Source organism: Paraburkholderia madseniana (assembly GCF_009690905.1).
Classification (GTDB): Bacteria; Pseudomonadota; Gammaproteobacteria; order Burkholderiales; family Burkholderiaceae; genus Paraburkholderia; species Paraburkholderia madseniana.
Genome location: NZ_VOSW01000064.1, coordinates 1 through 54,239, shown reverse-complemented (window position 1 = coordinate 54,239; position 54,239 = coordinate 1). Strand labels below are relative to the sequence as shown.

The following is a 54,239-nucleotide window of genomic DNA, read 5'->3' as shown; positions in this document are numbered from 1 at the left end:
CTTGTTATATTGTGTCCACTGTTGTGTCTTCTTTCGTTTCGCTATCGTGCTTTTTTTTTTTTTTAGATGTGTATAAGAGACAGCGGTTGCAGCGCACGATTCAGTTGACCGCTTGGAATGCCGCCGCCGTGATCGCGTACCTCGAGCGTGTATTGGCCGTCGCGGCGGGCCGTCGAAATTTCCACCGTCGGCTCGCCGTAAGTGAGTGCGTTCTCGATCAGATTGGTCAGAATCCGGTCGAGGTCGACAAGCGGCAGACCAAAACCATCGCCGGCTTGTAGATCGAGGCGCACGAGCGAATCGTCCGCGAGGCTGTCGCCGTAATGCCGGCGACAGTGGGCATCGACGCTGGTGCTTGGCGAGGTATCCGCCGTCTCACGTGCGAAGTCGAGAAACTGCGTGACGATGCGTGACAACGACTCCGCGTCCCGCAAAAAGCCGCGGCGATTCGCTTCATCAGGCAGCAGATCCGCGCGCACCTGCATGCGCGTGATCGGCGCACGCAGATCGTGCGCCACGCCGGCCAGCATCACCGCGCGCTCCTGCTCGGCCTGCGCAAGTTCGTGCACCATCTGATTGAAGTCGCCGATCAGCTCTTTCAATTCGCGCGGGCCGCTCGCCTCCACGACCGGCGCCCGATGGCCGATGCGGAACTCGCGCGCTGCGAGTGCGAGCCGGTGCAATGGCCGTTGCAATTGCCACGCGCCGAGCAGCGCGATGATCACCGCCAGCACCAGCATCGTCGCGGACGCGCCCAGGAAGAGACGCGCCGGCAGCGTCGCGTTTTGCATTTTGAGCCAGCCTGGATTGCCCGCGTAATGGACCCAGACCGTGCCGTTCTCGCCGTCGGCTACGACCTGGCTGCCTGCCGGCAACTTCCGGCGCAAGTCGCGTTCGAACGGACCCGAGGTGTTCTCACACGGCGCGGGACAGCCATACCGGATCGCGTCTTGCGCGCTCACATAGGACACACCGAGCGTTGCCGCGACGTGGGAAGCGGCGAGCGGGCCGTCGCGTCCCGCCTCAACCGCGAGCAGCAAAGCGCGTTGCGCGTGACCCGCGTCGATCTGGCCACGGTCACGGTCCACGAGAACGATTGCGGTGATATGCACCAGCACGATCAGGCTCACCGTCATCAATGCGAGCCGGCCAAACAGTGTGTTAAAGGGATTCTTCATCGTCATTGCTGCCGGGCACGAACATATAGCCGATGCCGCGTATGGTCTGGATCCGGCGCGGATTGGCCGGGTCATCTTCAAGCAGACGGCGCAGGCGCCACACCGGCACGTCGATGCCGCGTTCGGTCACTTCCGAGTGCGGCCCATGCAGCAGATCGACGAGCTTCGAGCGCGACAGCGTTTCCATTGGATGCGCGGCGAGCACTTCCAACAGCGCATATTCGCCGCCGGTCAGCTTGAGCGCTTCGTCATCGCGAAACAGGGTGCGCCTCGCGAAGTCGAGCCGGAAGCGGCCGAAGCGCAGCGCTTCACGCTTTTCGAGCGCCGTAGCCGTGGACCCCGATGGCTGCGCGTGGCGGCGCAACACCGCATGAATACGCGCGAGCAGTTCCTGCGGCATGAACGGCTTGCCGAGATAGTCGTCGGCGCCGAGTTCCAGACCGATTATGCGATCCACGCCGTCCGCGCGCGCCGTCAACATGATCACGGGAATCGTGTCGCCATTCGCACGCAATTGCCTGAGCGCGCTGAGTCCGTCGACACCCGGCATCATCAGATCGAGCACGATGATCGAGGGCCGTTCGCGTTCCAGCCGGCGTGCCAGATGGTTCGCGTCGTGCAACACGGACATCTCGATGCCGCGTTGTTGAAAGAAGGTTCTGAGCAGGTCACGAAGGTCGGCGTCGTCGTCGACCAGTAAAACCTGGATGGGCGTGTCTGACATGGCTGGGCCCTGATCGATGAGGACAATTGACGGACGGCGCGGCCGCGCGCCTATCGCACGTCGCAATATAGCGAATCGCGCGGAGACAGCGGTTTCGGGTTCTTATCTGCGCTTACAGTTTATTACGGTGGCTGCTTTCGGTTCTATCTGGCTGCGTGAAGCAACCAAGACCAGTCAACGTCACACCGCCCGACTCTTCGCAACACCACGCGCTTCGTTACAACTCGTAATCCTCGCCTAAGCCACCGTAAGACGCCGCTCACTATGCTGGGCCACCTCTCGCCGCTGGTGGCGTTACGCGGTTTCCTTCGGGCTCAGTGTGTTGGTTTGCGTGCAGTGTCAAGCGCGTGGTCGACCGATACGTTTTCACTCGCCCCGCTTTAGCGAACAACGCATGCCAGACGGCCCTTTGTCGAATTGAGTCGAAGGATGCCCACAGCATGCCGAATAACCCTATCGCGTCCGGACCCTCCTCGCGCGTACCGAGATTCACACATCTTGCTGCTGCAGTCGTCGCCGCTTTTTTGTTGGCGGCTTGCGGCCAGCAGGCGCCCCATGGACCACCACAGTCCGTTCCTGAAGTAGGCGTCCAAACGATCGCGCCGCACCCTGTGGTGTCGAGTACCGAATTGTCCGGGCGACTGTCGGCAATCCGCGTCGCCGAAGTCAGGCCGCAGGTCGAAGGCATCGTCAGAAAGCGCCTCTTCACGGAAGGCTCACAGGTCGCGGCCGGCGCCGTGCTCTACCAGATTGACCCGTCCAGCTACCAGGCAACCTACGACCAGGCCGTCGGCACGCTCGCCAAAGCCGAGGCGACAGCGAGCGCCGCGCAGACGAAGGCCACCCGCTACGCCGAACTGTCGAAGATCGAAGGCGTGAGCAAGCAGGACTACGACGACGCCGTCGCCTCCCTGGAGGAAGCGAAGGCCGACGTGGTCTCCGACCGTGCCGCATTGAAGACTGCCGCGATCAATCTCGGCTACACGAAAGTCGTTGCGCCCATCGCGGGACGGATCGGCAAATCGAGCGTGACTGAAGGCGCGCTCGTCACTGCGGAGCAGACCACCGCGCTCGCGACGGTCCAGGCGACGACCGAGATGTATCTCGACGTCACGCGCTCTTCCGCCGACTGGTTGCGGCTGCAGAAAGAATTCGCCAGTGGCCAGTTGCAACAGGCGGGCTCGGACGGCGCGGTCGTTCATCTCGTGATGGAAGACGGCAGCACGTACACGCAGCCAGGCAAGCTGCTGTTCTCCGATATCACCGTCGACGCCACCACCGGTTCGGTCACCTTGCGTTGCGTGTTCCCGAATCCGGACGGCGTGCTGCTGCCCGGCATGTTCGTGCGCGCACGGCTTGAAGAGGGCGTGAACCAGCAGGCGATCACGGTGCCGCAACTCGCGGTCTCGCGTGCATCCGACGGTTCGGCGAGCGTGCTGACGGTCGGCGCCGACAACAAGGTCACGCAGACACCCGTCACGGCCGACACCGCGTCAGGCGCCGACTGGCTCGTTACGCGCGGCCTCAAGGCGGGCGATCGCGTGATCGTCGCCGGATCGCAGAAAGCGCGCGCGGGCGGTGTTGTGAAACCGGTCGAATCGCCCGCTATATCGGGTGCGGCCGCCACCGCGGACACCACGTCGGCCGCACACAGCTAAAGCGAGACACTCATGGCAGGTTTCTTTATCAACCGACCGATCCTCGCGTGGGTCATCGCCATCGTCATCATGATGATCGGCGGCGCCTCCATCGGGACGCTTCCGGTCGAACAGTATCCAAGCGTCGCGCCGGTCTCCGTGCAGATCACGGCGACTTATCCGGGCGCCTCGGCTGAAACCGTGGCGACCACCGTCACACAGGTGATCGAGCAGAAACTGAGCGGCATCGATCATCTGCTCTACATGTCGTCTACCAGCAGTTCGGCCGGACAGGCCACCATCACGCTCACGTTCCAGCAAGGCACCAATGCCGACATCGCCCAGGTGCAGGTGCAAAACAAGGTCGAACAGGCCAGTTCGTCGCTGCCGCAGACAGTGCAGGACCAGGGTGTGCAAGTGGCGAAGGCAGCCAATGCGTTTCTGATGATCGTGTCGCTGTCGTCCTCTGACGGCAGCATGAATTCCATCGATCTCGGCAACATCATCGCAACGCAGATCGAAGATCCGCTCACGCAGATCGACGGCGTCGGCGACGTGACGCTGTTCGGCGCGCAGCACGCCATGCGCATCTGGCTCGATCCGGTGAAGCTGCAGGCAGTCGGTCTGACTGCCGGCGACGTCACCACCGCGATCACGAATCAGAACGTGCAACTCTCGGTCGGCCAGATCGGCGGCTCGCCGTCCACGAAGACGCAGGCGCTCAACGCGACCATTTCGGCATCGAGCCTGCTCACCACGCCCGCGCAGTTCGGCTCGATCCTGCTGCGCGTGAACAGCGACGGCTCAAAGGTCATGCTGAAGGACGTCGCGCGGGTCGAGGTCGGCGGCGACGACTACAGCACGGAATCGCGTCTGAACGGCAAGCCGGCGGCCTCGCTCGCGGTCAAACTGGCGAGCGGCGCGAACGCGATGAGCGTAGCCAAAGCGGTGCGTGCCAAGCTCAACGAACTGAGCGGGCAATTGCCGCATAACGTGGTGGTCGACTATCCGTACGACACTACGCCGTTCGTGCGCATCTCGATCGAAGAAGTGGTGAAGACGCTGATCGAAGCGGTGATGCTGGTCTTCGTCGTGATGTACGTGTTCCTGCAAAACCTGCGCGCGACGTTGATTCCGACCATTGTCGTGCCCGTTGCGTTGCTCGGCACGTTTGCGGTGATGTCGGCGGTGGGATTTTCGATCAACGTGTTGTCGATGTTCGGGCTCGTGCTCGCTATCGGCCTGCTGGTGGACGACGCGATCGTGGTCGTGGAAAACGTCGAGCGGCTGATCGCGGAAGAGGGTCTATCGCCGATCGAAGCCACGCGCAAGGCGATGAAGCAGATCACCAGCGCACTGGTCGGCATTACGACCGTGCTGATCGCCGTGTTCATTCCAATGGCGTTTTTCTCGGGGTCCACGGGCGCGATCTACCGGCAGTTCTCGATCACGATCGTCGCGGCGATGCTGCTCTCCGTGTTCCTCGCATTGACGCTGACACCGGCGCTGTGCGCGACCATGCTGCGGCGCGCGGACGTCGAGTACCACACGAAGCGCGGCGTGCTCGGCTGGTTCAACCGTGTGCTGACTCGTGGAACCGATCGTTACGACTCGACGGTTGCGCGTGTGATCGGCAAGCCGATGCGCTATATGGTGATCTACCTGCTGATTGGAGGCGTGGTTGCGCTGCTCTTCATGAAGCTGCCGTCGTCCTATCTGCCGGACGAGGATCAGGGGTTCATCATCACGTCGATTTCCGCGCCCGCCGGCACACCTGCCGCGCAGACGCTGGAAGTCGTGAAACAGGTCGAGGCGTATTACCTCGGTCTTCCGCAGGTGGACAAGATCATCGCGCTGACCGGCTTCAGCTTCAACGGCTCGGGGCAGAACAACGGCCTGGCGTTTGTCAGGCTCAAGGACTGGAGCACGCGGCGCGCCAGCGACGGTTCGGCGGCGGCGATCATCCAGCGCGCCAACATGCACTTCGCCGCCTCGCACGACGCGCAGATTGTCGCGCTCAATCCGCCGGCCATTCAGGAACTCGGCACGCAGAGCGGTCTCGACTTCGAACTGGAAGATCGCGCCGGGCAGGGTCATGACAAGCTGATGGCCGCGCGCCAGCAATTGATCGCGCTCGCCGCGCAGGACAGCGCGCTAGCCAGCATGCGTCCCGGTGGCCTCGACGATACGCCGCAGTTCCATGTCGATATCGATCGCGAGAAGGCGAGTGCGCTCGGACTTTCAATCGCTGACGTGAACGACACGTTGCAGACGGCGTTCGGCTCGACTTACGTGAACAACTACGTCGATACGGGACGCATCCAGAAGGTCTATGTGCAGGCCGACGCGCCTTACCGGATGATGCCGTCCGATATTGGACGATGGTATGTGAAGTCCAGCACGACCAGCAGTTCGAGTACTTCAAGCAGCACCTCGACTACAAGCACGAGCAGCACTAGCAGTACGACCACCGCAGGCTACGACGGCCAGATGGTCCCGTTCTCCGCGTTCTCTACCGGCAAATGGACCTTCGGGCCGCCGCAGATCGAACGCTTCAACCGCACGCTGGCGATGGAAATCACCGCGCAAACCGGTGCGAACACCAGCACGGGCCAGGCAATGGCCGCCGTCGACGCGCTCGTGAAGAAGCTGCCCGCCGGCTTCGGCATCGACTGGACCGGGCAGTCGTACCAGGAGCGCCTTGCCGGATCGCAGGCGATCTACCTGTACGCGATTTCGCTGGTCGTGGTGTTCCTCTGTCTGGCCGGTCTGTACGAGAGCTGGTCCATTCCGATCGCGGTGATTCTGGTCGTACCGCTCGGCGTGCTCGGCGCGGTACTGGGTGCGCATATTCGCGGGCTGTCCGACGATATCTACTTCAAGGTCGGCTTGCTCGCGACCATCGGGCTCTCCACCAAGAACGCGATCCTGATCGTCGAATTCGCCAAGGACCTGCAAGCGCAGGGCCATAGCCTGATCGACGCCACGCTGGAAGCCGCGCGACTGCGTCTGCGGCCGATTCTGATGACATCGCTCGCTTTCGTGTTCGGCGTACTGCCGCTGGTCATCAGCACAGGCGCCGGTTCGGCGAGCCGGCATGCGATTGGCACCGGCGTGATGGGCGGCATGATCGCCGCGACGTTGCTCGCCATCTTTTTCGTGCCGGTGTTCTTTGTCGTCGTGCGCCGCCTGTTCGGCGAACACGGCGATGCCAAGCAACAGGAAGGTGTTGAATGATGAGACTCAAATTGAGCGCATGCGTGGTGGCGTTTGCCGTTGCCATGCTGACGGGGTGTACGCTAGACCCGCACTATGAACGACCTGCGGCACCCGTCGCGGTGGCTTATCCAAAAGGCGAGGCGTACGAGAGCACGAGCGCCGCGGCAGCGTCCACCGCGACGCCGAGCACGACCACTACCCCACCGCCGCTCGGCGCCGACATGGCCTGGCGCAGCTTCTTTCGCGACGAACGTCTGCAACGGCTGATCCAGATCGCGCTCGACAACAACCGCGACCTGCGCGTGGCCGCGTTGAACGTGGCCGAATACGAGGCGCAATACCGCATCACGCGTGCCGTGCTCGCACCGTCGATCAGCGCGAGCGGCAGCCTGACCCGCGAGCGCGCCTCAGGCGTGACGACCAGTTCCAGCGACGCGAGCGTCGGCACCACGTCATGGGAGATCGACTTCTTCGGACGCTTGCGCAGCCTCAAGCGTCAGGCCATGGAAAACTATCTCGCGACGGATGCGTCGCGGCAGAGCACACAGATCAGCCTGATCGCGACAGTAGCGACCGACTACCTGACCCTGCTGTCCGACGAACGTCTCCTGCAAATCACCGAAGACACGGTCAAAGCGGACCAGTCGACATACGACGTGACCAAGCGCATTCAGGAGTTGGGCAATTCGTCGATGCTCGACGTGCAGCAGGCGCAAAACTCATTGGCGAGCTCGAAGGCGAGCCTTGCGTCTTACCGGCGTGCCGTCGCGCAGGACCGCAACAACCTGATCGCCGTGCTCGGCGCGCCGATTCCCGACGACCTTCCGCCCGCTCGCGAATTCGACGACGAGTCGATGTTCGCCGACATCGGTGCGGGCGTGCCGTCACTGCTGCTCACCCGTCGTCCCGACATCGTGCAGGCGGAGCATGCGCTGAAGGCGGCGAATGCGAACATCGGCGCCGCGCGCGCTGCGTTCTTTCCGAAGATCGAGCTGACGGCTTCGGCCGGTACGTCGAGTTCGACGCTTTCAAGTTTGTTCAAAGCGGGTACAGGTGCCTGGGCATTCGCGCCGAGCGTGTCGGTGCCGATCTTCGATTACGGCAGTAACAAGGCATCGCTCGACGTCGCCACGATCGAGAAGCAAATCGAGGTCGCCGATTACGAGAGCACGATTCAGACAGCATTCAAAGAAGTCGCGAACGCGCTGACAGCGCGTGCAACTTACGTCGATCAGGTGGAGGCGGATCGCGACTATGTGGCGTCGTCGCACCGGTACTACACGCTTGCTCAGGCGCGCTACAAGGCGGGCACGGACAGCTTCCTCACGTTCCTCGACGCGCAACGCACGCTCTACACCGCGCAGCAGCAACTCGCGTCGGATAGTCTGTCGCGACAGGCCAATCTAGTGACCTTGTACAAGGTATTAGGCGGCGGTTGGGAGGGAAGCTAAAAGCCGACAGGTGAGAACATTCGGGAGCGTGTGCGGTGATAATGTTGCTACCTGTCGACGCACTTTCGATTCGAAGGTGAGAAGATTCGGGAGGCCGCCCGAACGCAGCCACCTGCGCGTTACTTTCCATTCACACGGAGCATTTCCCCAATGACGCCCGACGCTTTCGGTGAAGAAATCAAGGCGGCACTCGTGCCGCACGCCGACGCTCAACGCGCGCTTGCGATGGGCGCTTACATGCGTGACCACTTCGAGTTCATCGGTGTGCCGACACCGCTACGGAGGCAAGCGGTATTGCCGGTGTTCAAGCGGCTGACGGTAGAGAATACCGATCATCTGCTGGCGTGTGCGAATGTCCTATGGTGGATGCCGGAACGCGAATTCCAGTACGTCGCGACCGATCTGTTGGCGCGCAAATGGAAGACGCTTGCGGCAGCAGACATCGCACACTTATTAAAGCTCGCACAGCGGAGCGCCTGGTGGGATTCGATCGATCCGCTGGCGGGTGTCGTCGGCGACATTCTGAAAGCGGCGCGAGCACACACACCGGATGTGCAGGCCGCAATGGACGCGGCACTCCAGCACGAATCGCTGTGGGTTCGGCGCATTGCCATGATTCATCAACTCGGCTGGCGCGAGCATACCGACGAAGAGCGCCTGTTCGGGTACGCGCGTTCGCTGGCCGCGGAAAGCGACTTCTTCATCCGTAAGGCCATCGGTTGGGCGTTGCGGGACTACGCGTGGCATGCTCCCGACGCGGTGAGCACCTTTCTTTCCGCTTCGCGGGACATCATGTCGCCGCTTACCGTGCGCGAGGCGTCGAAGCATCTGCCGCCGATTCGCTGACGGACCTGGCGCAGAACATTTGCCGCTCGATTTGCTGTTCAGTTACCCGTTCACCTGACGGCGTATGTCAACGCAATGTACGCTTTTGCAAAAGCACTGCGCACTACAACGCGCAAATCAAAAAGGCCTGTGTTAACGGCCTTAAAACCAAGAACTTTAGAAGAATATTTAACCCTCCGGACGTGGCCAAAAACCCCGTAGTCATCGCTTAGTAACATGCGGCCAGAATAATGGCCTGTGCTGTACACACGACCAGATTTCGCAAATAACGCGCTGCCCCGATCGAGGGCTGACGCGAAGGCCATACCCCCGGGGGTTTCACATGACTATCCGTCATCGCATCACGCTATTGGTTGTCTTGATGTTCGTCGCCTTGTCGGCAATCGGTGGCTACGCCGTGTATCAAACGCGTGGCAGCGCAGGCGAAGTGCGCAAGGTGACCGAGGGCGTCGTCCCCAGTGCGCTGGCTTCCGCTGACCTCGTCTCGCAAGTCAAAGACGTACAGCTCGCGACCATGACCTTGGTCTACGCGCCGGACGCCAACATGGTCGCCCAGGCACAAGACGAACTGAAGAAGAAAAAAGCCTCGTTGCAACAGGCTCTCGCGCTGCAAGGCAAAGATGCCGCGAGCCATGCCCAGCAAGGCCTCGTTTCCCAGGCTAATGACAGCCTCGAGAACTACTTCACCGCGATCACCGAGACGGCGAAAATGAAGGCCGACGGCAAGAACGAACTCGCGCAAGCGTATCTGTTCGCCAACGTCGCCCAGTATCGCGACGAACTCGAAGGCATCGTCGAGACCCTGCGTGTCGAGAAGAACCGTCAGAAAGACGATGCAATCACCGCACTGAACGCCACGCTTTCTACAACCACGACGGCCATCGCCATCGTGACCGGTATTGCGATCATTCTGCTGACCTTCATCGGCACGCTGCTCTACCGTCAGATCACTCGCCCGCTCAGCCGCATGCAAGCCATGATGAGCGAGATCGCGTCGAGCCAGGATTTCACGCGCCGCGTGCCGGTGGGCCGGCTGGATGAGATCGGCCATTCGATCGTTGCCTTCAACGGCATGATCGAAAAGATCCAGGAAAGCTCGGCGCAACTCAAGCAGAAGACCGCCGACATCCAGGCCATGTTGCAGAACATGCAGCAAGGTATCTTGACGGTGATCGACGGCGCCGTGATCCACTCGGAGTACTCGGCGTATCTGGAAGACATCTTCGAAACGAAAGACATCGCCGGGCGCGGCCTGATGGATCTGGTGTTCTCGGATACCGATCTCGGCTCGGACGTGCTCTCGCAAGTCGATGCTGCCGCGCATGCGTGCCTTGGCGAAGACTGCATCAACTTCGCGTTCAATCAGCATCTGCTGGTCGGCGAAATTTCGAAGCGCATGCCCGATGGCCGCGTGAAGATTCTCGACCTAAGCTGGTCGGCGATCACCGACGAAAACGACGTTATCGGGCGCTTGATGCTGTGCGTGCGCGACGTCACCGAACTGCGCAAGCTCGCTGCGGAAGCCAGCGAACAGCGCCGCCGTCTCGACATGATCGGCGAGATTCTCGCGGTGAGCGAAGAGAAGTTCCATCATTTCATTGAAAGCTCCGCGGGTTTTGTCAGCGAGAACGAGCGCATCATTCGCAAGCACTCGGAAGCGGACCATGCGGCGATCGCCGAGCTGTTCCGCAACATGCACACCATCAAGGGCAATGCGCGGACCTACAACCTGGCGCACCTGACTGACGTCGTTCATGAAACCGAGCAGAGCTATCACGAACTGCGCCAACCGGACGCGGACCGTTCGTGGGATCAGGAACACCTGATGCAGGAGCTGACGCGCGTGCGCGAGGCGATCGAGAGCTACGCGAAGATCAACGAACATAGCCTCGGCCGCAAGAGCAAGGCCGGAGCGAATAGCGCCGGCAACGCTGGCCGCTACGTGATGGTCGAGAAGGATCAGATTCAGCAGACCCTGAGCATGCTGGACAAGACGAACGCCGGCGAACTCCACGAATTGCAGTCGATGCGCGATGCGCTGCGCCGGACCTTGCGCGCCTTGGGCAGCGAAAGCGTGCGCGATGCGCTCTCCGGCGTGCTGGACTCGCTGCCTTCGTTGGCGCAGGAACTGGGGAAGCCGGCGCCGGCCGTACGCATCGACGACAACGGCTACCGTCTGCGCGGCCAGGCGGGTGGCACCTTGAACAACGTGTTCATGCATCTGCTGCGCAATTCGATGGACCACGGTATCGAGACTGCCGAAGCGCGCAGCGCACACGGCAAGAAGCCGGCCGGCACCATCGATATCGAAGTGGGCGTGGACAGCGGCGCGCTGCAGATCACGCTCAGCGACGACGGCCGCGGCCTCGCACTCGAACGGATTCGCGGCATTGCCGTCGAGCGCGGCTGGATCGGCAGCGACGAACACCTGAGCGACGAAGCCATCGCCGAGTTCATTTTCCGGCCGGGCTTCTCGACCGCCGCAACGGTGACGGAAGTATCGGGCCGTGGCGTCGGCATGGACGCGGTGCGCGACTTCCTCAAGCGCGAGAACGGCCGCATCGAACTGCGCTTCACCGACGACCACAAGGGCGCTTCGTTCCGTCAGTTCCAGACGATCGTCTGCCTGCCGGATAGCTTCGCCGTCGACACGCTGGGTGTGGCGGCGCGCGGCGATGCCGGTGAACTGCAACTCGACGCGATGGCGGATTGAACGTTGGTCGAACGCTGATTGACGCGCTTCGCGACGGACTTCGGAAGGATAGGTTGTGATTCAACAGTACGTATTGGCGGCGGTGGCAGGCAGCGCGGTAACCGCGCTGCTGGCCTTTGTCGCGCACAAGTTGCAAAGCACGAAGCTGACGGCACGGCTCTCCGCCGAAGCCGATGCCCGGATCAAAGCGCTGACGGCGGAACAGGCGGACCACGGTGAAGCGATCCGCGAACGCGAGCAGGCCGCGCAGGAGATGGAAGCATTGGCCGCACAGTTGCGTGAGGAACTGAGGCAGCAATCGGCCAGCGTCGACGAGCTGCGCGCAACGTTGAAAGCAGCGACTGACGACAAAGACCAGTGGGCGCATCAGGCGCAACAGATCGCCGGCGAAGCCGCGCGTCTGAAGAGCCTCGGCGCGACATTCGAGCGTTGGCACGAGCAGATGATCTCGCTGATGACGCAGAACCACGACATGCACGCGAAGAATCAGGAGCTGTCGTCGATCGTCCGGCACGTGGTGATCGTGTCGCTGAATGCGTCGATCGAGGCCGCGCGCGCGGGTCCGGCCGGACGCGGCTTCGCGGTGGTGGCGAGCGAAGTTCGGGCGCTCGCCGCGCGTTCTGAGGAATTGTCGAAGAGCTATCGCGACAGCCTGCACCGCAACGATCTGACCACCACCTCCACGTTTCAGGACATCCAGGCGGGCGGCAAGATGATCGCGGCGTCGCTTTCCAGCGTCGAATCGCTCGCCAATCAGTTCCACTCGAAGCTGCACCAGGTGCCGGCGTGATCACGAGCCAGGCGAAGGACAGCTTCGAACGCATTTTCCGCAAGGCGGCACAGGCGCGCCTGCCGCGGGATTCCGGCGATACGTGTGAGATCGTGCCGCTTGCCGAGGCCGGTGTGGGCGCAACGAAGGACACCCAGGTGGTCGTGCTGACCATCTCGTCGATCGTGTTCAGACTGCTGCTGATCCTGCACTTCGACGAAAACGACAGCACCCGCGACTACTACCTGAAAGAGGCCGACGAGCGGCCGTTTCAGGAAGCTTTTCTGGAAATCTGCAATCTGTGCTGCGGCGCGATGAATCAGGAACTGCTGCGCTATTTCCCGGACCTCGGCATGTCGACACCGTATGTATTGAGCGCACGTTGTTTGGGGCATCTGCCGGCATTGAAGCCAGGTTTGCTGTCGTCGTATTCGGTCACGCTGAACGGTTCCGTGCAGCTTGCCGCGACGGTATGCGTGTGCGCCCATGCGCCGATCGACTTCGTGGCCGACACGAGCGCAATCGAAGAATCCAGCGGTGAGCTGGAGTTGTTTTGAGTGTTGGGTGTTGACCATGACGTCAATATCCGCAGCGAGCAGGAACGCGCAATGAATATGAACAAGCCAGTCAGCAAGGTGCTGGTACTCGACGATTGCCCCGTGCACAAAGAGGCGCTGAAGCGCTTTTGCGACGAGCACAACCTGGTCGGCGTGAAGGTCGGCAAGAACCGCTTGCAGTCGGTGCTGCGCTCGAACATCGATCTGGGTGCGGTTCTGTTTGCTGAAGGCTACGGCGGCTCAGCCGAAGCGAGCGCCGAGATCGCAATCAGGATCAATGCTGTGCGCCCCGAGTTGCCGATCATCATGCGGCGCGATGACGATCCGAGCGTCGACAGTCTGCCGGAGAGCTTGCGCCGCGTGGTATGCGCGGCCTACGTCGCGCACGACATGGCGCCTTTGCGCAAGGTGATCGACGAATACATTTTCAGTCTGGATTATCCGAACGCGCTCGTGCGTGGCATCGCCGACATGACGCAGGCGATTCTCGGCGACGTATTCAAGGACCTGACCATCACGTGCGACACGCCTTATATCGTGCGCGACCGGATCATCTTCGGCGAGGTGTTCAGCCTGATTCCGCTGGAAAGCGCGTGGTGCCGCGGTTACATGATGATGCAGGCGGAAGAGGCGCCGATTCTCGAACTGCTCGATCGCTATCGGATGAGCGAGAACGCGGAAGACGGCGAAGCAAACTTCCGCGATCTGAATGGCGTGCTCGGCGAAGTGACCAATCTGATCTGGGGTTCGTTCAAGAACCGCTATGTCGGCGATGCGGACGCCTGGCTGCGCAGCCAGGTGCAGGTGCCGCTGCTGGTGAATCACAAGCACAAGTACATCTCGTTCGGCAGCGGCAATCCGCAGCTGTGTTTCATGTACTCGCTGACGGACCCGCAGACGAGCCGCTCGGTCAAGTTGCATCAACGTTTTGTGTTCAGCCTGAGCTGGTCGCCGGAGGACTTCAAGGAAGTCACGGACGATGTCGGCGCGATGGTCGAAGCGGGCGAACTGGATCTGTTCTGAATGTTGTCATAGGAAACAAACATGTCGAAAATTCTGGTGGTAGATGATTCGAGCACGGTGCGCGACGAAGTGGCCGGCTTTCTGAAGAAGAACGGCCTGGACGTCGACACGGCGGTGGACGGTAAGGACGGCCTTGCGAAATTGAAGGCCAGCCCCGGCATAAAGCTGGTGATCAGCGACGTCAACATGCCGAATATGGACGGCCTGACGATGGTCGAAAAGATTCGCGGCGAACTCGCGAACACCACCGTCAACGTCATCATGCTGACAACCGAGAGCAGCCCGGCGATGAAAGAGCGCGGCAAGGCGGCGGGCGTGAAAGGCTGGATCGTCAAACCGTTCAAGGGCGACGCGGTGCTGGAAACGTTCCGCAAGCTGGCGAGCTAGACGCCTCAAGCGCGGTGGCCCGGTCAAAGGTGAGGGTTTTCGGGAGCCCGTGCGCCGGTGATTTGCAAAGCATGATTCGCTATAACGGCGGCGGTTGAAACACGCTAGTCTCCGAGCATGTGCCAACTGCTCGCCCTCAGCTGCGCCGAACCCACCGACGTCAGTTTCTCGCTGACGGGCTTTGCCGCACGCGGCGGCCTCACCGACCATCATGTGGACGGCTGGGGCGTGGCGTTCTACGAAGATCGCGCGTGCCGCGTGTTCGTCGATGAAAAGCCCGCGTATCAGTCGCCGGTGGCCGAATTTCTGAAGAACCATCCGATCAAGTCGCGCAATGTCGTCGCGCATATTCGCAAGGCGACCCAAGGCGGCGCGCGCGTGGAGAACTGCCACCCGTTCATGCGCGAGTTGCACGGCCAGCAATGGGTGTTCGCGCATAACGGCGACCTGCAACGGCTCGGTGAGCCGGAGCAAGGTCCGTATGCACCGGTCGGCACGACCGACAGCGAAGCGGCGTTCTGCTTCATCATGAATCGCCTTTACGCGCATTTCGCCAATCATGCGGACACGGATGATATCGACGCCGTGTTCGACGTCATCGAGCAGGCGACTCACGCACTGAACACGTATGGCATTTTCAACTTTGTGCTTTCGAACGGCACGGCACAATTCGCGTATTGCTCGACACGTCTGTCGTACGTGATACGTCACTGGCCGTTTTCGAGCGCGCGTCTCGTCGACGGCGACCTCTCAGTTGATTTCGCCGAGCGTGGCACGCCGGCCGATCGCACGGCGGTGATCGCCACCACGCCGCTCACCGATGAAGTCTGGAGCACCTGCCAGCCGGGCGATCTGCTGATGTTCTGCAGCGGCGCACTGTTGCGGCGCGCACATGTACCCGTTCCCGCCGAAGTTCTCGCGACCGCGAAATACGCACCTTCCGAACTGTCCGCCATCCCGGCGTGACATCGCGCCAACGCGTGGCCTTAGAAGCGCCCACGCTACCGGCACTTTCATATTCATCGAAGAATTTGCTAACGGCAAGGTGGTGAGCGCCCCGGCGTCGATCGGCGATTATGGCGTGAATTCAGGGACCAACAGCCAGGAAGTGGCGGTGGTGGGGATTCGTCAAAAGTACTGATTGCCTGATTGAATGAGCCGGTTGCCTTGATGGCGGCCGGCGTTCCGAATGTCTTCACAAAGCTCAAAGGTGAGCATATTCGGGAGCGTGATGCCTCAGCGCACACGTGAGCCGCACCGTATCACTCCTCCTCACCTTCCGACAATTCTGCCGAGACACGCGCAAGCATTTGCTGAGCAGATCCGCCACCGGTGCGGAACGCGAGCGCCTGACACACACTGCCTCTTACCTGGGTATGCAGATTACTCGACCCCTTCCAAAGGTGAGGGTTTGCGGGAGTAGCCGGTTAGGAACCATCGGTGGCCCGCCCAGCATGCCTTTGCGGCCTGCCCCCAAGCTCGAAAGGTGAGCGTTTTCGGGAGCGCTCCGATGTGCACTTCGCGCCCCGCCCCGCTCGCTACGCACCAAAGGTGAGATTTTTCGGGAGTTGATGCGCGCATCGCAGGGTGACTTTGCGAGCCTTCCCGTATCACGTTCAGCGTTGAAAGAGTTGGGAAGAAATTGCCAACCTTGGGGGCTGTTCCGCGTTTTGAGAACAGCGGCATACAGGGAAGATGGCGACGCGGACGACAAGCGGTCAGCGGATTTGCTATTCCTGCAAGCCATCGCCTGTCTCTGAAAACCGATCGTCTCCTGGAATCAGTTGGATGAGTCAGCACATTCTCTTTGTTGGCGCCGATGCCGGCTTAACGGCCGTAGTGGGCGAATCTTTACGCGGGCAGGGCTGCGGTGTGTCCGCACGTCCGCATTGCGCCGGGTTGAAGCACGTGGTCGAGACGGAACGGCCGGCGTTGCTGGTGCTCGACGTTTCAGCGCCGCACGGCGACGGCCTTGCCGTATTGCGCGACTTGCGCATGAGCGGCAACGACGTGCCGGTGATTTTGCTGTCGGCGAGCAGCAAGGCGATCGATCGCGTGATCGGTCTCGAACTCGGCGCCGACGATTTCATGAGCAAGCCCGCCGACCCTGCCGAATTGCTCGCCCGTATCCGCGTGCTGCTGCGCCGGCGTGGCGCGCTCGCGCCAGGCGCGCCGGAAACGCGACCGCCGTACCGCTTCGGGCGTTGCGAGCTGAACTTCTCCGCACGCGAATTGCGTCGCGACAACGAGCATTTCGCGCTACGCAGCTCCGAGTTCGCGTTGCTGAAAATCTTCGTCAATCACGCGATGACTGTGCTCACGCGCGTGCAACTCAACGAGAAATTGCGCGGCAATAGCGTGCTGCATCAAGGGCGGAGTCTCGATGTATCGATCTGGCGGCTGCGGCGTCTGATCGAGATCGATCCTTCCGAGCCGCGCTATGTGCAGACGGTGTGGGGACGCGGCTATGTGTTCGTGCCGCACGGCGAGATTGGAGCGGCCGAGCGCGGCGCGATGGTTGCGCCCGGCGTGTGAGGTTCGGCCTCTTGGCCGAAAGATCAGCCGAAAGGTGAGGTTTTACGGGAGCACGAAGCTCGTGTATCAGGCCTGCTTCGCGACCTCGCGAATGTCGGCCACCGGCGTTTGCCCGAATGCATCGCTGAAGGCGTAGTCGAGCAACTGGGTGGCGCATTGTTCGGGCGTCGAAAGCTGACCGTTGCGCTTGAGGTCTTCGAATTTTTCGCGCATCGGGAACTGTTCCTCGCCGCTGCTGCGAATCTCCGCCTGCATATTCGTATCGATAACGCCCGGCGCCAGGCTGCAGATACGCAGCGCACGATTCGCGTCGAGTGCAACGGCGCGTGCGTGATGATCGAGCGCGGCCTTGGTCGCGCAGTAGATGCTCCAGCCGGGATACGCATTGCGCGCCGCGCCGCTGGAAATATGCATGATGCGCCGGTCGGTCGCGTCGACGCTGGCCGCGGCGAGCGCGCTCGCCAGCATCAGTGGCGTGGCCACGTTCAGGCTCACGGCGGTCGCGATGTCGGCGGCGTTCTGGCCTTCGATCGGACCGATCGGCTGGACCATGCCTGCGTTGTTGATCAACAGTACGCTCTGGGCGCCGCTGACGAAGCTGCGTAGTGCATCGGTCGCGACCCACTGCGCGACGCGCGTGGGATCCGCAAGTTCAAGCTCGATTTCGTCGAGCAGTGCAGGGAAACGCTCTTTGAGCGTGGCGTGACGCGAGCGGGACAAACCCAGTACCGCGACGCCGCGCGTCAGCAGTTGTTCAGCCAGGGATGCGCCGAGGCCGCGATTGTGACCGGTAACGATCGCACGGATCGGAGAAGAGGGAGACATGTCGTTCCTTGTGATCGTTCGCTTGGGAAGGCCGTCATTTTCTCACGCTATGTCTGATGCTTGCAGCGGCGCCGGTGTTCACGCTGCGTTCTGGCGTTGCGCTAGCTGCTCTCCTGGCTCATGCTCGTGTCACCATCCTGTTTCCCTCAGGCAGAGCGAAAGCGCTCGCGATATTGCATCGGCGTGACGCCGATTCGCTTCGTGAAGACGATGCGCATCCGGTCTGCGGTGCCGAAGCCGCAGTCATAGGCAATCGCCTTGAGCGCGGCATCGCTGCTTTCGAGCAACTGGCGCGCCGCATCCACGCGAGCACGTTCGACGAATTCATGCGGCGTCACCCTGGTTTCCTGCACGAACACACGGGCGAAATTCCGCGCGCTCATTCCGGCGACGTCCGCGAGTTGTTTGACCGTAAAGCTCTCGCGAATCCGTTCCATGACGTGCGCCTGCACTTTGGCGACCGGCGAGGTGTCGTCCGCGGGTGCGGTCAGGTACGGGCTGAACTGCGATTGACCGCCTTGCCGCTGTGCAAACACCACCAGCCGTTTGGCGACGGCGAGCGCCGTATGCGGCCCATGATGTTCGGCGACCAGCGCAAGCGATAGATCGATGCCCGCTGTGACGCCCGCTGACGTGACCAGCTTGCCGTCGCGCAGATAGATCCGGTCGAAATCGACATGGGCTCGCGGAAACTGCTCGGCGAGTTGCGCCGCGTGCTGCCAGTGCGTCGTGACGTTGCGTGCGTCGAGCAACCCCGCGTGGCCGAGTGCGAACGCGCCAGTGCAGATCGAGCCGAAACGCTCGCACTGCGTGGCGGCTTGCGACAACCATTCCAGCAAACGCGTGTCGGGCGCGGTATCGCCGGGCAGCGCAGGACCGCCGGCAACCAACGCAAGGTCAAATGGTCCGCGTGACTGGTCGAACGTGGCATCGGCGACGAGCGTCATGCCGTTGGACGCACGAAGTGGACCCGGCTCCGCGCTGAGCAGCGTGATCTCATAGCGATCCTGCGGCGCGATGAAGCGATTGGCTTCGGAGAACACATCGACCGGACCGGCGACGTCGAGCGCCTGCACGCCGGGAAAGATCGCGATCGCGACGGTAGGCATCGAATGACCTCCTTTGACGATGGACGGGAATCCGCTGCCCGCGGCAGTCAACGCGGTGCGTTTGGCAGTGTTCAACGGTCCGCGACGATTGCCCGCGACAGCGCGCTGACCAATACTGAGCTTCATCGGACGCGCTGCTCGACGGGTCAAATAAGCAGCCAGAAAAAGCGTCGCGGACCAGCATACCAAACGCGCTGTCGACTCACAAAGATCGCGCGTCGGGTTCACTCAAGTCTTTCATGGAGTACTTCACATGACCACGATCGCAGGCATCCAGATTCCCGACAGCATGATGGCGCGCGAAGCCACGCAGCTCGTGCGCGATACCGAAACCGAATTGCTCTTCCACCATTCGCGGCGCGTGTTCCTGTTCGGCTCGCTGGCCGGCGCGCGCAAGCAACTCAAGTACGACCCCGAGCTGCTGTACATCGGCGCGATGTTTCATGACATGGGGCTCGTCGCGCCGTATAGCAGCGAGCATGATCGCTTCGAGGTGGACGGCGCGAACGCGGCGCGTGATTTTCTGAAGCGTCACGGCATCGGCGAAGACGATATCGAGCAGGTGTGGAACTCGATTGCGCTGCACACCACGCCTGGGATTCCGCAATACATGAAGCCGGTCGTCGCGCTGGTTACCGCAGGTGTGGAGATGGACGTGCTGGGCCTCGCCTATGACGAATTCACCGAACACCAACGCCATGAAGTGATCCACGCCCACCCGCGCGGCGCGCATTTCAAGGAAGGCATCATCGACGCATTCGCGCACGGCACGATCCACAAGCCGGAGACGACCTTCGGTAACGTGAAGGCGGATGTGCTGGCGCTGAAGGACCCGCATTATCATCGCGAGAATTTCTGCACGATGATTCTGGGGTCGTCCTGGAAGGATTAATTAGTCGGCGTGCCGCGGCGAAAATGACAGCCGCGCAGAAGAAATATCATCGGCACAATTTTCATCCAGCATGTCATTTCCAGTCAGCGTTCGCGACTAAACCCATGAAACACCCGGTCGATCGTGTGCAGCGGTCAGCCCCGGGTGTTGCATCCTCAGACCAGGCATGTGCAACTGCTCCACCGCGGCAAGCCAGTCTGAGCACCTGAACGTCGCTTATGCAGCCCTTGTTGAAGCCGGGCTGCTCACGTAAGACTGGAGATGAAATGAAATCGATCCAAGCCATCCTGATGTGCGGAGTGCTGCCGCTCGCGCTTGTAGCGGGTTCTGTGCAAGCACAGGGAATAGGACGCGCCGGCACCTATCTGATGCCGCCTGAGTACAGCATGATGATGGACAAGCTGACCCCTGAACAGCGCGCTCAGGCCATCGGCATCCAGCAAAAAATGATGCAGATGGACATGGAGTATCACGACACGATGGCGCAAATGGAGATGAAGCACGCGCACGAGATGATGCAGATGCAAAATCAACTGCTGGATATTTTCAAAGGCCATTGACGCTCACAGCGGTTCGACCGGTTCGCGTGTGGGCTCACGTCTGACGCGGCCCGGTCACCCCCTCCCATGCAACGCGGCGATCTCCTGCAAATCGAGATCCCGCTCCAGTTCGGTTAGCAGTTCATCGTGAATCAAGCCCGACCGATGCATCCGCAACAACTCGCTGCGACCGGCCGCCACGGCGGCGAGCACAACGTCGTAATGCGCGGCGCGAACATCGGTGGGATATTCGGTCACGTCCTGGTAGGTGTCCGTCATCTGCGCTCGATAGCTATATTGCTCCAGCAGGCGCGGATGAATCACTTGTCCCTCGGCGTCGTGCACGAGCGGTTGGATCGCGGCGAATTGTGCCGCTTCGAGCCTCGCCCACGCCTGAGGCTCGGTCAAATGCTGCTCGTTGCGTTCCTTCACGCTATCCAGATTGACCCAGCGAATCAACGCGCCGATCGTGGTCCCCTGTCCAAGCACGGTCACGAGAATCACCGCGAACGACGCGACCAGAATCAGATCGCGCCCCGGCATCGCCTCGGGTAACGAGAGCGCGATCGCCAGCGTCACCACGCCACGCATACCGGCCCAACTCGTCACCGTCGACGAACGCCAGTCGAGTGCAATGTTTGCGCGCCGCGTCAACTTGCACACGAGTCCCTTCAACCATTCGACGGCAAACACCCACACGAAGCGCGACAGCACGACGGCCGCGATCACTGCGCCGACTGCGGGTGCAAACGCGGTCAACGCGTCGCCGACGCCACCCAGCCGCACGATCACGCCGCGCAGCGACAGCCCGATCAGAAGGAACACGAGCGCTTCCATCAGGAAGATCAGGACTTGCCAGAAGGCTGTGCCGCGCATGCGCACCGAGGCAGAGAAAACTTCATGCTGATGCCATCCGAGCACCATCCCGCAACTGACGGTCGCGATGACGCCCGAGACGTCCAGCATGTCGCCGGCGATGTAGCTGAGCCACGGGGAGAGTGCGGATGCGGTGATGATGAGGTAGACGTCGTCGAGGTAGCGCAGAAGCCTGACGACCACGAAGCCGATTGCGATGCCGACCGCCACGCCACCCAGGCCGAGCACCGCAAACCGCTCGACCGCGTGTTGAGCGTTGAACGTGCCGGTCAGCGCGGCCGCGACGGCGAAGCGGAACAGCACGATGCCGGCGGCGTCGTTAAGCAGGCTTTCGCCTTCGAGGAGCACCATCAACCGGCGCGGCAGCGCGACGCGTTCCAGTACGGCCTTCGCGGCGATGGCGTCAGGCGGCGAGACGATCGCGCCCAGCGCGAAGCACGCGCTCCACGGTAGGGACGGCACGACCCAATGCACGACCATACCGACCGCGAGGGTCGTGAAGGCGACGGCGCCGATCGCGAGCAGCAGGATGCCGCCAAAATTGCGCTTGAATTCGTCCCATACGGAGAAGTAGGCGCCGTCCATGAGGAGCGGCGGCAGGAACACGACCAGAACCAGTTCGGGATCGAGGTTGATGCGAGGGAGTCCAGGCACGAAGGCCATCGCGGCGCCGCCGACCAGGAGCGCCGCGGCCGGTGGGAGTCGTAGCCGCTTGGCGAGCAGTTGGAGACCGATCATCGCGCCGAGCGACAGCAGGACGAGTTTGAAGCCCATGACGGAGGACATGCGGGAGCCTCGGCGGGTGGCTGGGGATTACTTTTTATCACAGAGCAAGGTCATTGCCTGCGGCTGAGCCGACGGGAGATACGGGTGCGGCATCAAGCACTTGGCTGGCCTGTGCGCAAGTTGTCCACAGCCTTGTGAACAAATTATGTGGACAACTAGGAGTTGGGCTGCCGTGCTTAAGGCTTCGCACCGGCCGCTCTAGTTTTTGGGTCATGCTGACGGTCGAGCACCGAGTGATGCTTACGCATGAACCGCAAGGCGATATGTCTGCCGCTTCAACGACTTGGCTGGAATGTCAGAAGCTTGTCCACAGGCTTGCCAACATTTTACGTGGACAAGTTTTTCGCCTTTGGCGCCTGCGATCAACGCACGCCTTCGCCAAAGGCAAACGAGAAAACGCGAAAGAAACGCCTTAAGCCTTCAACATCGAAGCCGCCACGTCTTCCCGCGATTGCACCTGCAAAACCGCATCCCGCTTATCGAGCAAGTGCTGGCGAAGAATCGCGCTCAACTTCTTCCCATCCCGTGCCTCGAGCGCCTTCAACATCTCATCGTGATCATGAATCGCGCTATCCCACTTGGGGATCTGAAAATTCGACCGGAACCGCAACGCTTGCAAGCGTCGATTAACGGCGACATAAGTCTGCCGCAGTGCTGAATTCCTCGCCGCTTCATTGATCTTGTCGTGGATCGCCTGGTTGCGGCTGTAGTACCCGGCCAGATCGTTCTGCGTCCGGCAAGCCAGCATCGCGTAATGCAACGCCTTGATCTCGGCAAGCTCCGCAGCCGTCATCCGCTCCGCCGCCAGTTCGCCGGAAAAAGCTTCAAGACCGCTCATCAACTCGAAGGTCTCGCGCAACTCCGCCTCCGACATCTTCGACACCGACGCACCGCGATTCGGCGAAATCTCGATCAGCCCTTCCGCAGCCAGAACCTTCAGCGCCTCCCGCAACGGCGTGCGTGAAATCCCAAGCGTCTCGCACAACTCGCGCTCGTTCAGTTTCTTGCCCGGCTCGAGCACCCCTTCGACGATAAAGCGGCGAATGTGCTCCACCACCGTGTCGTGCAAACGCTGACGCTCAACCTTCGGCATCAGCGGAGAAGCGGTCACACCCGCATCGAAATCCGAATTTTGCATACAAAAGCTCTCAACATCGTGTCACATGGGATTTTATCGGAAGCCAAAAGATTAGTTAATAGCGCGGGTAAACACTGGTGTCAGCAAGCAATTTTCGGCTTGGGATCGTCACAGATCGTCTGATATAGTTTTTTGCATGCAAAATTCAATCGGAGGAGCCCAATGCTCAAGCTAGACTTTCATCCCGCCGGCCGTCACTTCCTGCAGATCCCGGGTCCGAGCCCGGTGCCCGATCGCATTCTCCGTGCGATGAGCTACCCGACCATCGATCACCGCGGCCCCGAGTTCGGCGAACTCGGTCTGAAGGTGCTCGAAGGCATCAAGAAAATCTTCAAGACGCAGCAACCGGTGGTGATCTATCCGGCCTCCGGTACCGGTGCGTGGGAAGCGGCGCTGTCGAACACGCTGAGCCCCGGTGACAACGTGTTGATGTTCGAAACCGGTCACTTCGCGACGCTGTGGAAAAAGATGGCGGAAAGCCTCGGGCTGAAGCCGGAGTTCCTCGGCCTGCCTGGCATCGAAGGTTGGCGGCGCGGGGTTCAGCCGGACATGATCGAAGAGCGTCTGCGTGCCGACACGCAACACGCGATCAAGGCGGTGTGCGTCGTGCATAACGAAACCTCGACGGGCGTTACCTCGGACATCGCGGCGGTGCGCCGTGCGATCGACGCCGCCGGCCACCCGGCGCTGCTGCTGGTCGACACGATCTCGGGCCTCGCCTGCGCCGATTATCGCCATGACGAATGGGGCGTCGACGTCACCGTGTCGGGTTCGCAAAAGGGTTTGATGCTGCCGCCGGGCATCAGCTTCAACGCGATCTCGCCGAAGGCATTGGCCGCCAGCAAGCAGGCCAAATTGCCGCGCAGCTTCTGGGACTGGACCGACATCGTCGAGATGAACAAGACCGGTTACTGGCCGTACACGCCGAACACGAACCTGCTGTATGGGCTTCATGAGGCGCTGGAGATGATTCTCGGCGAAGGGCTCGACAACGTGTTCGCCCGTCACGAGCGTCTCGCCGAAGCCACCCGCCGTGCGGTCCGCGCGTGGGGTCTGGAGATTCAGTGCGCGGATCCCGCTGTGTATAGCCCGGTGCTTACCGGCGTGATGATGCCCGAAGGCATCGATGCCGACGCCGTGCGCAAGCTCATCTACGAACGCTTCGACATGTCGCTCGGCACGGGTCTCGGCAAGATGAAAGGCCGCATGTTCCGCATCGGCCACCTCGGCGACTGCAACGACCTGATGCTGCTGGCGACGCTGGCCGGTTGCGAAATGGGCCTGCGGCTCGCGGGTGTGCCGCTCAAGGAAAGTGGCTTGCCTGCCGCTATGGAGTGGTTAAGCCAGCCGACCAAAGCCTCGGGGCTGAAAGCGGCGGCTTAAGCGACGGGGCGCCACGCGCATCGGTGCTCGCCGCATCGGTGCGTCAGCGCATCTGCCTACCAGGCAGCAAGTAGCAGGCAGCAAGTAACAGGCATCTCGCAGCAAGGGAAGGCGGAGAGCACTTCCCACACGAAGCCGCGCATAGAACGCGGCCCCTGAACAACATGCGATGTTCCCGCAGCGCAGGTCGCTGACGGGCGACGACGCAGCGCGCCATTCCAGGCGCGCCGTCGATAGACTGCAATGGAGAGAGACGATGAGGCGGTTTCGTGTGAGCAGTGCGACCAGTATCGTTCTAGTGATGCTAAGCGTCATGTACTTCATCACTTACCTGGACCGCGTCAACGTCAGCACCGCGGCCGCAGGTTTCGGCAAGGAGTTCGGCCTCTCCCATACGGAAGTGGGCCTGGTGTTCTCCGCCTTCGCTTACCCGTATCTGATTTTTCAAATCATCGGTGGCTGGGTCAGTGACCGCTTCGGTGCAAAACGCACGCTGATTTTCTGCGGCGCTATCTGGGGCGTGGCGACTTTGCTGACCGGTTTCGCCGGTGGTCTCGTCTCGTTGCTGGCCGCGCGCGTGTTGCTCGGTTTCGGCGAAGGTGCCACGTTTCCTGCTGCGACGTCCGCGATGGCGCGTTGGGTCGCGAAAGAAAAACGCGGCTTCGCGCAGGGCATCACCCACGCGGCATCGCGTATCGGTAACGCGGTGGCACCCGGATTGATCGTGCTGGTGATGGCGACCTGGGGCTGGCGCGAATCGTTCTACATTTGCGGCGTGTTCAGCCTGCTGTGGGTGGCGGTGTGGGCGTTCACGTTCACGGAACATCCGAAAGATCATCCGCGTATCACGACTGAGGAACTCGAAGTCCTGCCCGCGCCGAAGCCGAAAGCGGCCGGTGTGCCGTGGGGAAAACTGTTTCGCCGCATGTGGCCGGTCACGATCGTGTACTTCTGCTACGGCTGGACCTTGTGGCTGTTCCTTAGCTGGATTCCGCAGTACTTCCTGCACAGCTATCACCTGCAACTGCAAAAGTCGGCGATCTTCGCATCGGTCGTGTTCTTTGCCGGTGTACTCGGCGACACGCTCGGCGGCATTGTGACCGACTGGATCTTCACGCGGACCCGCAGCCTGAAGCGTGCGCGAAGCTGGATGGTATCGGTGTGCATGCTGTTCTGTCTGCTCTCGCTCATTCCGCTGATGTTCACGCACAGCCTGTATCTGTCGATGGCGTGCCTCGCGTCAGGCTTCTTCTTCGCCGAAATGACGATCGGCCCGATGTGGGCGATTCCGATGGACATCGCGCCGGAATACTCGGGGACTGCGAGCGGCATGATGAACACCGGCTCGGCATTGGCCGCGATTATCTCGCCGGTGGTCGGCGGATTTCTGATCGACTACTTCGGCAGTTGGGAGTTGCCGTTTGTCGGCAGCATGCTGTTGATGGCGATCGGCGTGGTACTCGCGTTCCGCATGCAGCCGGAAAGCAAGTTCGAACTCAACGCGGCCGACAAAGCGCACGCTACGACCGGCGTGGGCGCGTAAACGGAATTCAACGTTCGGAATGCGCTGTTTCGGAACACACCGTTTCGAAACGCACCGTTCCCTCTCTTCGCCTTTAAAGCAATGACAACATCACTGAGTCAACGTCTCGCCGACGCGCGCCGCAATCATTTGACGCTCGATGCGTTGCCGCCTGAGCAAACGCCCGCCGACAGCGCCGCCGCCTACGCGATCCAGCACGAGATCCTGCGCGTACTGGACGCGCCGATCGGCGGCTGGAAGATCGGCGCGAAGTCCGACAGCGGCCCGATCCAGGGCGCACCGCTGCCGGCGAACGATCTGCACGCCGACGGCGCACGGTTGCCGCGTGAAGCCTTCGCTCCGCTGGGACTCGAACTGGAGATCGCATTCCGCTTCGACCGCCGCTTCGAGCCATCGACAACACCCTATAGCGAAGCCGACGTGCACGCAGGTATCGGCTCGATCGGCGCGACCATCGAAATCGTGGCGAGCCGTTACGCTGACTGGCCTAAGGTAGACAAGCTCGCCCAACTCGCGGATTTGCAGAATCACGGCGCGTTGGTCGTCGGCGAATTTACGCCGTATCGCGAGGACTTTCCGTTTGTGACGCCTTCGTTGCAGTTCAGCTTTGAAGGGCGTGACGTGGTCGAAACGACGCCCGCCAATCCGGCCGGCGATCCGCGACGCCTGCTGACATGGCTCGTCAATCACGCCACCTCGCGCGGTATCGCGGTCACACCGGAGATGGTCGTCACCACCGGTTCGTACACCGGTATGTTTTTTCCGCAGAGCGCGGGCACAGCAAGCGGGCGTATTGAAGGGCTCGCGCCGATCAGCCTGACGCTGTACTAGCCCGCTTTCCTATAGGCCGACGATATGACGAACCCCACTTCCGCTTTACTCGTCAAGCCGATCCATCTGGTGCCGTCCGCTGCACGGCTGACGTCGCCGCTCGCGCAACATCTGCGCAAGGCTTTGCGTGGCGACGTGTTGTTCGATGCGGCCAGCCGCGGCCGTTATTCCACCGATGCGTCGATCTATCAGATCACGCCGATCGGCGTGGTGGTGCCGCGCGATCAGGACGATCTGCGCATTGCGCTGGAAATTGCACGCAGCGAGAAAGTACCGTTGCTCGCGCGTGGCGCAGGCACAAGCCAATGCGGCCAGACTGTCGGCGAGGCGCTGGTGATCGACACCAGCAAGTGGCTGAACAACATCGTCGACTTCGATGCCGACGCGCGTACGGTGACAGTCGAGCCGGGCGTCGTGCTGGACCATCTGAATGCATGGTTGAAGCCGCATGGCCTGTGGTTTCCGGTCGATGTCTCGACGGCGGCGCAATGCACGATTGGGGGAATGGCCGGCAACAACTCGTGCGGTTCGCGCTCGATCGAATACGGCAACATGGTGCACAACGTCGAAGCGATCGACGCCATTCTCGCCGACGGCAGCGAAGCACGTTTCGCCTCATTGCGCGAGGCGCCGCAAGGCGTGCGCTTGCAGCAGATCGTCGAAGGCGTGAAGCGGATTGCTGAGCGAGAGCATGCTGAAATCGTCGAACGCGTGCCGAAGGTTTTGCGTCGCGTCGCGGGCTACAACATCGACGTGTTCGATTGCCAGAACCCGCGCGCTTATACCGACGACGGCAGCGCGAATCTCGCGCATCTGCTGGTCGGTTCGGAAGGCACGCTTGCGTTCAGCCGGCAACTGACGCTGAAGCTCGCGCCGCTGCCGACGCATAAGACGCTTGGCGTGGTCAATTTCCCGACCTTCTGGCAGTCGATGGATCTCACGCAGCACATCGTCAAGCTGAAGCCGGTGGCCGTGGAACTGGTCGATCGCACCATGATCGATCTGGCGATGAGCAATCCTGCCTTCCGTCCGGTGATCGAGAAGGCTTTGGTCGGCGAGCCGCAAGCCATCCTGCTAGTGGAATTCGCAGGCGAGGACCGCGACCAGCAACTCGCGTCGCTCAAACAACTCACCGAACTGATGGCCGATCTCGGTTTGCCCGATTCGGTCGTCGAGATGCCTGCCGCGAACGAACAGAAAGCGCTGTGGGAAGTCCGCAAAGCTGGGCTGAACATCATGATGAGCATGAAGGGCGACGGCAAGCCGGTCTCCTTCATCGAAGATTGCGCGGTGCCGCTCGAACATCTGGCGGAATACACGAGCCGTCTGACCGAAGTCTTTCACCGCAATGGCACCGAAGGCACCTGGTATGCGCATGCGAGTGTCGGCACGCTGCACGTGCGGCCGATTCTCGATATGCGGCGCGACGGCGCAGTGAAGATGCGCGCGATCGCCGAAGAGGCGGCGGCGTTGGTGCGCGAATACAAGGGCGCGTATTCCGGCGAGCACGGTGACGGCTTGTGCCGCGGCGAATGGGTCGCGTGGCAATACGGGCCGCGGCTGAACCAGGCGTTTACCGAAATCAAGGCGTTGTTCGATCCGGATAACCGCTTCAATCCCGACAAGATCGTGCGTCCGCCGAAGATGGACGACGCGCGCAATTTCCGCTTCGCGCCGGGCTATGAGGCGCAGCGGATCGAGACCGCGCTCGACTGGTCCGTATGGAACGTTGAACGCGATCCGCTGACGGGGCGGGAGACGCTGCCGGGCAGCGGTAACGATCTGTCAGGCGGTCTCGCGAAGGCCGTCGAGATGTGCAACAACAACGGCCATTGCCGCAAGTTCGACGCGGGCACCATGTGCCCGAGTTATCGCGTGACGAAGGATGAGCAACATGTGACGCGGGGACGGGCGAACACGCTGCGTCTCGCGATCTCCGGGCAACTGGGCGAAGCAGGACTCGCCAGCGACGACGTCAAGGACACACTCGACCTGTGCGTCTCGTGCAAGGGCTGCAAGCGCGATTGCCCGACGGGCGTCGACATGGCGAAGTTCAAGATCGAAGCGCGGGCGGCGCGTGTCAAACGGCATGGACTGCGTCTGCGTGACAGGTTGGTGGCCTTCATGCCGCGCTATGCGGCAACGGCGAGTCGCGTGCCGGGCTTGATGGCATTGGCCGACAACGTGCCGGTGTTGTCGGCGTGGTTCAAACGTTCGGTGGGTTTTGCGCCTGAACGTACGTTGCCGCGTTTCAAGAAATCGTTCTTGGCGAGTGCGTCGGCGACCAAACCACCTCAAGGCGGCGCGCTGAAAGAAGTGCTGTTGTTCGTCGATACGTTCAACAACAACATGGAGCCGGAAAACGCGCGCGCCGCGCAGCAGGTGTTGGAAGCTGCCGGTTACACGGTGCACTTCAATACGCGCCAGGGCGAGCGGCCGGTGTGTTGCGGCCGCACTTTCCTCGCGGCCGGTTTGGTCGATGAAGCGAAGCAGGAAGCGCGGCGCATGCTCGATCTGTTCAAACCGTTTGTGGAACGCGGCGTGCCGATCGTCGGGTTGGAGCCGTCGTGTTTGCTGTCGTTGCGCGACGAGTTTCTGCACTACGGTTTCGGTGACGAAGCGCGACGCCTTTCGAAACAGGCGTTTCTATTCGAAGAGTTTCTGGTGCGCGAAGAAAAGGCCGGGCGCTTGCAGCTTGCGTTGAAGCCGTTGGCGAAGGAGCAGGCGCTTGTACATGGCCACTGCCATCAAAAGGCCTTCGACGCGTTCACGCCCGTGCAAACCGTACTGAACTGGATTCCTGAATTGAAGGTGTCGACTGTCGAGTCGTCATGCTGCGGGATGGCGGGCAGCTTCGGCTACGAAGCCGAGCACTACGCGACATCGCAGGCAATGGCGGAACTCTCACTGCTGCCCGCGGTGCGCAAGATCGACGGCAATACGGTGATGGTGGCGGACGGCACGAGCTGTCGGCATCAGATTCATGATGGCGCAGGCGTCGACGCAATCCATGTAGCGCGAGTATTGGCGATGGCTTTGCGGTGAAGGTGGTTGGCCGCGGTTGGCCTTTATGCCGCGCCCACCACCTGCCGATACGCCGCCGGCGCCACGCCGACACTTTCACGGAAACGATGGCTGAAATGGCTGGCGTTCGCATAGCCGCATTGTTCGGCAACTTGTGCGAGCGGCAGTCTCGTAGTGCGCAGCAACGTGCGTGCACGTTCGAGCCGTTGTTGCGCGATCCAGGCAGCAGGCGGTAGTCCGAACGACGTGCGGAACATGCGCGCCAGATGAAATTCCGAGAGCGCCGCTACACCGGCAAGTTCACCGAGCGTGAGCGTCTGCGCGAGATGGTTCTCGATGTAGTCGCGCAAGCGCCGCCGAGTAGCGACCGACAGCCCGCCTTTGAGCGACGTATCCGTGCGACTCACGCCTTGTGCGCGCAGCAGCAGACTCAACACCTCGTGCGCGGTTTCATTGGTCCGCAGCAGGCCATCAGGATCCTGCCAGTCTTCATTCGCGAGCGATTGACACAAGTGCGCGATGCGGGCGTCTTCGAAATAGGTGCGATCGGCCAGTGTCAGTTCGCGTGGCTCGCGATCGCGTTCCTTGGCACCCTGTGCTTTTCGGCGGGCAATCTGTTGTCGAGCCGGATGCAATCGATGGGTTTGCACCCGTTCGCCACCAATAGCTGGGCAATGCTGATCGGCGCGAGCGTCTTGACGGTGGGAAGCGCGCTGGCCGGCTTTTCTTTCTCCATCGAATCCGACGCGCGTTATCTCGGCGCGCTCGCCTATCTGGCGATCTTTGGCTCGGTGATTGGCTTTACCGCGTACCTGATGCTGGTCGGGCGCATCGGGGCGGAGCGGGCCGCCTACTGCACCGTGCTGTTTCCGATTGTGGCGCTGGCGGTGTCGACGGTATTCGAAGGGTACCGGTGGTCCGCGTTGGCAGTGCTCGGGCTCCTGCTGGTGGTGGCGGGGAATCTGGTGGCGTTCGATCTCACGCGGCGACTCTTTGTGCGGCGGGTGAGGGCATCCTGAGGGCCGGCGGGCTGACGGCATGGCGTCTCAAGGAGCGGTGATGCCCTGAGCGATCGCACGTTCACTGGCAGCGTTAAACGTGAGTCTTTCCGGGGGCCAAAAGTGGACTGAAGATGTGACCGGTGAGCTTTTCCGGGAGCGAGCCAGTTGAGCAAAAAACTTACGCCGCACTCGCTGCCAACCCCGCCGCCGCCGCATAAGTCACCAGCCCCATACCAGCAACCCACCACAACGCCTCCGCCACATGCGGCGCCAAAATCGTCGCCGCCCCAGCCATCGCGACCCCAACAAGCCCCCCCGCCTGCCGCAACGCGTTCAACAACCCCGATGCCACACCAGCCAACTCACCAGGCACCTGTTCCAGCACAGTAGAAATCATCGGCGGCACCGACAACGCCGTCCCACCACCAAACATCACCATCGCCGCATAAGTGAAGACCCAAGGCGCATGCCATTCCAGACTAAGAGCCATGGCCGGCACCGCAACGGCGGCTAGCACGAGCCCCGTAGTCATGAACTGCGTCGCAGTAAACCGCCCATGCAACCTGCCCACAACCACATTCCCGATCGAAAGACTCCCCGCAAGCGGCAACAACGTAAGCCCAATCTGCCTCGCATTAAACCCAAACTCGCCATGCAGATAAAGACTCAACTCAAACAACAATCCAAAGTAGCCAACATAAACGAGCGTCCCCATAGCATTCATCGTCACGAACATCCGATTGCTGAACCACTCAACCGGCACCATCGGATGCTGCACACGCCGCTCGACAACAACAAGCGTCAGCGCGGCCAGCACGGCGAGCACCGCCGCCCCCCACACCTCTCGCGCAGCGATCCCACGCGACGGCAACTCAATCGCCGCGTAGCAAAGCGCGCCCAATGCGACGATGCTCGCCAACTGCCCACCCCAATCGAAATGACGCCCAACGCTGCGCGTCGAATGACGCACCACCACCCATGCGCCCGCGAAGGCAACGAGACCAGTCGGCACATTGATCAGAAACGCACTGCGCCAGCCGAACCCTTGCACGAGGAGCCCCCCCAGCACCGGTCCAATCGCCGCCGCGACCGAGGCAATCCCAGCCCACGCCGCAATGGCGCGCCCGCGTTCAACGGGGTCCTCAAAGGTGCTGCGCACGATGGCGAGCGACGCCGGCAGGAATAACGCCGCGCCGCTGCCCTGTACGAAGCGCGCGACCACCAGCGCGCCGACGTTCGGCGCCAGCCCGCAAGCCGCCGAGGCCGCGACGAACAACGCGAGGCCCCACAGATACACCGCCTTCGCGCCGAAACGGTCGGACGCGACGCCGCCTGCGAGGATCAGCGCGGCAAAGCTCAGCGTGTAGGCATCGACAATCCACGCGAGCCCGCCCACGGACGCACCCAGGCTAACGTGCATCGCGGGCAGGGCGACGTTGACGATGGTGGTGTCGAGCACGGCCATGAACATGCCGCTCGCCACCAGCGCCAGCGTCAGGCGCGGACGCCTGGCGTCCCGCTCCGTGTCGGCTAGCTTGGTGGGCAGCGGTTGTTCAGCGGCGCATTCGGTCATTACACATCCTCGGGCTAAAACTGCAATTGAATCGATCGACGAAGTCTAGTCACATACGCGAATGCAATAAAGCAGTGATTGCGCATGTGTATGATGCAAATATGCATGACGGACAGCGCAGCCAATGATCAACTGGGACAACGCACGATTTTTTCTCGCCGTGGCGCGTACGGGCACGCTGCGCGGCGCGGCGGCGCAACTCGATGTCGATCAGGCGACAGTCGGCCGACGGATCGCCGCGCTCGAAGAAACGCTTTCGACAACGCTGTTTCTGCGCACCCCCGCCTTGTTCGTGCTGACGCCTGCCGGCGAAGCGTTGCTCGGGGCAGCCGAGACGATGGAGCAGGCCGCCTTGTCGATCGAACGGCGAATTGCCGGACTCGACGATCAACTGGCCGGCACGATCCGCGTCGCCACGACGGATTCGCTCGGCAAACAATTCGTGGTGCCGGCCATCGCCAGGCTACGACGGGCGCATCCGGGCATCGAGATCGTCTGCGTGACATCCGCGCAGATCGCCAACCTGACGCGGCGCGAAGCCGACGTGGCGATCCGCACGCTGCGGCCCGATGCACCCGACCTGATCGCGCGCAAGCTCGCGCAACTGGAGGTTGGTATTTACGCGTCACGCGAATACATTGCCGCGCGTGGCGAGCCGCGCGAAGGCGAGGCGTTCGATGGGCACGATCTGGTGATGTATCAACAACCGGCCTCGCCGTCGATGTGGGCGGCGTTGTGCGGTGAGCCGACTGCGCGGGGGCGTCTCGTGTTCCAGACGCAATCCACTGCGATGCTGTTCGAGGCAGCCCTTGCCGGCTTCGGTATTGCCGAGCTGCCGTGTTTTCGCGCCGACTATGAACCGGAACTGGTGCGCGTAATGCCGCATCGCGCGGAGCCATTCGATGTCTGGGTGGTTGCGCACGCTGATCTCTACAAGACCGCACGAATGCAGGTGCTGATTGCCGCGGTGGCAGAAGAATTCGCGCAGGCGCGTTGAGTCGCACGAGTGCACTTCATTTCGTATTCGCACGTCGATGCGTTTAGTGCGACGCCGTATTGAGTTCGTTTAGACGCTGCGTATCCAGCACCGGCCACAACGGCGGATCGGCCAGCGGCGGCGCTGCCTTGACCATTCCCGGCGCGTTGTCGAACACCTCGGCGAGCCAGTCGACAAAGGCTCGCACGCGCGGCGAAATCTGCCGGCTTTTCACATACGTCACTGAGACCGCGACCGGCGTCGGCTTGCATTTCGGCAGGACCTCGATCAACTGTCCGGATGCAAGGTACGGCGCAGCGGTGGCGCGTCCAGGCTGAATCAGTCCCAGGCCTTCGAGCCCGCACGCGAGATACGTGTGTTCGTCGTTCACCTGAATGAAGCCGTCCACTTTGACCTTGCTTGTCCGCGCCGCCACGCTGAAGTCGAAGTCCACGCGCCGGCCGGTCTGCGTCGACAGCCAGTTCACTGAGACGTGGTCCGAGAGATCGTCTAGATGACGCGGCTCGCCGTGCCGCGCGAGATATGCCGGGCTTGCGCAGGTGACGCGTTCGAGCAGCCCGAGGCGGCGCGCGAGCAGCCGGGAATCGGGCAACTCGCCTAGCTCGATACTGCAATCGACGCTCTCGCCAACCAGATCGAGCGTGCGCTGACCCACGCCGAGCGCCAACTCGACATGCGGATGCAGCGCACGAAACGAGGCCAGAGCAGGCACCACGATCGATGCGGCGATCATGCCCGGCATTGCGACGCGTAAGCGGCCGCGCAGATTCTCCGGGCGGTTGAACAGGCCCGATTCGACTTCTTCGATGGCGGCGAGAATCTGCGCGCAGCGTTCGTAATACGCGGCGCCTTCCGCGGTCAGCGTGACCTTGCGCGTCGTGCGCACCAGCAACTGCACGCCGAGCAGGGATTCAAGCGCCTGCACGGTGGTCGTCGCGGTGGCGCGCGGAATCTCGAGCGACTCGGCGGCGCGCGTGAAGCTGCTGGCATCGACGATTCGCACGAAGATCCGCATGGCTTGGACTCGATCTATCACGATGCTTCTCCGGTAAGGCGCGGGTTGTGGCGGGTCAGCCCGGCTGCGAGCAGGGGCGCGAACGCGAACGTCGCGAACAGCCAGAGCGCGGTCTGTTGCGCCCCGGGTAGCGGGGCGAGGGTCGTGAGACCGGCGCCGTTCGCGACGAGACCCGCGAGCGCCGAGCCGAACGCCATCGCGAACAGTTGAATGGTGGTGATCGAAAGGGACGCGAGATTCTCTTCGCCCGGTTGCGCGGCGGTGAACACACGAGTAAGCAGATGCGGCCAGCCGATCCCGACACCCAGCCCCACGCTCGCGAGCGCCGCGCACAATGCGGCCGTGCCGGGCAAACCGTCGAACAAACCTGCTATCGGCATCAGCCATGCGAGCGCGGCGAGTCCGAGTGCCGCGACCACCGGACCCGCGCGGCTCAAGCGTTGCGCGGCAGTGGCGGAGCGGCCGGCGCTAAACATCGAGCCGACCGACCAGCCGGCTGCCATCAACGCGGTCAGATAACCGGCGGCGAACGGCGAACGTCCGTGGATCGTCTGCAAGAAATACGGCACGAAGATCTCACTGGTCACGCCGATACCGAGCAGACTCATGCAGGCGTAGATGCGGCCGAGCCGCGTGCGAATCGAAAACGAACCGCTCGGCAACAAGCGCGTGTGGGCGTCGCTGCGTTCGAGTCTCGCAAGCAGCCATACGAAGCCAAGGCCGGCGATAACGCCGAGCGCGTTCCAGCGCATATCGTCGGTTAATGCGGCGAGCGAAATCACGAGGACGGAGGCGCCAAGCAAGCTGACCTTGAGCAACGGGATCGGTTGAGCCGCTTCACCGTGGGCGCGTTTGTCATCGACCTCGCGATGCACGATCATGGCGAGCAGCAGCACGACCGGCAGCAATACCCAGAACGCCAGCCGCCAATCGCCGAGCTGCGCGAAGATGCCACCGACCGCCGGGCCGCATAACGTCGCAACGCCCCACATGCCCGACACCAGCCCCATCGCGCGTGGCCACAGGCGCTCTTCGAACACCACGCGAATCAGCGCGTAACTGAGCGCGAGCAGAATGCCGCCGCCGAAACCTTGCAGCGTGCGGCCGCCGAGCATCCATAGCATCGACGGCGCAGTCGCGCACACGACGGTGCCGAGCGCGAACACCGCCAGCGCGCTGAAGTACGCGGAGCGCGCGCCGAGCACTGCGAGCAGGCGCACCGACAACACCGAGCCGAGAATCGACGCGACCACGAACAGCGTCGTATTCCACGCATACAGTTCGAGTCCGCCGATGTCGTGCACGACCGACGGCAGGATCGTCGTCGCCACATACACATTGGTGGCGTGCAGCGCGACACCGCCCGCGAGACCCAACGCCCGCCAGCCGTTACTGCCGCTGAGCAGATCACTCCATGCCGGCACATCCGATTGCAGATTTTTCATGTCATGGACAGCCGTGCGAGGCTGGCTTATTATGCAAGTATTGGCTTGGATAATAATGCGCTCCGATGAGATATGCAAATGAAAGCTTGGAAAATTCACCGGCCGTTACGCAAGCCGCGTCAGCGGCTGCGCCGGTGGATCGCATCCTGAATCTGTTGAAGACGCAGGGGTCTTTGTCGACGGCATCGATCGCGGGCGAACTCGGCATCACGGTCGAGGCCGCGCGGCAACAGATCCAGAAACTGCTGACAAGTGGCTTGATCGAAGGGCGCCAGGTGTCGCAAGTGGGGCCTGGGCGGCCGAGTCAAAGCTGGGGTTTGACGGAAGCGGGCAACGCGCGCTTTCCGGATACGCATCCGCAATTGACCGTGCAGTTGCTCGGCTCGATCCGTCAGCTATTCGGCGAAGAGGGACTCGACAAATTGATCGACCAGCGTGCAGTCGAAACGCGCGCGAACTATCTCGCGGCACTCAAACCGATCAAGGGCCTCAAGGCGCGCCTCACCAGGCTCGCGGAGATTCGCAGCGCCGAAGGCTATATGGCCGAGTTGCAGAAAGACGGGCGCGACTGGCTGCTGCTGGAGAACCACTGTCCGATCTGCGCGGCGGCGCGCACCTGCCAGGGGTTTTGCCGTGCGGAGTTGCAGTTGTTTGCGGAGATCGTTGGCGAGGAAGGATCGATCGAGCGCGAGGAGCACGTACTTGCCGGCGCGCGACGGTGTGCCTATCGCGTGAAGCCCAAGAGCAAATAGCGCTGCATTACAGCGCATGTTTATGCGCTTCGAATTGTTTAGACGATCAATTGCTTACCGCGAATTTTTTGCGAATAAATTTCCGCTTTTTCCATGCGAGGATAAAACGCCAACAATGTTCACGTATGCGCGATAGCTAGCCGATCCGCATACTCGCGATAGCGCGCCGGACACGCCGGCCGTGTGCGCTTCGCATCTCGCAAGGAAAACCCGTCGTGAAATTCTCGTCTCGCCTTGGCGTGGCAGTTCTTGTCGTCCACAGTCTGCTTCCTCTCAACGCATCCGCGCAATCGCAACTCACCTACACCACGTCGTGGATCGGCAATAGCTTTGGTTTCGGCGATGGCAAGTGGATGCAGCAGGACATTCAGGCGATCAGCGTCGGCGCTGACGGCACCGTTTATACCAATGCCCCCTGGGATGAAAGCGGTAGCGAAATCGCCGCGTACCGTGCGGGCGACAAGATCGCCGTGGCCGGTTCGACGCATGGCTGGGGCGCCGCTGGCGGCGACGCGGTCGCGACGAACCATACCTACCTGTACGCGGCAATGTCGATCGGCAACGAGAACAATGGACTGGTCGGCGCGGACTATCCGCCGGCCAATCAGACATGGTTCGGCGTGACGCGTCGCACGCTTGCCAATCTGGCGGCCGGTGCGCCTTTCGCGGGCGGCATCGGCAATAGTGCCAACGCGACGAAGAACAGTTTCCTGCTGCTCGACACAGTGACGACCGGTACCGATGCTGGCATTCGCGGCATGGCTGCCACCGATACCGAACTGTATGTCGCGGATACCATCAACAGCCGGATCCTCGTGTTCGACGCGGCCTCGATGCAGCGTTTACGCTCGTGGAGCGTGCCTTCGCCGGGGCGCATTGCAATCGACACGGATTCAACGCTGTGGGTGATGAGCGGTGTTTCATCCGGAAACCTAAGCATTCTTCACTACGCCGCCAACGGCACCGCGCTCTCCGGCACCTTGACGTTGCCCGCCGGCGCAGTGCCAACCGACATCGCGATTACACCTTCCGGACAAATCCTTGTCGCCGACAACGGACCGTCGCAGCAGATCCGCGTCTACAACAAGGACGCCAGCGGCCAGCCGCAAGCTGCCGCGCCGATCGGCACGCGTAACGGCATCTTCCATCCGGTCAAGGGCGTACCGGGCAACTGGCGCTTCAACGGCATCACGGGTATCGGTCTTGATCCGGCGGGCAATTTGTATGTCGCGCAGAACGGCGAAGGGCCGCGGCCGCTCGGCTCGGCATCGGTCGGTCAAGGTGCGGTGCTCGAGAGCTACGTGTACAGCACGCATGCACTCAACTGGCGCCTGTACGGGCTGACTTTCGTCGATAGCGCCGCGTTCGATCCGGCAACGCCGAATTCCGTCTACACGGGCTCGAAGCGTTTCACGCTCGATTACAGTCAACCGGTCGGCCACGAATGGTCGTATGCGGGCTTCACGCTCGACCGCTTCGACTATCCCGACGACCCCGCCTTTCACGAGCCTCGCGGTGTACGCGGTGAGCCGATGGTGCGGCGAATCAACGGCCAGCCGTTTCTCTATACGCTCGATCCGGGCGCGCATTATCTGAACGTCTATCGCTTCGACGCGGCGCACGCAGAAATGGCGATTCCGTCCGGCTTGCTGGCGCAAAATCCATTGCCGGGCACGTGGCCCGCAGCGCAGCCCACCTACGGCGAATGGTTATGGCGCGACAGCAATGGCAACGGCGCCGTCGACGCCAGCGAGATCAGCAGCAATCCGTCGACGGGCAGCACGGTCGGCAACGGCTTCTGGTGGGTCGATACGCCCGGCAACGTGTGGCTCGCCACGCCGACGAGCGGCATTCGCGAGATGCCGCTGCAAGGTCTCGACTCGGCCGGCAATCCGATCTACACGTACGCGAGCTCGAAGATGTTCGCGATGCCGCAACCGTTCACGCGCATCGCGCGGATCGTCTACATCGCCGAGACCGACACGATGTACATATCGGGCTTTACCAGTGCGATCCCATGGGATTCGACCCACTGGAAAGAGGCTGGCCCGGTGCTCGCGCGCTATGACAACTGGAGTTCCGGCACACCGGCGCAGCAATACACGGTCTCCTTGCCATGGAACACGCAAACCAATCCGCAGACGACAACGGTCGGCGTCGCGGTGGCGGGCAATTACGTCTTCATCGCCGAGTTGTACACCGCGAAGGTGGACGTGTATGACGCACGCACGGGCCAAGCGGTCGGTTATATGACGCCGGGCGCGAGCGTCGGCAACACCAGCGGCTGGGTGGATGTCTATCTCGGCATCAGCGCGGTGCAGCGCGGCAATGGCGAATACGTCGTTCTGCTGGAAGACGACGCGCGCGCGAAAATCCTGATGTATCGGTGGACGCCTTGACGTGAATCGCGTGGATCGCGCTGAGTCCGAGCACGAATAGACGCCAGCGCACGATCGGTATATAACAACGTGAAAGGATGGCTTTGTTCACTGACGCATGGGACCGGAGTAAGCGCTAAAGCGCTAACTCCGGATCGACACAGGAGAGAAGTTTCATCATGACGCAAGACGTAACGCCTCAGCCGCCCACGGGCGAGCGGCCCGACCTGGAACACCTCGATGCAGCGCTGAGTCACGTGGACCAGCAGGTGTCGTCCGGCAGCATTGCTTCCGGTGCCGCAAAGGGCATTCTGTATAGCCTGATCGAAACGCTTGGCGCGTTCGTCGGCGATCCGGATCTGCCGGAGCATGCGCGTTCGGGTTACAACGGACTGCTGGAAGCCGCTCGCGAATTGCGGGCGAAACTGGACCGCTGAAGGCAAAGACGCGCCGTCTGCGGGCGGCGTGGTTCAACTCGGCTCGAGGGTCCCATGTGGCGCGGGCATTTGTTGGTTTGTTGTCGCGATTGACGACAGCATGCCGCCCGTTGCGATTTGTCTTTGCTTTGCCCTTGTGAGTCGCCGTTGTATTTCGGCGGCCCGGTTCTCTGTGATAAAAAGGCGCATTGTTTCCAACATTGCGCCTTTTTTATGCTTTCTCCGTCCGCTATCGCGTTGCTGGCCATCGGCATTATCGTCGTGTTGATTACGCCGGGTCCGACCAATACGCTGCTTGCGGCTGCCGGTTTGCGTCAGGGCGTGCGCCGTTCTTTGCCGCTGATCGCCGCCGAACTCGCCGGCTATCTTCTGTCGATTTCAGTGTGGGGGCATTTTCTCGCGCAGGCAGCGCACGCGCTGCCGTGGTTGCCGTCGCTGCTACGCGTGGCGGCCGGCGTGTACATCGCATATCTCGCCGTCGATATGTGGCGCGCGGCGGTGGCTTTGCCCGATTCGACGCAGCGGGCGAGCGGCATGCGCACGCTATTCGTGGCGACGCTGCTCAACCCGAAAGGCTTGTTGTTCGCCGGTACGATCTTTCCCGCCGTCGCGTTCGTGCATGTGCCCGCGTATGCCGCGGCGATGCTGATGTTCGCCTGCCTGCTGGTGCCGATCGCGCTTGCGTGGATCGCGTTCGGCGCGGCGCTCGGCAGCGGCAAACTCACCTGGCTGAATCCGGTGAAGATGCAGCGCGGCGCGTCGATCGTGCTGGGCGTGTTTTCCTTGTCGCTTGCATGGGCGGCGCTGCATTAATTCCGCCTCTTGTGCCGCGCGCTTAAGCTTCCATCCTGCTGTCCGCGCTTAACGCCTCAAGCCATTCCGGCGGCGCCGATGCGATTTCCAGTTGCGGCGTGCCATGCCAGTCCGCACAGCGTTGCAGAGCGCGGCGCAAATCGCCCGCAAGCCTCGCACTCAGGCGCACGCCGGGTTCTATGTGCAGCGATTTCAGTTCGAACACGCCGTTGGTCCGATGCGCCTTCGCATCCACGCGACCGACCAGACGTCCCCGGCTCAACAGCGGCAACACAAAATAGCCGTATTTGCGCTTCGCGGCCGGCGTATAGCATTCGATCGCATAGTCGAAGTCGAAGAGCGCGGCGGCGCGCTTGCGGTCCCACACCACCGGATCGAACGGCGACAACACCGTGGTGACGGTTGAAGCGAGCTTGCCGTTCGCTGCGTCGTCGATCATCGGCGCGAATTCATGATGGACGAAGGTGTCCTGCTTCCAGCCTTCCACTTGAACCGGGATCAGCTCACCGCGATCGGCGAGCGCTTGCAGTTCGTCGCGATAGGGGCGGCGCGGCAGCCGGTAGTAGTCGGCGACCCAATCGGCGCGCACGACGCCGAGCGCGCGGCAGGTTCGCCGCAACGCTTCCTCGGTGACGGTTTCCCGCGGCGGCAGGTCGCGCGCGTCGTCCCAATCCGGTAACACGCGTTCGGTCAGGTCGTAGACGCGATGAAAATTGCGCCGCTCGGCCACCATCAATTGCCCGATCGCGAACAGCACTTCGAGATGACGCTTCTCCGGCTTCCAGTCCCACCAGCCGTTGCCCGTGCCCGCCTCGCGGGCGAAGTCCGCTGAACGCACGGGACCTGTTGCACGGATATGCGCGAGCAGCTTGTCGATGTCCTTGCGGTGCTTCTTGTGCCACTCCGCCGCGTATTTCCAGCCCATGCCGCTCGGGTCGAGCATGCGATGGCGCAGCAGGCCGTAGTCTTCGGTCGGGACGAAACAAGCTTCATGCGACCAGTATTCGAACAGCTTGCCTTCGGCGAGATGCTCGTCGAGCCATTGCTGCGGATACGCGCCGAGCCGGCTGAACAGCACGAGATAGGGACTGCGCGCGACGACGTGAATCGTGTCGATCTGCAGTTGCGCCATGCGGCGAATCGCGTCGAGCACGTCGGCTTTGACGGCCTTGCGGCGCGGCGGCGTCAACAAACCTTGCGCGGCCAGATGCAGGGTGCGCGCGGCGGATAGCGGAAGAGTCTTCACGCGGGTGTCGGTCACGGGATTAGGAGCGGGCACGAGGTCCGGCCAGGATCAGCAGCCGCTACTTTAGCGCGAATACCGCAGACGAATCGGCGTGGAATGCAACCGGAGCATGGCAGCGCGGGAGGCCCGGTGGGCACAATGGCAACGGCGCTGCAACTCCGCAATTGCGCAACGCTCCCGAACGGACCTTACCAGTCGCGCCTGTTGTGCTTGTCCCAGCCACGGTGGCGGCCATGGTCATGGCGCTCGCGGTACTCGCGGTAGTAATCGCCGCGATACCCATAGCCATACGCGGGTTGCACAGGCACATAAACGACCGGTGGGGGTGCATAAACCACAGGCGGCGGGGCGTACATGAGGCCGGGTGTGTTGACGAACACGCCGACGTCCACCCGGGCCGAGGCAGAGGTCGCTGCGCAGGCGGCGGCAAAGCCGAATGCGGCGAAAACGATCGCGCGTTGGATCATGCTTGTCTCCTGTGTCCCATGCAAGATTGCAGTCGAAAGAGTCAGCCATTCGCTGTCGAATGGCTGACAACAATCTTACGATACAGAAAGAAAAGCAGGTGCAACCAGTTGAAGACGTGTGTAACAGCAGGTTACCCGGGGGGGCGCTCAAGCCCCCAAAGCGACCGCTTCTCCCGCCGAAACGGCCAGCAGTTGATGGATCTGCGCGACTACCGCCGCACCTTCTCCGACCGCCGCCGCGACGCGTTTCGTCGACCCGGCGCGCGCGTCGCCGATCGCATACACGCCTTCGACAGTTGTAGCGAGGTCGCAGACGGAGGCGCCGTCCACGCCGGCGCCGGTCAGCACGAAGCCCTTGTCGTCCAGTTGCACGCCGCAGGTGCGCAGCCAGTCGGTATTCGGATCGGCACCGGTGAAAAGGAACAGATGGCGCGTATCGAGGCTTGCGGTGCCGTCCGGTAGCGGCTTCTTCAACACGACCGACGCCAACCCGATGTCGTCCGCCTCGAGGCGGCCGACCTCCGAATGCGGATGCACGAACACATTCGGCAGCGAGCGGATGCGGTCGATCAGATAGCGCGACATGGTGGCTTCAAAGCCGCCCCGGCGGATCAGCACGTGGACCTTGGCCGCGTGTGTCGCCAGATAGACGATCGCCTGGCCCGCCGAATTGCCGCCGCCCACCAGTACGATCTCCTGGCGTTTGCACAGTTTGGCCTCGACCGGCGACGCCCAGTAATATACGCCGCGCCCATCGAAACGATCGAGCCCTTCGAGCGCGGGGCGCCGATAGACCGCGCCGCTCGCGATCACGATGGTGCGGGCCGTGATCTTGCCGCCGCACTTGAGTTCCAGCCGGTACGGCGACTCCGCGCAATGCAGCGCCTTGACGTGGACCGGAATCGCCACGTGCGCGCCGAATTTCTGCGCCTGCACGAACGCGCGGCCCGCCAGCGCCTGGCCGGAGATACCGGTCGGAAAGCCGAGATAGTTTTCGATCCGCGCACTGGCGCCTGCCTGGCCGCCTGGCGCACGACTGTCGAGCACGATGACCGAGAGGCCTTCGGACGCCGCGTACACTGCGGTAGCGAGGCCGGCCGGGCCGGCGCCGACGATCGCGACGTCGTACACATGCGAATCGTCGAGATCGGGCAGCAAGCCGAGGCAGGTGGCGAGTTCCGGCATGCTCGGATGACGCAGCACCGAGCCGTCCGGGCAAATCACCAGCGGCATGTCTTCTTTCTGCGCGGCGAATTGCTCGATCAGACGCAACGCGTCTTCGTCGCGCTCGTCGATCACCGAGTGAGGATGGCCGTTACGCGACAGGAAGCCTTGCAGCATGACGAGCCGTGCGTCGCTGCTGTTGCCGATCAGAATTGGGCCACCCGCGCCCTTTTCGATCAGCGACACGCGCCGCAGGATCAGCGCCCGCATGATGCGCTCGCCCAGTTCGGCCTCGGCGACGATCAACGCGCGCAGCTTGTCCGGCGGAATCAGCAAAGCGTCGACCGGGGTGACGGCCATGCCGTTGACCAGCGCGGGCCGCCCGGACAGTTGACCGACTTCCGCGAGAAAATGCTTGGCGCCATGTTCCGCGATCACAACCTCGCGTCCGATGCCATCGCGCTGATAAACCTTCACGCGCCCGTCCAGCAGCACGAACATGCCTGGGCCGGTGTAGCCGGTCTCGAACAGCAGCTCACCGGCTTCCCAGTGGCCCACTTCGCCGAACCGGCGCAGACGATCGATTTCTGCGCACGTGAGTTCGGGGAACATCTGATGCATGCGCGTCGCAAGCGACGAAAACGGCGCGTCGGCGACGACGGCTTGTTGCCCTTCAACTTCTTGAGTCGACAGCATTGAACCGCTCCTTCTGTGTTCTTCCTGATTGATCGACACGGGGGGCGAAGCGGCGCGGGCGCGCGAGGGCGCCGATATGAATGCGCTGCTGCGCTACACGGCCTTCGGCGCGATATCGTCGACCGCCACGTCGGGCGGTGGCATGCCGGGCAGCGCGTCCACCGCCTTGCCCGAGTCGCGCCAGGCTTCCATGCCGCCGCGTAACGGCAACACGTCGGCGAAGCCGGCTTCGTTCATCTGTTTGGCCATCCATGCTGCGGATATTTCATTCGGGCACGAACAGTAGATCACCACCTTCTGATCGTGCGGGTACGTTGCGACGATCTCCTCGAGCTGGCGCTCGTCGGCGAATTGCGAGCCCGGAATCACGAACGGATCGAGCGCGCGCTTTTCCTGCGAGCGGATATCGAACACGACCGGTGTTTTGCCGGCCGCGACCAGCGCCGCCAGCTCGTCGACTTCGATCCGCTGCGTCGCGAGTGTGGAAATCAGCTGGCGCCGGCGAATCCAGCGATAGGCCGCATACAGCAGCAGCAACGCGACGGCCACCAGCGCGGCCGTGCGCCCGAGGCGCCCGGCCATGGCGAACAGCATATCGATCTGCCGGGCGAACAGCGCACCGATGATCAAACCGGTACCAGACCACAAGGCGGCGCCGATGCTGTCGTAAGTGAGAAACGTGCGGTAGCGCGTCCCCATTGCGCCGGCCATCGGAATCGACACGATCGACAGGCCCGGCACGAACTTCGCGATCGCCAGCACACGCACGCCCCAGCGGCCGAAGAAACGTTCGGTCTTTTTTACGCAGGTGTCGCGCGACAGCGAAAGACGGCAGATCGTTTTCAGCGTATTGCCGCCGTACATACGGCCAGCGAGATACCAGGCGCTGTCGCCAATCAGCGTGGCGAAGATCGACAACACGAGGACCGGCATCAGTTGCGTGCCCACCGACCCGGGATGCATGGCCGCCATCGCCCCGAACAGCACGAGCGACGGCATCGCCGGCACCGGCAGCCCGAGTGAGGCGGCCAGCACGTTGACGAAGACGAGCGCTGGTCCATATTGCTCGACGAGATCATGTAGCATCGGCTTACATCCGCAGCCCTTTCGGGCGCGGCGCAGGTAGGGAAAGCAACGGGGTATGTAAGGATTATGGACGCATTTTCAAGACGTGCAAATGTCGGAAATGCGGCCAGTTATTAGCGTGTTAAAAGCGCGACTGTGGCTTGCCCGCGGGTTAAAGGCGCGGAATAGAAGCGCGAATGGAGCAAAGCGAACGGATTGAAGCTTTCGCGGCAAGCGAATGATGAATAACGGCCTACGGATGCCCGTAGGCCGTTATTCGGTACGCAAACCAAAGGCGGCGGTGCAGAAACGGCGCACGGCATTCGCGCGTAAGCGCAATACCGTGCGTGGCAGCTTTATTGACGATGATTGTGCTGTTCGCCCGGCAATTCAGCGCCATGCGCGCGAATGGCCGCAATCAGTTCGGCCGGCGTGATTTCGTAGCGCACTTCGCGGTGAATGCCTGGCTTGCGCTCATCGACCTCGATCAGAAGAATGCCTTTGCCGTCTTCTGTCGATTCGAGGCGCAGCGAGCGGAGTTCGCGCGCCGTTGCGTCGTCGTATTCGGTGAGCAGGGCCATTGACCCGGAGGACCCGGTAGTGCGCATCGAGGTTGTCCTTGTTCCGTTGTTGATCGAACCATTGTACGGGCAGGTTGGCGCGCCGTCTGTCGCACGGCGCTCACACGTAGGGAATCCGCCCGCCACCTATCTGCTTGCCGGGACCTCGCGCTGCGCCGCATTGACCAATGGCTGGCGAGGCCCGCCGGGCAATGCGAGCCGTGACGCCCGACTGTGACAACCAGTTTAACGCGACTCTCCGCCCCGACGGCTGCATTTTTCGTGCCCCGTGACGGTGCAGCCCTTCTCTCCCCGGCTGTCACGGTGCTGACGCGCGCGTCGGTTAGGGCGGGGCGCGACGAGAGAAACAGGCGGCGAAAAAATAGCCCGTCCTTTGGGAGGGCGGGCTGCTAAACGCCGTTGTTACTCGGGTCAGCCTGCCCTTGCAACTAATTGGGCGCTGACGGTTGCATCCTGATGCGTCAATTCCGGGCTGTCGAGGTGGGAGTAACGCCGATCTATCAGATTAATGTCAATTCTTCCGGCTCGACTTCGTGCGCGAAATCATGCGCGTGCGTTCCGAGTAGCCATGGAAATCAGTGCCGGATGCTTCGCGTGCTGTTATCAAAAGCGCTACACTGCGCCCGTAAAGGGCTGCAGACGTGTTTCGTGCTCCTCCGAGCCGCAGCGGTCTGCGCGCGCGAACCACGCTAACTTTGCCAGCCGATGCAAAAGATCCTCGACCGCACGCAGGAATCACTGGCGCACGCATTCGCGTCGCTGGCCCATAGCGCGAAGCGCCAACAACGGTTGTACCTCGCGACGATCGCTTCGCTGATGCTGATCGTGGTGGGCTTTGCGCTGCTGCTGGCCGTCCTTGCCGCGGACAAGCAACTCGAATACCGGCGAACGTTCGCGTCCCAGAGCGCCGCCGACCTCTCGCGGCTCCTGCATCGGCAGGAATCGTTCATGCGGCGTGCTGAGTTTACGCTCGACTACTATCGCGACACCGACAACGTACTGCGCGTGCCGGCAAGCGTCGAGGATGCGGTGCGCGTGAGCGGCGTCGCACGCGGTACGGTGCCAAGGGTCGATGCGCGATTCGACCTGCTGGTCGGCGACGCCGCGCGCGCGGCATGGGGGCCGCAATTCGGCGCGAACCTATGGCGCATCTACGAAGCGGCACAGTCGACGCTAGTGACCCAGCAGGCGTTCGAGCTACCGCAACGGGCGATCCTGCTTGGGCTGACCGAAGACTATGCCGCGATTCTGCCTTCGCTCGCTCAACCGGTTGCCAACTCGGGCGCCGATCGCGGCGTGACGGCTGCGCCGTCTTTGCAGCCGGCGATCGTGAGCACGTTGCGTGAGACTCTCGAACAGGACCTGCAGGCGCAAACCGGCACGCGTATGCCCGGCAAGGGCGAGCGGATCTGGCTCGGTCCCTATCGCGATCCGCTGCAAGGCGTGCCGGTAATCTCCACGGTGAGCGCCTACTATGCCGGCGATACACCGACCACACTGATCGCGATGAGCATTCCGCTTGACGGGCTATTGGCGCATGTCGCGCGGCCCGACCGCGAGGGGACGCAGTTGCTGATGACGGCGGATCGCCATGTGATCGTGTCGTCACCGCCCGTCGACGCGCAGACTGCAGCCATGCTGCAAGACGCCGTCGCTCATATGCCATCCGATGCATACCGTTACACCCGCGATGGCGTGATTCTGAGCGAGCCTTTGATGCCAGGTTTTGGCTCGCTGGTTAGCTACCTGTCGTGGCGCGAGCTGATTGCCGCGCTTGGTTGGCAACTGGCCGCGCTTGCCGGCCTCGCGCTGCTGGTGCTGGCGGGGATCGCGCTGGCGGCGCGGTTCTGGGGGCTGCGCCTGATGCGCAGCACCTTCGCGGAAACGTCGCGTGCGCTGGAAAGCGAAACCATCAATCACGTTCTGGTCAGCGCGACGCCGGTCGGTTTGTGCATCGTCCGGCAGAGCGACTATTCGATCATCATCGCCAACGCATTGGCCGACGAGTTGCTGCATATGGAAGCCGGCCGCAGTCGCTTGCCGCTGCATATCGTCGACGAAATTCGTGCACAAGCGCCGGATGGTCCTTCGATCACTGCATTCGCGAGGATCGCCGCCTTTGTCGCGCCTGCGCAGCCGGAAGCGCATCCGCAGTCACAGCCTCCGTCACAACCGGCGCCCGAAGAAAGCGCCTCGCCGCAAGCGCAGTTTCTGCAATTTACCTACGCGCCGGCACGATACGCCGACGAGGACGTGCTGTTCTGCGCGATCCTCGATGTCACCGCGCAACACGCACTCGAACAGCAGTTGCGGCTCGCGCAGCAGACCGCCGAAATCACGATGCGGGCTCGCTCGAATTTCTTCGCGTCGATGAGCCATGAAATTCGTACGCCGCTGAACGCGCTGCTTGGCAACCTCGAATTGTTCGCCCGTACACCGGGGCTCGAAGCGCACGCGCAACGGCTTACCGCATTGAACGTCGCGGCCGATGCGCTGCGCCACATCGTTAATGACATTCTCGATTTTTCGAAGATCGATGCCGGCGAGATGAAGCTCGTGAGCGAGTCGTTCCGCCCGCTCGACGATTTCGAGAACATTGCGCTCTCCTACGCGCCCATGACGGCGGATCGCGCTATTCGCTTCTATGCGCATCTGTCGCCGACGCTCGATCAGGTGCTGCGTGGTGACCGCACGCGCATCGCGCAGATCGTCAACAACCTGCTGAGCAACGCGTTCAAATTCACCTCATGCGGCAAGATCACGCTGAGTGCCGAAGTGAAGGACGATCTGCAAGGACGTCCGATTCTGATCTGCCGGGTCTGCGATTCGGGGATCGGCATGGATCAGGCGCTGGTTGCGCGCATCTTCAGTCCGTTCGTGCAGGGCGAAGCGAGCACGTCGAGCCGCTATGGCGGCACCGGCCTCGGTTTGTCGATCTGCGCGCGGCTGTGCGAGTTGATGGGCGGCGATATTTCGGTTGAGAGCGTGCTGGGTGTCGGCAGCACGTTCAGCGTTTCGATCCCGCTCGCTCCACCCTCGGACGAGTTGCGCGAGCCGGTTGTCGAACCGGCTCGCCGCGGCAGTGTGCTGGTGGTGTCGCAGGAACGCGAGTCGGGGCAGATCATCGACAGCGGCTTGCATCTGGTGGGGTGGTCTGTTCATACCGTCGTATCGATGCGCAGCGCAGAAGCGTGGTTGCGCGTGAACCGGCCGGAGGCGATGGTGGTCACCGGCGAGTACGATCTCGACGCGATTGCAGCGTTGCGTGCGGTGCACCCGGCCGGCGTAGTGTGGATCACGCGCACCGGACCACATCGTCCCGCTCCGTGTGGCGACGGCGTGCTCGAAGTGACGGAGTTCAGCCGCAAGGCGATTCTGGCCGCGGTCGATCTCGCGGCCACCGGTACCGCCGATGCCGCAGAGGCGCTGCCGCCGACCTCCGCCGCATTGCCGCCTCCCGAAGCCAATCCGGCCTTGCAAGGCTTGACGGTGCTGGTCGCCGAAGACAATCCGCTGATCCAAACCTTGATCGTCGAGCAACTCGACGCGCTGGGCTGCCTGCCGACGATTGCCGGCGACGGGCGGCAAGCGCTGGCGGCATTCGAACAGGGGCATTTCGAAGTGGTGCTGACTGATATCCACATGCCCGTCATGGATGGCTATGCGTTGCTGGCGGCATTGCGTAAAGCGCATGCGGACTTACCGGTGCTGGCTTTTAGCGCAGTCACAGACAACCAGCAGCAGGAAGGCTGGCGCGAGCAGGGCTTCACCGGGTATGTCGCGAAACCGGCGTCGCTGGGTGAGTTGGAAGCGGCACTGCTCGCGGTGACGTCCGCGGAGCTGCAGCGTGCGCCGGTATCGGCGACAGCAGCGACACTGGAACCGACCATCAACAACGGCCGCGCAGACGGCTGCAGCGACCCCGGCGGCAGCCGGCGCAACCGCCGACCCGGTGAACACGCTCAGCGCGGACGACAAGTCGCGTTACACGGCCATGCTCAAGGAGCATCTTCAAAACGATCTGCCGAGGCTGCTGGCGATTGTCGAACAGGAAGACCGGGAAGCATTGGGCGGTTGGGCGCATAGCGCGGCCGGCGGGTTCCTGGTTGTGCAGGAGCAGCGATTCGCGCAGCAATGTCGCGAACTGCAACGGCTCTGCGAGAACGGCGAACCGTGGACGACCGAGCTGGACGAACGCGCGATCTCACTGCACGAGGCGATATGCGATCACTTCGGGCTGGATGAAGAGTCGACGCATTGATTGGCGTTTCTGCCGGCGGGATCGTCATTGCCGTCGCCATCGGCGATTCAGTCCTGGCCGATCAATCCGGGCGTTTCGCGATGAAGTCGATCTCGACCAGCGCGTCGCGTGCGAGCGCAGTGACGCCAATGCAGGTTCTCGCCGGCAGTTTGTCCGCGGGAAAGTAGGCGCGGTAGGTCTCGTTCATCGGCGCATAGTCGCGCTTGAATTCAGTCAGAAAAATGCGCACTGCGATCACGTGTTGCAGCGTCAGACCGACGCCTTGCAGCACGAGTATCAGGTTGTCCATCACGCGTTGAGTCTGCGCGACGACGCCGTCCGGAAGCGACGCGCTGTCGTCGATGGGCGAGGTCGGCATCTGACCGGTCAGGAACACCCAGCCGTCGGCTTCAGTGGCATGGGAGAAGGGTCCGACGGGCGTCGGAGCGGACGGGATCATCCAGAAGGCAGGGGTTGGGCTCATGAGGGCAGTCGGCGTCGAGTGTCAGCCGGGCTAAGTTGTCGGGCTAAGTTAACCGAACAAAATTTTTGACGTCGGCAGTTTGTCCGTATTGCCGCTTGTGTTACCCGCTAGCCAGTACTCAAGTACTCAATTGTCCGAGCGTGCGGAATGCCGTGCGCCGTTCGGAATCACGCCGCACCGTGCGGCGTGATCCCCGCGCCATCTGCCGCGCCGTTAAACCAACCCAGTCATGTAATACACCGCGATCACAAAGAAAACCGCCAACGTCTTGATCACCGTCACCGCAAAGATATCGCGGTACGACTGGCGGTGCGTCAAACCCGTCACCGCCAGCAGCGTGATCACCGCGCCGTTATGCGGCAGCGTGTCCATGCCGCCGCTCGCCATCGCGACGACCCGGTGCAGCACTTCCATCGGGATATGCGCGGCTTCCGCACCCTTGATGAACGTGTCGGACATGGCCGCGAGCGCGATGCTCATCCCACCCGATGCCGAACCCGTGATACCCGCCAGCGAACTCACCGAAACCGCGGCATTGACGAGCGGGTTCGGAATGCTCTTCAGCGCATCGCCGACCACCAGGAAGCCCGGCAAAGCCGCGATCACACCGCCGAAGCCATACTCCGACGCGGTATTCAACGAGGCCAGCAGTGCGCCCGCCACCGCCGCCTTGGTGCCGACCGCGAAGCGTTCGCGCACGCGGCCGAACGCCGTCAACACGACCATCATGATGCCGAGCAGCAGCGCGCCTTCAACGGACCAGATCGCGACGACGCTTTTGATCGCCGTCGTGACCGGCGCATGGATGCCCGGCAGGATGTCCGGCGCGATGGTGTACGACGCGCCGTACCAGTTCGGAATCGAGCGGGTCAGCAGGAAGTTCGCCACGCCGACCAGCACCAGCGGCGCGACCGCCAGCAGCGGATGCGGCAGTTGCTTCGATTCGACGCGCTCCGGTTCGTTGACGAGTTCCGTGCCGTAGCCTTCGCCGGTCGCCATCGCCGCGCGGCGGCGCCATTCCAGATACGTGAGGCCAACCACGATGATGAACAGCGAGCCGGTTACACCGAGCGCGGGCGCGGCCCAGGACGTCGTCTTGAAGAAGGTGGTCGGGATGATGTTCTGGATCTGCGGCGTGCCCGGCAGCGAATCCATGGTGAACGAGAACGCGCCGAGCGCGATCGCGCCAGGCATCAGGCGTTTCGGAATATTGCTCTGGCGGTACAGCTCGGCGGCGAACGGATACACCGCGAACACCACCACGAACAGCGATACACCGCCATAGGTGAGCAGCGCGCACACCGCGACGATCACCGCATTGGCGCGTGAGCGGCCGATATAGCGGATGGCCGCGGCCACGATCGACTCAGAAAAGCCGGACAGTTCGATGACTTTACCGAACACCGCACCCAGCAGAAACACGGGGAAGTAAAGCTTCACGAAGCCGACCATCTTCTCCATGAAGATGCCGGAGAAGACTGGCGCGACGGCGCCCGGATCGGTCAGCAGCACCGCGCCGAGGGCGGCGATCGGCGCAAACAGAATGACGCTGTAGCCGCGATACGCGGCAAACATCAGAAACGCCAGCGCGGCGAGGACGATAACAAAGGACATTGAGTCTCCAAAGCTTGGTTGTTCTACGTGTACGCCGTCCCGATGACTGCGACGGCCCGGCGCCCGCAAATGCAGATTCCATGCCACGCACGCCGCAGCGGCCTGTCCGTTGATTTCACAGGCCGAAGTTCGAAACGTGATGCGGCCGATTGTACCCAAATGTCTCAAAATCGGGACGCAGATCAGCTGAACATAGGCTGAATTGAGGCAATACCTTTATGTAGTACGCTTGCTGGCGATCTCATCAATGAGATAAGCTTGTCTACGAAATGAGATATGCATAAATAGAACGATAGCCGGAGACAGCGACACCATGATGAACGACTGGGCGGGCCTTCCTGCCACCTACGGCGACGTCCTCCGCCGGGCGATGGATTCGCTCTTCCGCACGTTCGAAAACTTCAGCGAAGGCACCTTCATCGTCGACGCCGAGGCGCGCATTGTCTGGATCAACAAGCGCTACGCGGCGCGCTTCGGGTTTTCGGACCCGGAGCAGGCGATTGGCCGGGATTGCGAGGAGGTGATTCCCAACAGCCTGATGCGCGAGGTCGTGAAAACCGGCAAACCGATTCTGCTCGACATCCTCGAAACGGGCCGCGAGCCGCTTGTCGTGACGCGACTTCCGTTGAAAGACGATGCGGGTGAAACGGTCGGCGCGGTAGGTTTCGCGTTGTTCGACGAACTGAAGGCGCTCACGCCGCTTTTTTCCCATTACTCGCGCGTGCAGGAAGAGTTGATCGCGACGCGTCAGTCGCTCGCGCAGGCAAGACGGGCGAAGTACACGTTCGGTAGTTTTGTCGGCACGAGCGCGGCCAGTCTCGAAGTGAAGCGCCAGGCGCGCCGCGCCGCGCAACTCGAGTCGCCCGTGCTGTTACTCGGCGAAACCGGCACGGGCAAGGAACTGCTGGCGCATGCCATTCACGGCGGATCGGCGCGGGCGAATTGGCCGCTCGTGACCGTCAACGTGGCGGCGATTCCTGACACCTTGCTCGAAGTCGAATTCTTCGGCGCCGCGCCCGGCGCCTATACCGGCGCCGACCGGAAAGGACGGGTCGGCAAGTTCGAACTTGCGAACGGCGGCACGCTGTTTCTCGACGAAATCGGCGATATGCCGCTGCCCTTGCAGGGCAAGCTGTTGCGCGTGCTGCAGGACAGGGAGTTCGAGCCGCTTGGCTCGAACCGGATCGTGCGCGCGGACGTGCGGATCATCGCCGCGACCTCGGCCGATTTGCCGGCGCTGGTCGCGGCGGGACGTTTCCGCGCGGACCTGTTCTATCGACTGAACGTGTTGACGATCCAGGCGCCGGCGCTGCGCGAGCGTTCGTCCGATATCGAAGCGCTTGCCTACGCCATGCTCGAGGACCTGTCGACGCAAGCGCGCGGCGCCAGTCACTTCGAATTGCAGGACGATGCTTTGCGGCTGCTGTGTTCGTATGGGTGGCCCGGCAATGTGCGCGAGCTGCGCAACACGCTGGAGCGGGCGGTGATGCTTTCGGACAGCGAGCGAATCGATGCGCGTGCGCTGGCGCCGTTCATCGGCCCGGCGCAAGGCGGACATCGTCTTCTTGTATCCACGGGCTCTGAAGCGCACGCTTCAGATGCCACCTCGGAGGCGCCTGAAGTGACGTCGTGGAGCAATGCTATGGCCACGTTCGAGAAGCGCTTCCTCGGCGACGCCTTGCGCGCCAACGGCGGTCGCGTGATCGAGACGGCCATGCAGATCGGCATGGGCCGCGCGACGCTCTACAAGAAGATCGCGGCATACGGCATCGAGGTGTGACGAAGTCCCGCGACATCGCGTGGCGCAGTGCAATTGCCGCGTGGCACAATCGCGTGATCGAAAAACAAGACGTGATCGGGGTTTCAAATGAAACGCAGTCTCTCCTCTTTCGCGCGCCGCGCCGGTGCCGCGCTGGCGCTTCCCGCAATCGCCATGCTGAGCGGTTGCAGCAGCAGCGCGCCGCTGTTTCTGTCGGATGGCCGCCAAACTACGCTGGTCCAATGTCCGGCCGGCTCGGACTCCTGCTCGCAGCAGGCTAACGCAGCGTGTGGCGGCGCTTTTGACGTCGTGCGCCAGTCCAGCGACAACGGCACGCTCAGTCTGATTTACGCCTGCCGGGCGAAATGACGCCACGCCGGGCGATGGCTGGCGTGATGCGTGCGACTAGAGCGTGTTAGGCACTTTGAAGTACCGGCACTGCGTGAACGAGCATGAGCATCGCGAAGACCACGAAATGCAACCCGGCAAGTGTTTCGGGTAGCCTTTCATAATCACGCGCGAGGCGG

The 54,239-nt window shown here is 62.3% G+C and carries 41 protein-coding genes and 3 pseudogenes; 26 read left to right on the top strand and 18 right to left on the bottom strand.

The genetic code is table 11. From position 1 onward, the window contains the following. Positions 1-62: 62 nt before the first annotated feature. Together FSO04_RS29345 and FSO04_RS29340 are read right to left on the bottom strand one after the other, a co-directional pair. Positions 63-1,178, bottom strand: coding sequence for an ATP-binding protein (locus tag FSO04_RS29345; RefSeq protein ID WP_154565073.1), 1,116 nt, complete (start codon positions 1,176-1,178; stop codon positions 63-65). Then, positions 1,162-1,902, bottom strand: coding sequence for a response regulator (locus FSO04_RS29340; RefSeq protein WP_154565071.1), 741 nt, complete (start codon positions 1,900-1,902; stop codon positions 1,162-1,164). Before FSO04_RS29340 ends, FSO04_RS29345 begins: the two co-directional genes overlap by 17 nt. A gap of 440 nt (positions 1,903-2,342) precedes the next feature. On the opposite strand from FSO04_RS29340, the gene FSO04_RS29335 reads away from it, so the two are divergent. From FSO04_RS29335 to FSO04_RS29285, 11 genes are all read left to right on the top strand, one after another. Next, on the top strand, positions 2,343-3,560 hold the full coding sequence (locus FSO04_RS29335; protein WP_154565069.1) for an efflux RND transporter periplasmic adaptor subunit: 1,218 nt from the start codon (positions 2,343-2,345) through the stop codon (positions 3,558-3,560). Positions 3,561-3,572: 12 nt separating this feature from the next. Then, positions 3,573-6,776 (top strand): efflux RND transporter permease subunit, encoded by a 3,204-nt coding sequence (locus FSO04_RS29330; RefSeq protein WP_154565067.1) that lies wholly within the window; start codon positions 3,573-3,575, stop codon positions 6,774-6,776. After that, positions 6,776-8,209: an efflux transporter outer membrane subunit gene (locus FSO04_RS29325; protein WP_154565085.1), complete on the top strand. Its 1,434-nt coding sequence runs from the start codon at positions 6,776-6,778 to the stop codon at positions 8,207-8,209. The genes FSO04_RS29330 and FSO04_RS29325 overlap by 1 nt, the downstream gene beginning before the upstream one ends. A gap of 150 nt (positions 8,210-8,359) precedes the next feature. Beyond that, positions 8,360-9,055 (top strand): DNA alkylation repair protein, encoded by a 696-nt coding sequence (locus FSO04_RS29320; RefSeq protein ID WP_154565065.1) that lies wholly within the window; start codon positions 8,360-8,362, stop codon positions 9,053-9,055. A gap of 322 nt (positions 9,056-9,377) precedes the next feature. After that, positions 9,378-11,768 (top strand): HAMP domain-containing protein, encoded by a 2,391-nt coding sequence (locus FSO04_RS29315; RefSeq protein WP_154565063.1) that lies wholly within the window; start codon positions 9,378-9,380, stop codon positions 11,766-11,768. Between the two features lie 55 nt (positions 11,769-11,823). Beyond that, the gene (locus FSO04_RS29310) at positions 11,824-12,558 is read left to right on the top strand and encodes a methyl-accepting chemotaxis protein (protein WP_168435887.1); all 735 of its coding nucleotides are present in this window, start codon (positions 11,824-11,826) and stop codon (positions 12,556-12,558) included. Beyond that, positions 12,555-13,094 (top strand): hypothetical protein, encoded by a 540-nt coding sequence (locus tag FSO04_RS29305; RefSeq protein ID WP_168435886.1) that lies wholly within the window; start codon positions 12,555-12,557, stop codon positions 13,092-13,094. Before FSO04_RS29310 ends, FSO04_RS29305 begins: the two co-directional genes overlap by 4 nt. Before the next feature lie 51 nt (positions 13,095-13,145). Continuing rightward, positions 13,146-14,117: a chemotaxis protein CheX gene (locus tag FSO04_RS29300; protein WP_154565061.1), complete on the top strand. Its 972-nt coding sequence runs from the start codon at positions 13,146-13,148 to the stop codon at positions 14,115-14,117. Between the two features lie 21 nt (positions 14,118-14,138). After that, positions 14,139-14,504: a response regulator gene (locus FSO04_RS29295; RefSeq protein ID WP_028196001.1), complete on the top strand. Its 366-nt coding sequence runs from the start codon at positions 14,139-14,141 to the stop codon at positions 14,502-14,504. Between the two features lie 117 nt (positions 14,505-14,621). Then, the gene (locus FSO04_RS29290; protein WP_154565059.1) at positions 14,622-15,470 is read left to right on the top strand and encodes a class II glutamine amidotransferase; all 849 of its coding nucleotides are present in this window, start codon (positions 14,622-14,624) and stop codon (positions 15,468-15,470) included. Positions 15,471-16,292: 822 nt separating this feature from the next. Next, positions 16,293-17,039, top strand: coding sequence for a winged helix-turn-helix domain-containing protein (locus FSO04_RS29285; protein ID WP_154565057.1), 747 nt, complete (start codon positions 16,293-16,295; stop codon positions 17,037-17,039). A gap of 66 nt (positions 17,040-17,105) precedes the next feature. Here the strand turns inward: FSO04_RS29285 and FSO04_RS29280 are convergent, their stop codons facing one another. After that, positions 17,106-17,864, bottom strand: coding sequence for an SDR family oxidoreductase (locus FSO04_RS29280; protein WP_154565055.1), 759 nt, complete (start codon positions 17,862-17,864; stop codon positions 17,106-17,108). 146 nt (positions 17,865-18,010) lie between these two features. After that, positions 18,011-18,973, bottom strand: a complete 963-nt coding sequence (locus FSO04_RS29275; protein WP_154565081.1) for a GlxA family transcriptional regulator — start codon at positions 18,971-18,973, stop codon at positions 18,011-18,013. Between the two features lie 253 nt (positions 18,974-19,226). Between FSO04_RS29275 and FSO04_RS29270 the strand changes: the two genes are divergently transcribed. Beyond that, positions 19,227-19,865 carry an HD domain-containing protein gene (locus FSO04_RS29270; RefSeq protein ID WP_154565053.1) on the top strand — a complete coding sequence of 213 codons (639 nt, stop codon included), beginning with the start codon at positions 19,227-19,229 and terminating at the stop codon, positions 19,863-19,865. A gap of 266 nt (positions 19,866-20,131) precedes the next feature. Continuing rightward, on the top strand, positions 20,132-20,425 hold the full coding sequence (locus FSO04_RS29265; protein WP_154565051.1) for a hypothetical protein: 294 nt from the start codon (positions 20,132-20,134) through the stop codon (positions 20,423-20,425). Positions 20,426-20,479: 54 nt separating this feature from the next. Here FSO04_RS29265 and FSO04_RS29260 read toward each other — a convergent pair whose 3' ends face one another. Both FSO04_RS29260 and FSO04_RS29255 read right to left on the bottom strand, forming a co-directional pair. Then, a complete protein-coding gene (locus FSO04_RS29260; RefSeq protein WP_154565049.1) occupies positions 20,480-22,066 on the bottom strand; it encodes a Na+/H+ antiporter in 1,587 nt (528 codons plus the stop codon). 412 nt (positions 22,067-22,478) lie between these two features. Then, positions 22,479-23,204 (bottom strand): GntR family transcriptional regulator, encoded by a 726-nt coding sequence (locus FSO04_RS29255; protein ID WP_154565047.1) that lies wholly within the window; start codon positions 23,202-23,204, stop codon positions 22,479-22,481. A 162-nt stretch (positions 23,205-23,366) separates the two neighbouring features. Here FSO04_RS29255 and FSO04_RS29250 point away from each other — a divergent pair, with 162 nt between their 5' ends. The 4 genes from FSO04_RS29250 (at position 23,367) to FSO04_RS29235 (ending at position 30,006) form a co-directional block, all read left to right on the top strand. Next, positions 23,367-24,587: a pyridoxal-phosphate-dependent aminotransferase family protein gene (locus tag FSO04_RS29250; RefSeq protein ID WP_154565045.1), complete on the top strand. Its 1,221-nt coding sequence runs from the start codon at positions 23,367-23,369 to the stop codon at positions 24,585-24,587. A 256-nt stretch (positions 24,588-24,843) separates the two neighbouring features. Beyond that, positions 24,844-26,130: an MFS transporter gene (locus tag FSO04_RS29245; RefSeq protein ID WP_154565043.1), complete on the top strand. Its 1,287-nt coding sequence runs from the start codon at positions 24,844-24,846 to the stop codon at positions 26,128-26,130. A gap of 81 nt (positions 26,131-26,211) precedes the next feature. Beyond that, positions 26,212-26,961 (top strand): 2-keto-4-pentenoate hydratase, encoded by a 750-nt coding sequence (locus FSO04_RS29240; protein ID WP_154565041.1) that lies wholly within the window; start codon positions 26,212-26,214, stop codon positions 26,959-26,961. Between the two features lie 24 nt (positions 26,962-26,985). After that, a complete protein-coding gene (locus FSO04_RS29235) occupies positions 26,986-30,006 on the top strand; it encodes an FAD-binding and (Fe-S)-binding domain-containing protein (RefSeq protein ID WP_154565039.1) in 3,021 nt (1,006 codons plus the stop codon). A 23-nt stretch (positions 30,007-30,029) separates the two neighbouring features. On the opposite strand, the pseudogene FSO04_RS29230 reads toward FSO04_RS29235, so the two are convergent. Beyond that, a pseudogene (locus FSO04_RS29230) lies at positions 30,030-30,569 on the bottom strand (helix-turn-helix domain-containing protein); the annotation flags it as partial. Between FSO04_RS29230 and FSO04_RS29225 the strand changes: the two are divergent. Continuing rightward, positions 30,549-31,004 (top strand): annotated as a pseudogene (locus tag FSO04_RS29225) (EamA family transporter); the annotation flags it as partial. The pseudogenes FSO04_RS29230 and FSO04_RS29225 overlap by 21 nt on opposite strands. Before the next feature lie 160 nt (positions 31,005-31,164). Here FSO04_RS29225 and FSO04_RS29220 read toward each other — a convergent pair. Next, entirely contained in the window at positions 31,165-32,559 is a 1,395-nt protein-coding gene (locus FSO04_RS29220) for an MFS transporter (protein WP_154565037.1), read from the bottom strand. Positions 32,560-32,686: 127 nt separating this feature from the next. On the opposite strand from FSO04_RS29220, the gene FSO04_RS29215 reads away from it, so the two are divergent. Beyond that, on the top strand, positions 32,687-33,556 hold the full coding sequence (locus FSO04_RS29215; RefSeq protein WP_199203071.1) for a LysR family transcriptional regulator: 870 nt from the start codon (positions 32,687-32,689) through the stop codon (positions 33,554-33,556). Between the two features lie 43 nt (positions 33,557-33,599). Here FSO04_RS29215 and FSO04_RS29210 read toward each other — a convergent pair whose 3' ends face one another. Both FSO04_RS29210 and FSO04_RS29205 read right to left on the bottom strand, forming a co-directional pair. Next, on the bottom strand, positions 33,600-34,592 hold the full coding sequence (locus FSO04_RS29210) for a LysR family transcriptional regulator (RefSeq protein ID WP_168435885.1): 993 nt from the start codon (positions 34,590-34,592) through the stop codon (positions 33,600-33,602). Then, the gene (locus tag FSO04_RS29205) at positions 34,589-36,016 is read right to left on the bottom strand and encodes an MFS transporter (protein ID WP_154565033.1); all 1,428 of its coding nucleotides are present in this window, start codon (positions 36,014-36,016) and stop codon (positions 34,589-34,591) included. Before FSO04_RS29205 ends, FSO04_RS29210 begins: the two co-directional genes overlap by 4 nt. A 65-nt stretch (positions 36,017-36,081) precedes the next feature. Between FSO04_RS29205 and FSO04_RS29200 the strand changes: the two genes are divergently transcribed. From FSO04_RS29200 to FSO04_RS29185, 4 genes are all read left to right on the top strand, one after another. Beyond that, complete coding sequence (locus FSO04_RS29200; protein WP_154565031.1) at positions 36,082-36,768, top strand: helix-turn-helix transcriptional regulator; 687 nt, start codon at positions 36,082-36,084, stop codon at positions 36,766-36,768. Between the two features lie 215 nt (positions 36,769-36,983). Next, complete coding sequence (locus FSO04_RS29195; RefSeq protein WP_168435884.1) at positions 36,984-39,167, top strand: NHL repeat-containing protein; 2,184 nt, start codon at positions 36,984-36,986, stop codon at positions 39,165-39,167. Positions 39,168-39,325: 158 nt separating this feature from the next. Then, on the top strand, positions 39,326-39,583 hold the full coding sequence (locus FSO04_RS29190; protein ID WP_154565029.1) for a hypothetical protein: 258 nt from the start codon (positions 39,326-39,328) through the stop codon (positions 39,581-39,583). Between the two features lie 213 nt (positions 39,584-39,796). Continuing rightward, a complete protein-coding gene (locus tag FSO04_RS29185; RefSeq protein ID WP_154565027.1) occupies positions 39,797-40,396 on the top strand; it encodes a LysE family translocator in 600 nt (199 codons plus the stop codon). 22 nt (positions 40,397-40,418) lie between these two features. Here the strand turns inward: FSO04_RS29185 and FSO04_RS29180 are convergent, their stop codons facing one another. From FSO04_RS29180 to FSO04_RS29160, 5 genes are all read right to left on the bottom strand, one after another. After that, positions 40,419-41,642 carry a winged helix-turn-helix domain-containing protein gene (locus tag FSO04_RS29180; RefSeq protein ID WP_168435883.1) on the bottom strand — a complete coding sequence of 408 codons (1,224 nt, stop codon included), beginning with the start codon at positions 41,640-41,642 and terminating at the stop codon, positions 40,419-40,421. A 188-nt stretch (positions 41,643-41,830) separates the two neighbouring features. Next, positions 41,831-42,109, bottom strand: coding sequence for a hypothetical protein (locus FSO04_RS29175; protein WP_154565025.1), 279 nt, complete (start codon positions 42,107-42,109; stop codon positions 41,831-41,833). A gap of 147 nt (positions 42,110-42,256) precedes the next feature. After that, on the bottom strand, positions 42,257-43,969 hold the full coding sequence (locus FSO04_RS29170) for an FAD-dependent oxidoreductase (RefSeq protein ID WP_154565023.1): 1,713 nt from the start codon (positions 43,967-43,969) through the stop codon (positions 42,257-42,259). 93 nt (positions 43,970-44,062) lie between these two features. Continuing rightward, entirely contained in the window at positions 44,063-45,055 is a 993-nt protein-coding gene (locus FSO04_RS29165; protein ID WP_154565021.1) for a DedA family protein/thiosulfate sulfurtransferase GlpE, read from the bottom strand. A 335-nt stretch (positions 45,056-45,390) separates the two neighbouring features. Beyond that, a complete protein-coding gene (locus FSO04_RS29160; RefSeq protein ID WP_007178686.1) occupies positions 45,391-45,642 on the bottom strand; it encodes a hypothetical protein in 252 nt (83 codons plus the stop codon). A gap of 678 nt (positions 45,643-46,320) precedes the next feature. Here FSO04_RS29160 and FSO04_RS29155 point away from each other — a divergent pair. Beyond that, complete coding sequence (locus tag FSO04_RS29155; RefSeq protein WP_233465019.1) at positions 46,321-49,701, top strand: ATP-binding protein; 3,381 nt, start codon at positions 46,321-46,323, stop codon at positions 49,699-49,701. A 236-nt stretch (positions 49,702-49,937) separates the two neighbouring features. On the opposite strand, the gene FSO04_RS29150 is transcribed toward FSO04_RS29155, so the two are convergent. Together FSO04_RS29150 and FSO04_RS29145 are read right to left on the bottom strand one after the other, a co-directional pair. Further along, positions 49,938-50,339: a RidA family protein gene (locus tag FSO04_RS29150; RefSeq protein WP_154565019.1), complete on the bottom strand. Its 402-nt coding sequence runs from the start codon at positions 50,337-50,339 to the stop codon at positions 49,938-49,940. 213 nt (positions 50,340-50,552) lie between these two features. Next, a complete protein-coding gene (locus FSO04_RS29145; RefSeq protein ID WP_154565017.1) occupies positions 50,553-51,953 on the bottom strand; it encodes a GntP family permease in 1,401 nt (466 codons plus the stop codon). 313 nt (positions 51,954-52,266) lie between these two features. Between FSO04_RS29145 and FSO04_RS29140 the strand changes: the two genes are divergently transcribed. After that, on the top strand, positions 52,267-53,733 hold the full coding sequence (locus FSO04_RS29140) for a sigma-54 interaction domain-containing protein (RefSeq protein WP_154565015.1): 1,467 nt from the start codon (positions 52,267-52,269) through the stop codon (positions 53,731-53,733). An 87-nt stretch (positions 53,734-53,820) separates the two neighbouring features. Then, positions 53,821-54,081, top strand: a complete 261-nt coding sequence (locus FSO04_RS29135) for a hypothetical protein (protein WP_154565013.1) — start codon at positions 53,821-53,823, stop codon at positions 54,079-54,081. A 46-nt stretch (positions 54,082-54,127) separates the two neighbouring features. On the opposite strand, the pseudogene FSO04_RS47720 reads toward FSO04_RS29135, so the two are convergent. Further along, a pseudogene (locus FSO04_RS47720) lies at positions 54,128-54,239 on the bottom strand (IS5/IS1182 family transposase); the annotation flags it as partial.

Excerpts from the sequence above, each read along its gene's own strand:
- FSO04_RS29345 (WP_154565073.1), bottom strand. The coding sequence starts at position 1,178 with ATGAAGAATCCCTTTAACACACTGTTTGGCCGGCTCGCATTGATGACG.
- FSO04_RS29155 (WP_233465019.1), top strand. The coding sequence starts at position 46,321 with ATGCAAAAGATCCTCGACCGCACGCAGGAATCACTGGCGCACGCATTC.
- FSO04_RS29170 (WP_154565023.1), bottom strand. The coding sequence starts at position 43,969 with ATGCTGTCGACTCAAGAAGTTGAAGGGCAACAAGCCGTCGTCGCCGAC.
- FSO04_RS29275 (WP_154565081.1), bottom strand. The coding sequence starts at position 18,973 with ATGCCTACCGTCGCGATCGCGATCTTTCCCGGCGTGCAGGCGCTCGAC.
- FSO04_RS29150 (WP_154565019.1), bottom strand. The coding sequence starts at position 50,339 with ATGAGCCCAACCCCTGCCTTCTGGATGATCCCGTCCGCTCCGACGCCC.
- FSO04_RS29295 (WP_028196001.1), top strand. The coding sequence starts at position 14,139 with ATGTCGAAAATTCTGGTGGTAGATGATTCGAGCACGGTGCGCGACGAA.
- FSO04_RS29140 (WP_154565015.1), top strand. The coding sequence starts at position 52,267 with ATGATGAACGACTGGGCGGGCCTTCCTGCCACCTACGGCGACGTCCTC.
- FSO04_RS29300 (WP_154565061.1), top strand. The coding sequence starts at position 13,146 with ATGAATATGAACAAGCCAGTCAGCAAGGTGCTGGTACTCGACGATTGC.
- FSO04_RS29200 (WP_154565031.1), top strand. The coding sequence starts at position 36,082 with ATGAGATATGCAAATGAAAGCTTGGAAAATTCACCGGCCGTTACGCAA.
- FSO04_RS29280 (WP_154565055.1), bottom strand. The coding sequence starts at position 17,864 with ATGTCTCCCTCTTCTCCGATCCGTGCGATCGTTACCGGTCACAATCGC.
- FSO04_RS29135 (WP_154565013.1), top strand. The coding sequence starts at position 53,821 with ATGAAACGCAGTCTCTCCTCTTTCGCGCGCCGCGCCGGTGCCGCGCTG.
- FSO04_RS29235 (WP_154565039.1), top strand. The coding sequence starts at position 26,986 with ATGACGAACCCCACTTCCGCTTTACTCGTCAAGCCGATCCATCTGGTG.
- FSO04_RS29260 (WP_154565049.1), bottom strand. The coding sequence starts at position 22,066 with ATGTCCTCCGTCATGGGCTTCAAACTCGTCCTGCTGTCGCTCGGCGCG.
- FSO04_RS29335 (WP_154565069.1), top strand. The coding sequence starts at position 2,343 with ATGCCGAATAACCCTATCGCGTCCGGACCCTCCTCGCGCGTACCGAGA.
- FSO04_RS29270 (WP_154565053.1), top strand. The coding sequence starts at position 19,227 with ATGACCACGATCGCAGGCATCCAGATTCCCGACAGCATGATGGCGCGC.
- FSO04_RS29340 (WP_154565071.1), bottom strand. The coding sequence starts at position 1,902 with ATGTCAGACACGCCCATCCAGGTTTTACTGGTCGACGACGACGCCGAC.
- FSO04_RS29255 (WP_154565047.1), bottom strand. The coding sequence starts at position 23,204 with ATGCAAAATTCGGATTTCGATGCGGGTGTGACCGCTTCTCCGCTGATG.
- FSO04_RS29160 (WP_007178686.1), bottom strand. The coding sequence starts at position 45,642 with ATGCGCACTACCGGGTCCTCCGGGTCAATGGCCCTGCTCACCGAATAC.
- FSO04_RS29325 (WP_154565085.1), top strand. The coding sequence starts at position 6,776 with ATGAGACTCAAATTGAGCGCATGCGTGGTGGCGTTTGCCGTTGCCATG.
- FSO04_RS29320 (WP_154565065.1), top strand. The coding sequence starts at position 8,360 with ATGACGCCCGACGCTTTCGGTGAAGAAATCAAGGCGGCACTCGTGCCG.
- FSO04_RS29290 (WP_154565059.1), top strand. The coding sequence starts at position 14,622 with ATGTGCCAACTGCTCGCCCTCAGCTGCGCCGAACCCACCGACGTCAGT.
- FSO04_RS29145 (WP_154565017.1), bottom strand. The coding sequence starts at position 51,953 with ATGTCCTTTGTTATCGTCCTCGCCGCGCTGGCGTTTCTGATGTTTGCC.
- FSO04_RS29165 (WP_154565021.1), bottom strand. The coding sequence starts at position 45,055 with ATGCTACATGATCTCGTCGAGCAATATGGACCAGCGCTCGTCTTCGTC.
- FSO04_RS29245 (WP_154565043.1), top strand. The coding sequence starts at position 24,844 with ATGAGGCGGTTTCGTGTGAGCAGTGCGACCAGTATCGTTCTAGTGATG.
- FSO04_RS29220 (WP_154565037.1), bottom strand. The coding sequence starts at position 32,559 with ATGACCGAATGCGCCGCTGAACAACCGCTGCCCACCAAGCTAGCCGAC.
- FSO04_RS29330 (WP_154565067.1), top strand. The coding sequence starts at position 3,573 with ATGGCAGGTTTCTTTATCAACCGACCGATCCTCGCGTGGGTCATCGCC.
- FSO04_RS29205 (WP_154565033.1), bottom strand. The coding sequence starts at position 36,016 with ATGAAAAATCTGCAATCGGATGTGCCGGCATGGAGTGATCTGCTCAGC.
- FSO04_RS29190 (WP_154565029.1), top strand. The coding sequence starts at position 39,326 with ATGACGCAAGACGTAACGCCTCAGCCGCCCACGGGCGAGCGGCCCGAC.
- FSO04_RS29175 (WP_154565025.1), bottom strand. The coding sequence starts at position 42,109 with ATGATCCAACGCGCGATCGTTTTCGCCGCATTCGGCTTTGCCGCCGCC.
- FSO04_RS29250 (WP_154565045.1), top strand. The coding sequence starts at position 23,367 with ATGCTCAAGCTAGACTTTCATCCCGCCGGCCGTCACTTCCTGCAGATC.
- FSO04_RS29315 (WP_154565063.1), top strand. The coding sequence starts at position 9,378 with ATGACTATCCGTCATCGCATCACGCTATTGGTTGTCTTGATGTTCGTC.
- FSO04_RS29185 (WP_154565027.1), top strand. The coding sequence starts at position 39,797 with ATGCTTTCTCCGTCCGCTATCGCGTTGCTGGCCATCGGCATTATCGTC.
- FSO04_RS29240 (WP_154565041.1), top strand. The coding sequence starts at position 26,212 with ATGACAACATCACTGAGTCAACGTCTCGCCGACGCGCGCCGCAATCAT.
- FSO04_RS29285 (WP_154565057.1), top strand. The coding sequence starts at position 16,293 with ATGAGTCAGCACATTCTCTTTGTTGGCGCCGATGCCGGCTTAACGGCC.
- FSO04_RS29265 (WP_154565051.1), top strand. The coding sequence starts at position 20,132 with ATGAAATCGATCCAAGCCATCCTGATGTGCGGAGTGCTGCCGCTCGCG.